Origin of the sequence: Jannaschia aquimarina (assembly GCF_000877395.1) — a bacterium.
Taxonomy (GTDB): domain Bacteria; phylum Pseudomonadota; class Alphaproteobacteria; order Rhodobacterales; family Rhodobacteraceae; genus Jannaschia; species Jannaschia aquimarina.
Genome location: NZ_JYFE01000005.1, coordinates 1 through 55012 on the forward strand (window position 1 = coordinate 1; position 55012 = coordinate 55012).

Genomic DNA, 55012 nt, shown 5'->3' on the forward strand with positions numbered 1-55012 from the left:
GACCCCCGCCCCGCGCATCGCATCGCGCGCCGCATTCAGGCTGCCGTCGAGGTCGATGGCGCGGGTCAGATCCTCTCGCACGGTGACGTCGAGGCCCAGCTTCGCCGCATCGAGGGCGGAATAGTTGACGCAGAAATCGGTGGCGAGGCCGACCAGCGTCACGGCCGTGACCCCACGCTCGGCCAGATATCCGCCCAGCCCGGTGGGCGTGGCGCGGTCGTTCTCGAAGAAAGCGGAATAGCTGTCGATGGCCGGGTTCCAGCCCTTGCGGATCACCACATGGGCGCGGTCGATGGCGAGATCGGCGTGGAAGGCGGCATCCTCGGTGCCCTGCACGCAATGGTCGGGCCAGAGCACTTGGGGGCCGTAGGGCATGTCCACCATGTCGTAGGGCGCGCGACCGGGATGGGAGGAGGCAAAGGACGAATGCCCCGCCGGGTGCCAGTCCTGGGTCAGGACGATCAGCGGGAAGTCGTCCATCAGGGCGTTGATGCCGGGAACGATCGTGTCGCCGTCGGGAACGGCGAGGTTGCCGCCGGGGCAGAAGCCGTTCTGCACGTCGATGACGATCAGGGCCTGTTTCGTGTCGGTCGTGTCGGACATGGGCGCACCTCCGGGCCGCAGGGTGCCGCCTTGGCGGCGCGGGCGCAATCGGATAGCGGGCGGGCATGGATTGGACCGTCGCCGGCTTCTACCGATTCACGCCGCTGGATCCCGTGGCTGCGCGCGCGGCGCTCGCGGGGCCGTTCTGCCGGCTGGGGATCAAGGGCTCTGTCCTGCTGGCCGAAGAGGGCGTGAACGGCACGATCGCCGGGACGGACGACGCGGTGGCGGAGGCGGTCGGCCTGCTGCGCGCCCTGCCCGGCTGCGCCGACCTCGCGCCGCGTCTGTCGCGGGCCGACGCGCCGCCGTTCGGGCGGCTGAAGGTGCGCCTGAAGCGGGAGATCGTCAGCATGGGGCGGCCCGGTCCGCTGGGACCGACCGCGCGCCGGGTCGCGCCCGGGGACTGGGACGCGCTGATCGCCGCGGACGACGTGGCGGTGATCGACGTGCGCAACGGCTACGAGAGCGCCATCGGCACGTTCGACGGCGCATTGGTGCCCGGCACCGAGACCTTCCGCGACTTCCCCGCCTGGTGGGAGGCCAACCGCGCGGCCCTTGCGGGCAAGCGGCTGGCGACCTTCTGCACCGGCGGCATCCGCTGCGAAAAGGCGGGCGCCTTTCTGGCCGAGCAGGGGGTGGACGTCGCGCAGCTCGACGGCGGGATCCTGGCCTATCTGGCGCAGCGGCCGGATGGCGGCGCGTGGCGCGGCGGCTGCTTCGTCTATGACGAGCGGGTGGCGTTGGGTCCGGGGCTGGCCGGGACGGACCACGTGCTCTGCCGGGCCTGCCGCAGGCCGGTAGAGGCGGCGGATACCCGGCGCCCCGACTGGGAAGACGGCGTGTCCTGCCATCTGTGCATCGGCGAATTCTCGGAAGAGGACCGGGCGCGCTTCCGCGAGCGGACGCGCCAGATGGCGCTGGCGGAGCGCCGGGGCGAGGCGCATCTGGGGCGGACCGGATAGGGCGTCCGTCGATGCCGCGCGTCGACGGGAGCGGAGGTCAGACCTCCTCGCGCTCCTCCTCCTCGACGGGTTCCCATCCGGATGTCAGCAGCCGGACAAGGACGACAGCCGCGAACACCGCGACCGCGAGGATGAAGAAATCGGTCATTCGTCGCCTCCCAAACGAAGACACGCCGGACGATCTGAATGCTCTGACGGACCGTTCGACGCGTTAACCTATCCGCAAGGCTAACACGGGTCGGCAAAGGCAGGCATCAAAAATCGCCCGCCCGGCGGATCGGCGTCATTCCGCCGCTTGCGAGGATGCGCGCCGGTCGGCCATCCAGGCGTCGAGCCGGGACATCTGCGCCTCGTCGAGGCGCAGGCCCAGCTTGGTGCGGCGCCAAGCCACATCCTCGGCTTTGCGGGCCCATTCCTCGTCCATCTGCCAGGCGACCTCGGCCGCCGTCAGCGTGGCGCCGAAATCCTCGCCCAGATCCGCGGCGGTCTTGGCCGCACCCAAAACCTCGGGCGCCTGCGTCCCGTAAGCCCGCACGAGGCGGATGGCCCAATGGTCGGTCAGGAACGGATAGGCCGCCTTGAGCGCCGTAGCCTGCCCGTGTTGCCCGTCCACCGGGAAGTCGCCCCCCGGCAACGGCACGTAATGGGTCCAGCCGCCGCCGGTCAGCTTCAGGTGCTGGCCGATCTTTTCGACGGCGTGTTCGGCGAGGCGGCGATAGGTGGTGATCTTGCCTCCGAAGACGTTCAGCACCGGCGCGCCCGAATCCTCCACCTTGAGCACGTAGTCGCGGGTCGCCGCCGTGGCCGACTTGGCCCCGTCGTCATAGAGCGGGCGCACGCCGGAATAGGTGTGGACGACATCGTCCGTGGTGATGTCGGCCTTCAGGTAGCGGTTGGCGAAGGCGATCAGGTAGTCGCGCTCCTCGGGCGTGCAAGTGGGGCGCTTGTCGGGATCCTCGTGCTCGGCATCGGTCGTGCCGATCAGCGTGTAGTCGTATTCGTAGGGGATCGCGAAGATGATCCGCCCGTCCTCGCCCTGGAAGAAGTAGCACTTGTCGTGGTCCCAGAGCCGCTTGGTGATGACGTGGCTACCGCGCACCAGCCGGACGCCTTCGCGGGCATTTGACCGCACGACCCCGTGGATGACCGAGCCGACCCAGGGCCCGGCGGCGTTCACCAGCATCTTCGCACGAACCTGTCCCGAGCGTTCACCTTCCAGCGTCACGAGCCATTCGTCGCCCTCCCTCACGGCGCTGACGACGCGGGTGCGGACGTGGATCTCGGCGCCGCGGGCGGCGGCGTCGCGGGCATTCAGCACGACGAGGCGGCTGTCTTCGACCCAGGCGTCGGAATACTCGAACGCCTTGTGGAAGCGATCCTCCAATGGTCCGCCTTCGGGGGTGCCGTCCAGAGAGATCGTGGCCGTGCCGGGCATGATCTTCGACTTGCCCAGCGTGTCGTACATTAGAAGGCCGGTGCGGATCAGCCAATCGGGCCGGCGGCCCTTGAGCCATGGCATCACCGTGCCCAGAAGCTTGGAGGTCGGGGTTCCGCCCTCGAACCGCATTTCGGGCGAGAGCGGCAGCACGAAGCGCATGGGCCAGGAGATATGCGGCATGTTCCGAAGCAGGACATCGCGTTCCTGCAACGCCTCTCGGACGAGGCGCACTTCCCAATATTCGAGATAGCGCAGGCCACCATGGAAAAGCTTGGTCGAGGCCGAAGAGGTGGCCCCGGCCAGATCGCCCATCTCGGCCAGTCCGACGCTGAGGCCCCGACCCGAGGCGTCGCGCGCGATGCCGCAGCCATTGATTCCGCCGCCGATCACGAAGAGGTCGTAGGATTCGCGCATCTCTGCCCCCGATCCGAACATGAGCGAACATCTAGACTTTCGTTTGCGCGCGAACAATAGCTATCTCGTCGGACGGCGGCCGCATCCGCCCCTTGACGCAGGCCGGCCCGCGCCCGATCACGCGCCCATGAAAGCCATCGTTCAGCGGGTGTCCGAGGCGCAGGTCGCCATCGGCGGAGAGGTCGTGGGCCGCTGTGGTCCCGGCCTGATGATCCTCGTCTGCGCCGTCCAGGGCGACACGGAGGCGAATGCCGACGCGCTGGCGGGCCGGATCTCCAAGCTGCGCATCTTCCGCGACGCGGAGGGGCGGATGAACCGCTCGCTGCTGGATACGGGAGGCGGTGCCCTGGTGGTGAGCCAGTTCACGCTGGCGGCGGACACGTCACGCGGCAACCGGCCCGGCTTTTCCGCCGCCGCCGCGCCGGACGACGGAGAGCGGCTTTACGAGCGGTTCGTGGCCGGCCTGCGCGCCGAGGGCGTGGGCGTGGAAACCGGCCGGTTCGGCGCCGACATGGCGGTGAGCCTCGTGAATGACGGGCCGGTGACGATCCCGATCGAGCGGTAGCGCCCGGCCGCCCGTGCGTCGGCGCGGCGCGGGTTTCCTACTCGAACCATTCCGACCAGCCTGCCTCGTAGGCCCGTGGCAGCGCGTGATCGGAGAGCCGGTTGACCGGTCCGTCGCGCGGGCCGATCTGGGCGTCGAAGACCTGTGCTGCCGCGAAGGCCTCTGGCGTCAGCACGTCCAGCCCTTCGGGCAGGTCGCGCAGGTCGGAGCGCAATCCCGGCGGCACACCCAGCGCGAAGCCCCAAAGCCCGAAGGACGGCACATAGTTCGCATAGGCCGTCACGTCCCATTCGGTCTCCATCGTGCGCGCCACCATCCAGAACGCGTCCGATGCGAACATGGGCGAGCCGGCCTGCGTCACCACCACGCCCTGCGCCGACAGCCGGCGGCGGAGCAGCCGGTAGAACTCGACCGAATAGAGCCGCGAGAGCGACAGATTGCGCGGGTCCGGCAGGTCGAGGATGGCGACGTCGAAGGCATCCTCCCCCTCGCGGATCCAGGTAAACGCGTCGGCATGGACGATCCGCAAACGGCCGTCGCGCAGGGCGTCGCCGTTCAACGCCGACAGGTCGTCCCGGTCGCGGAACAGCGCGACGACGGCGGGGTCCAGATCGACGAGCACGACCTCTTCGGGGTCCCAGCGCAGGACCTCGCGCACGGCCATGCCGTCGCCGCCCCCGAGGATCAGCACGCGGGCGCGGCGCGGGGCGACGGACATCGCGGGATGGACCAGGAATTCGTGGTAGCGCGCCTCGTCGGCGGTATCGAACTGCACCGCCCCGTCGAGATAGAGGCGCGTGCGGCCCCGGTGGCGGGTGACGGTGACCTGCTGGTGGGCGGAGCGGTCGGAATAGACGATCTCATCTTCGTAGAGGCGCGCGTCGATGGCGGCGCCCAGCGGTACGGCGAAGGCCAGAAGCCCCGCGACGAGTGCGAAGGCCCCGCCCCAGGCGCCGCGGTCCGCCCAGCCCAGCCGGTCCCGGAAGAGCCACAGCGTGCCCCCCGCCACCGCGAGGTTCAGAAGCCCGAAGGCCAGCCCCGCCGAGATCAGCGACAGGTTGGGCACGATCAGCACCGGAAAGGACAGGCTGGCCACCAGCGCGCCCAGATAGTCGACCGAGAGCACGTTCTCGAACCGGAAGCGCGCGGCGCCGATCTCCTTGAGGACGCGGGCCAGCAGCGGGATCTCCATTCCCGACAAGAGCCCCACCGCGACCAGCGCCCCGTAGAGCGGCAGCGCCACCGCGCCCACCGTGGCGTAGGCGAAGAACGTAGCCAGCGCGGCCACGCCGCCGATCACGCCCAGCCCGACCTGCGCGCGCACGAAGCCGGCCACCGGATCGACGACGAAGCGCGAGGCCCAGGCACCCACGCCCATCGACGCGAGGAAGATGCCGATCACGAAGCTGAACTGCCGGATCGTGTCGCCCAGCAGATAGGCCGAGACGGTGGCCGCGATCAGCTCGTAGATCAGCCCCGCGACCGAGACGACCAGCGTGGCGGACAGAAGCCAGAGGACGGCGCCGCGGCGGTCGAACGCGCCTTCTTCCTCTCGGCTCAAGAACTCCGTGGGGTTCGGGGGGGGATCCGGGGGGCTGTCCCCCCGACCCTCTCCGCCCGTGCTCACGCCCGGATGACGGAGGAGATGATCACCGCGAGCGCCACGAACATCGCCCCCATGACGATGGCGATGGCGATGTTCTGGTCTTCCTCCAGCTCCTTGCGCAGCGAGAAGGGCGTGAACAGCTCCACCAGCCACCAGCAAGCCAGAAGCAGGCTGAGGCCGAAGAAGCTGTAGAAGATCGTCGCGACGATCTCGGAAAACAGAATGCCGTCGAAGGCGGCCATGGCGTTTCTCCTATTTGACTCTCACATATCCGACGCCCCCGGCCGAGCCGGTGCGCACGCTGCGGGCGACATCCGTGGACACGCCGCCCACCCCGCGCCAGGAAGCGTTCACGGCGGCCCCCAGCACGGCCAGCGAAGCGACCACGACGATCAGGCGCATCATCTCTCAATCCTCCTCGGTCCAGTCGGACCCGGCCCAGCGGCGCATCCGGTGGCGCAGCCGCGCCGATGCGGTAAACGCCAGCGCGATCGCGAAGACCACGAAGGCACCCAACACCCAGCGGATCGTAGTCAGACCCTCGCGCATCTGCACCTCGATCCGGCTGACGGTGCCCTGGTCGCGGCCCAGCTCTTCGAGATCCACGGTGACGCGGTGGGGTCCGGCCGCGACGGGCTGGAAACCCAGCGTGGCGCGGCGGCTGCCTTCGGACCAGCTCTCTCCGCCGGAACGGCCATGGTAGTAATCCACCTCGCGGAAGGTCTCGGCGACGGGCGTGCCGTCGGGACCGGTGATCGCGATCTCGAAGGCGGCCCAGTTGTTGGAACTGTCGGTGTTCAGACGCAATTGCACCGGTCGGGCGGCATTGGCGACCTCGAACTCCGCCTCGATGGGCAGCGCGTCGAGCGGGCCCTCGCCCAGATCGACGTAATCGCCGCGCATGGCGAGCATCACGAAGATCGACGCGAAGGCCGCCGCCGCCATGCCTCCGAACCAGAGCGGGTAGAAGCGCGATCCGGGCTTGGCCTCGAACGGCTGCAACGGATGGACGCCCTGGGGGCGCGGTGCTTCGACGCCGAAAGCCTCTGCCGCCTCGGGAGCATAGGTCGTGACCTCGACCTCGTTCTCGCGCTGGCCAGAGGAGACATAGGCCAGCATGTCGTGGGCATTGCCAAAAGGCATCAAGGAGATCGTCCGGCCTCTGTCCCCCTTTTCCGGCCTGTAGGTGAACTCTCCCTCGACAAAATCGCAGACCCAGTCGGATGTGGCGTAGTAGCGATAGGGCCGGCCGCGCCAATTGCGCGACGGCGGGCTTTCCGACCGCTCGACCGCTGCGGAGGTGAGCCAGCTGCCGGCAGGCCAGTCACGCACTTTGCGGGTAAAGAGGAGATGCCCATCCTCGACCGTCAGCCAGGCATAGCCGTGGGTTGGGGAATAGAGCTGATGGTCCGTCCAGCGCCATTCCCGGCTCTTGTAACGCTCGACCATCCCGATGGTGCCGACGATGGTCCAGTCCGCGCCCTTCAGATGCCCGGTCTGGCCCAGCGCGAACGGCGTCTCGGGCCGCTCCATCCCCGCGAAGACGGCGAGCACCTTGTAGGCGTCGTTCGCGTCGAGCTGCGCCCCGCAATAGGAGCAGACCTGCGTCACCACGCGCCCGCCACCGAGGACGGGCAGACCCGCCCCGCAATTGGTGCAGTTGATCGCGCGCGTGTCGCCGGACCGGGTCATGCGGGCCGCACCTCGAACGGGTCGATCCACTGGCCCGCGAACCAGGCCATGCCACCGTCCCATCTCTCACCAGAGAGGATCAGGCCGCCCGGCGCCGAGAGGTTGGCATACATATGCACGTCGCCGACGGCGACCGGTTCGGGAAGCTGGCCGCGGAAGGCCACGCAGGTCGCGTTCTCCACTTCGCTGACCCGCCAGTTGATATTGCGCACGGTCACCTCTCCGCCCAGGCGGAAGGCGTCGCGCGCGTGCGGCCATTCGGATTTCGGCAGCGGCGTCTGCATGGCCACGTCGCCCTCGTCCACCGAGACCCAGACCAGATCGCCGGTCAGGAAGGAGCCGTGATATTCGTCCCAGTGGCCACGCCCGTAATCGTAGCGGACATGGCCCGTCGCGGTGAAGATCCCGAAATCCCCCAACTGAACGGCGCGGCCCAGGCCGATGAGTTCGGGGGCGTCCAGCATCTCGCCCGCCTCGCCCGCCTTGGCGACGACCTGATCGTCGACCACGATGGACGATCCGCAGAATTCGCAATCGACCATGCGCGCATGGGCCAGCAGCCGGGGCAGCGCGCCGCCGCAATTGGGGCAGGAGCGGAGGTCGGCTGCCATGCGCGGTTCAGGAGGCCGAGGCCAGCGCCCCGCCCTCGAGCAGCGCGAAGGCGTCGGCGAAGAAGTCGGGACCACCGAAATTGCCGGATTTCAACGCCAGCGCCGGGCCGGTATCGGCAAGGCACCATGGCACGCCGGGCGCGATTTCCGGCCCGATCGTCAGGCTGCGCACGCCCAGCGCGCGCGTCACGGCGCCCGACGTCTCGCCGCCCGCGACGACGATGCGGCCGATGCCGCGCCCGACGGCGTCGGTGGCCAGCGTCGCGAGCGCGTCCTCGACCAGGGCGCCCGCGCGGGAGACGCCCAGCTTTTCCTGTGCGGCAGCGACGGATTTCGGCTCGGCGGTGGCATAGACGATGGTGTCGGCCTGAGGGTCGCGCTGGGCCAGCCAGGCGCGCGCGTCGGCCAGCCCGCCCTGCGCCAGTTCCATGGGGTCCAGCCGGTAGCCCGCGGCGTGGTCGAGATAGGCCCCGACCTGCCGGCGCGTCATCTCGGAGCAGGAGCCGGAGAGGACGAGCCGCCCGCCGCTTGGTGCGTCGAAGGCGGAGGCGCCGCCCTGCGCCACCACGCCGGACTCCATCCAGAGGGCCGGCAGAGGAGCCGCGAGGGCCGAACCCCCGCAAATCAGCGGCAGATGCGAAGCGGCCTGAGCCAGAACGTCCAGATCCGCATCCTCAACGGCGTCGAGCACGATGTGCCCGCGCAACCGCTCGATCGCGTCGCGCGTCGCGTCGGCTCCGCCGCGCACCGTCGGAAACGCCACCAGTCCCACGTCGCGCTGCGCCTGAGCCGCAAGCAACCGCACGAGCGACGCGTCGCGCATCGGCGTCAGCGGGTGATCCTTCATCGGGCTCTCGTCGAGCGGTTGTTCGCCCACGAAGAGGTTGCCCATGAAGACGCGGCGCCCGTTCTCGGGAAAGGCGGGGCAATGCACCGTCCGCTCTGCGCCGAGCTCGGCCATCAGGGCATCGGCAACGGGACCGATATTGCCGCGCGGGGTCGAATCGAAGGTGGAGCAATACTTCCAGAACAGCCGCCGCACGCCCTGGTGGCGCAGCCATTTCGCCGCCAGCCGCGCTTCGGCCACGGCGTCCTCCGCGGGGATCGTGCGGATCTTAAGCGCGATGACCTCGAACGGACCGGCCGCGCCGCCTTCGGGCACGCCGATATGAAGGCGCACCGGCACGCCGCCACGTGCCAGCATCGCGGCCAGATCGGTCGCGCCGGTGAAGTCGTCGGCAATGGCACCGAAGAAGGCGTCGGACATGAGCAGTCTCCCCGCCCGCAGAATGGCGGGGCCGGGCCGTCCGGAAAACCACGCGGCCCGTCCGCGCCTCATTTTTGGGGCCGCAGTGATGCGGAAAGGTCGCGTCGGCATCGGGTCCGGACCTTTCGCACGGCGCGTCCGGCGCTTACCCTTGCGCCACCCTGCCAGCGGAGTACCGACCATGCGCCTCGTCCTGACCGTCCTCGCGACCTGTGCCGCCTTGCCGGCCGCCGCCGAGGAGGCCCCCTTCTGCGGCGGGATCAGCCTCGTCGGAAGCTGGGTCGGCGGCGCGTCCGAGACGTCGGACCTGACCGGCGCCGACCAACTGGTCGACCTGGCCGCGCGGGTGCCCATCGCAGGTCATGCCGTGCACCTCTTCAGCCTGTCGGAGCCGGGCACCGTCCGCGCCGATATCCGCGCCGTGCCCGACGGCGATCCCTACGCGGCGATCTACGACGAGACCGGAAACGAGGTCGCCTCGGACGACGATAGCGGCGGAGACCTCGGCGCGCGGATCGTCGCGGATCTGCCCGCGGGGACCTACTGCCTGGCCTCGCGCAGCTACGAGACGTCGATTCTGGACGTATCGGTGCTGCTGGGTCCGGCGGATCTCTTCGAGTATGGCGATCTGCTTCCGCCGACCCGGGTCGTTGCGCCCGAAACCGGCGGCTGCGGCGCGGACGATGTGGCGCTCTTCAGCGAGACGCCCGTCGACGCCGCGACGCTGGAGACGCCCATCGCAATGACGGCACCCGCGGCGGCGCAGCCGGCCCTGCAATTCGCACTCGCGCAGGAAGATCTCGCCATGACGATCACCGCCGTCAGCGAGACGGGCGATCCGCTCATCCGCCTGCGCGGCCCGTCGGGCGAGATTCTCGAGGAGAATGACGATTTCGACGGGCTGAACGCCCGGATCGACCTGCGCGATCCGCCGGGACTGGGCGTCTATTGCGTCGAGGTCGAGGATCTGGACGATGGCGGGACGCCGATCACGGTGACGCTGGGCGCCTTCGATCCGGTGGCAGAGCGTCTGCGCCGGCTCGCCCGTATGGATTTCGCGCCGGGCCCCGACGACCCGGTCCAGCCGGAACATCTGGGCGAGCTGCAGACCGAACTCGTGGCGACCGCGCCGTCGTCGCAGGATGCGATCTGGTTCACGATGGACCTGCCGCAGGGCGGGCTGATGGTACTGGAAGCGGTCGCGACCGATGCCGATCCCGAGCTTCGCATCTTCGACCGCGCGGGCCGCGAGGTCGCCCATGGCGACGACAGTTTCGGCAGTTTCGACAGCTTCGTCGCCTATCGCGCGGCGCCGGGCCGCTACACGATCGGGGTGCGTGCCCGGGGCGACGATCCAAGCGGAGAGATCCGGCTCTTGGCCGAGCGCTTCGTCCCCGCACAATGAGCGACGACGGTCTGGGTCAAGCGCCCGGCCGCGTCGACCTCATGCCGCACGATCCCCGCTGGGCGCGGGCTTTCGAGACGGAAACGCGCCGGCTTGCGAAGGTGATGCCTCCGGAGGCCTGGTTGCACCATATCGGGAGCGCGTCCGTCCCGGATCTGGCCGCCAAGCCAATCCTCGATCTCGCGCTGGTCGCCCGACCGGAGCATCACGCCGCCCTCTCCGTCGGGTTGGAGCGATCAGGCTACGCGGCGCGCGGAGAACGAAGCGGCCTGCTGTTCATAAAGACCCGAAACGGGCGGCGGACTCACAATCTCCATGTCTATAGCCCCGACGCGCCGGAGCTTGGCGAACAGATCGCCTTTCGGGACCGTTTGCGCGCCGACAGGACTTTGCGAGATGCCTACGCGGCGCTCAAGACCGATCTGGCCCGGCGCGTCCCGCGCGGTGACTATGCCGAAGCCAAGGGGCCAATCATCCGCGCGGCGCTGGGCCGCTGATCACTTGTTCATCTTCGCCAGCATCGCCTGCATGTCGGCGAGTTGCTTGCGGATCGCGTCCAGTTCTTCCTTGGACGCGTCCGCCGATGGCTCGGACGGCGCCAGATCCTCGGGTTCGGGCGCGGACCCCCCGCCGCTGACGCCGCCGGACATCGCCTTGAGAAAGGCAGCCTGCCCGTCCTGCATCGCCTTGAACCCCGGCATCTGCGCCATCGGGTTCATTGCGGCCATGTTCTCCATCATCTTCGACTGGCCGGAGCGCAGCATCTCGAAGCTGGCTGCCAGGAAGTCGGGCACCACCGATTGCGTCGCGCCGGTATAGGACCGGACCAGATCCGTCAGCACCCCGATAGGCAGGACGGCGTCGCCCTTGGCCTCGTGCTCGGCAATGATCTGGAGAAGATAGGCGCGCGTCAGGTCGTCACCCGACTTCAGATCCACGATCTGAACCTCGCGCCCGGCGCGAATGAAGCTCGCGATATCCTCGAGCGTGACGTAGTCGCTGGTTTCGGTGTTGTAGAGCCTGCGGCTCGCATAGCGTTTTATCAGCAGCGGTTTCGTGTCGTCCGCCATCCCGGTCTCCCCTTCGCAGTCGCAGCGACGATGGACCCGCGGAACGGAATCTCCAAGCGAAAAGCGCCTGCCGCTGCGTCGCCGCGGTCCGGGGCGCGGGTGCGGTTGCTTCGATCTGGTCATTCGGCGATCGGCGGCGCAGCATCAGGACATGCATCCGCCGGCCGATCTGATGCGGCGCTTCGGCGCCCGCGAGCCCCACCTCGTCGCCGAAACGGCAGCGGCACGCGTCTGGCGCGTCCGCACCGACGGGGGGTCTGCGGCACTGAAGCTCTACCGCCGCAGAGACATGGGGAACGAAGCGGCGGGCTTCGACTGGATGCGTGCGACGGATGGGCGTGCCTGCGCGCGGATCCTGGCCGCCTATGGCCACGCGGCGCTGATCGAATGGCTCGACGGCCCGTCGCTGGGCGATCTGGTCCGGGCGGGCTGCGACGATGCGGCCGGCCGGCGGTTGGCGCGCGTGGCGCGGAGGCTGCATGGCGCGCCGCCTCGCCCCATGGACCTACCCGATCTCGGCACGTGGTTCGCATCCTTCGACGGGATGCACTTCTCGCCCGCTTGCCCCGCCCCCGACCTGATGCGCCGCGCCGCGGCACTGGCGCGGGAAATGCTGGCCACTACGACCGAATGGCGCCCGCTCCATGGCGATCTGCATCATGACAATGCCCGACGGGGCGCGCGAGGCTGGTGCGCCTTCGATGCGAAGGGAGTCCGAGGCGATCCGGCCTACGAGATGGCGAATGCGTTGCGGAACCCGCGTGGGGCGGCGGAGATCATCAGGACCCCGGGGCGGATCGACGCGATGACGACGCTTTGGGCGCAGGCGATGGGCGTGCCTCGCATCCGTCTCGCGCGGTGGGCGGCGGCGAAATGCGCGCTCTCGATCCGGTGGACGACCGGGCCACGCGTCATCGACCACCCGGATTTCGACCTGCTCGCGCTCCTCATGTCGCGCGCATGAAAAAGGGCGCCCGAAGGCGCCCCGTTCCTAAACCGTCAGCTGCGATCACTTCGCGGCGGCAGCGGCCTTCTTGGTGGCCGTCGAGGCCTGCGCGGTCGCCTTCTTGACGGCGACGGTCGCATCTTCCTGGGCTTCCTTGCCGGCCGCCATCAGGAGTTCCATCGTGTCCATCTGGACCTTCTTGGCGACTTCGGCGAAGGCTGCCATGTTCTCGGCCGAGACTTCGGCATAGGCCGACGCGAAGTCGGTCATGGCCTTGGCGTAGTCGGACGCGTCTTCCTTGACGGTCGCGACGGGGCCCATCTTCGACAGCGTCTCGCGGGTCCACTTGTGGCTGATCTCGGCGGACTGCTCGGCGGCGTCCAGCGCGACCTTCGACATCTTCTCGGCAAAGGCGGCCTGCGTCTTGAAGGCGTCCTGCATGGCAGAGGTGTCGACGGGCATCATGCCCATCATGTCGGTCATGTACTTGGTGAAGTCGGTCGACTTGGTCATCTTGAAAATCCTTTCGCTTTCGCGTTCGTTCCGGTGGTTCGGCACCGCCTGGCGCCTCTCGCAGTCTTTGCTGCGGATGCGAGGTATCTACGTGCTGCACTGCGGCAATGCAAGTACTTTCTGCACTGCAGCATCCGGATCGGTCCTATTTTTTGTCGCAACCCGCAATTGCATTGACGCAAGGGCAGCCCGGACGCGGGCGAACCCCTTGATCCGCCGTCGCCCAAGCACGCGGCGCGATCGTCAGGCGGCCGCGCCCTCCTGGCGGACATAGGTGCCCGGCGCGTCGGTCAGAGCGGGATGAGCCTTGTCGCCGGGCGTGCGCGCCTTGACCTCGGCTCCGCTGGCATGATCGCGAAGCCATTCGGCCCAGCGCGGCCACCACGACCCTTCGGTGAAGGCGGCCGCGGCCTGCCATTCCTCGGGCGTGCCCTCGACGGCGCCGCCGCGCGTGTAATGGCCGTACTTCTTCTTGGACGGCGGGTTCACGATGCCGGCGATGTGCCCGCTTTCGGACAGGATGAAGGTCTTGTCGTCCGACCCCATCGCCTTGACGCCCTCGAAGCTGCCCTTCCACTGGGCGATGTGATCCGTCTCGCAGGCGATGGCGCAGAGCGGCACCTTCACGTCCGCCAGCGTCACCCGCTCGCCCATGAGCTCATAGCCCGAGCCGACCAGCTTGTTGCCCAAGCACAGGTCGCGCAGATAGCCCGTCACCATCGGCCCCGGCAGGTTGGTGCCGTCGCCGTTCCAGTGCAGCAGATCGAAGGCGGGTGGCGCCTCGCCCAGCATGTAGGACCGGACCGCGGGCCCGTAGACCAGATCGTTCGACCGCAGGTAGCTGAACGTCCGACCCATGAAGAACTTGTCGAGATAGCCCTTGGCCGAGGCCTCCCGCTCGATTCCCTTGACGAAATCGTCGTCCAGGAAGACGCCCATCTCGCCGGGATCGCTGAAATCGGTAAGCGTGGTGAAGAAGGTGGCCGTGTCGATGCTGTCGTCGCCGATCTTCTCCATGTAGCCCAGCGTGGCGGCCAGCGTGGTCCCCGCAATGCAGTAGCCGATGGCGTCGATCTTCTTCTGACGGGTGATCGCCTTCACCTGAGCGACCGCCTCCAGATAGCCGTCGCGGACGTAATCCTCCATGCGCACGTCGGCATAGCTCTCGTCCGGGTTCACCCAGGAGACGACGAAGAGCGTGAAACCCTGATCCACGATCCACCTCACCAGGCTGTTCTGGGGCTTGAGGTCGAGGATGTAGAACTTGTTGATCCAGGGCGGGAACAGCAGCAGCGGCTTGCGCGCGACCTTCTCGGTGGTGGGCGCGTACTGGATCAGCTCGAACATCCGGTTGCGGTAGACGACCGAGCCTTCGGTGGTGGCGATGTTCTCGCCCAGAGCGAAGGCATCCGGGTCCGACAGGGTGACCAGCCAGTCGCCTTCGTTGCGCTCGATATCGCGGACGAGGTTCTCCAGCCCCTTGACCAGGCTTTCGCCCTCGGTCTCCACGGCGCGCTTCATGGCTTCGGGATTGGTGGCCAGAAAGTTGGTCGGACTGAACAGGTCCAGGATCTGCTGGCTGAAGAATTCCACCCGGCGCTTGTCGGAGCGGTCCAGCCCGTCAAGTTCCTGCACCGTGTCGCGAATCGCATCGGCGCTGATCTGATATTGCTGCCGCAGGTAGCTGAACCAAGGATGGTCACGCCAGATCGGATCCTTGAACCGCTTGTCCCGGGGAAGGTCATCGCGCGCCGCCTCGCCGCGCAGGGCTGCCTGCTGCGCCTTCACCGCGGCGGTCAGCGCATCCCCCCAGTAAGAGACCTGCTTCTCGATGATCTTGGCGGGGTTGTTGGCCATCTCGGACCAATAGGCCGCCATGGCCTTGGCATAGAGTTCGGGTCCCGGCCCCTGCAATCCGGGGTCATGCCCCTCTCTCTGAGCCAGCGCGGCGACCAGCCGCTTGGTCAACTCGTCCATCCGCGCGAGGTTGGCGTTCAGACGCTCCAACCCCTCTGCGTCGGCGAGGTCACTCTGGGACCCGCTGTCCCGGCCACGTTCCGTCATCGCTTGCCATCCCCCCAGTCGAATGCAACCTTCTGGCAATGTCGCCGCTATAGCACAATCGGTTAGACACTCGACTCATTCCCGACTTTGCACCGCACGCGAGCCGGGCGCCACCTCAGCAGGAGGAGCCGACATGCGCTTCATGGCTGCCTACGACTTCATGGAAACCGCCCGCAACACGAATGCCTGGCTCGGCGCGACGGCGCGCACGATGGGCAGCTACCCGGCCCTCGCGCTCGCGCCCCACCCCGCCTTCCGCCTGATGGCCGCCTGGGGCGAGGTGACGGAACGAACCTTCCAGCGCATGGTGGTCAAGCCGGACTGGAACATCCTGCCGATCCCCGGCGCCGACGATCAGGACCATGTCGTCACACCCCGGATCGAGATGCCGCGCCCCTTCGGCGATCTGGTCCGGTTCGAGGTCCAAGGCCGCGCTCCGATGGAGCGGCGGATCCTTCTCGTCGCACCCATGTCGGGCCACTATGCCACGCTCTGCCGGTCGACGGTGGCCTCGCTTCTGCCGGATGCGGATGTCTGGGTGACCGACTGGCACAATGCCCGCGACATCCCCGTGAGCTGCGGCAAGTTCGATGTCGAGGATTACACCCTCTACCTGACCGACTTCATGCGCCATCTGGGCCCGGACGTGAACGTGATCGCCGTCTGCCAGCCGGCGCCGCTGACCCTGGCGGCCACCGCGCTTCTGGCGGAGCAGGAGCCGAAGGCGCAGCCCAGCACGTTGACCCTGATCGGCGGCCCCATCGACCCCGACGCCGCCCGCACCGAGGTGACCGATTTCGGCCGCCGCGTGACCATGGGCCAGCTGGAGCAATCCATGGTCCAGCGCGTCGGCTTCCAGCATGCGGGTGCGGGACGGATGGTCTATCCGGGCCTGCTGCAACTGGCCTCGTTCATGTCCATGAATGCCGAAACGCACGGGACCGCCTTCTGGAACCAGATCATGGCCGTCGCCAACGGCTCGGCCTCGGATCACGACAAGCACAACCGGTTCTACGACGAATATCTCGCGGTCATGGACATGCCGGCGGAATTCTACCTCTCGACGGTCGAACGGATCTTCAAGGGTCTCGAAGTGGCGCAGAACCGTTTCACCGTGGCGGGACACATGATCGACATCGGGTCGATCACCGACGTCGCCGTCAAGACGGTCGAAGGCGGGCGCGACGACATCTCTGCGCCGGGCCAATGCGTCGCCGCGCTGGACCTGCTGACCGGCCTGCCCGACGCCAAGAAGGCCAGCTATCTCGAACCCGAGGCCGGCCATTACGGGATCTTCGCGGGCCGATCGTGGCGCAAGAACATCCGCCCCCTGGTGCTCGACTTCATCGACGCCAATGCGGGCAGGCCGGTGCCCAAGCGCCGCGGCTCCAAGCGCCAGGGACCCGAAGCGCCGGGCGGCGAGAACGTGCACGCCTTCCCCGTCTAGAGGCGAGCAGCGCGCAGCGGATGGCCGGATGCCTGCTCCGGGGTCTGCCCCGCGGCGCGGAGATCATCAGCCGGTTCGCGACGGGCGACAGGTTCCACGACGCCGAAATCCGCGCATTGGACCTGTCCGACCGAGGGGGCGCGCGGCGCGACCTGCACGCTTGGACCATGACGGACGAGGTGGGTGCCGACGGCTTCCACGCACCGAGCGTCATGCCGTCGTCCGCTTTGACGTCGAGCGGCTCTGCCGGGTCGACCTGCGATGTCTCGACAGCGGCTTGGCTATGCTCGCCCTTCTCGACATGACCGGCACGCCCCAGAGGACGCGTCTCGATGTCAGCGTCGGTCGGCCCCGAGGGCTTGCTCGAGGGCAAAGGCCTCCGGATCACCGTGATCCCCGACCGGCCCGATCCGGATGCCCCCATCCGCCGTTGACACCTCGTCCCCGGCCCGCAACCCTGTCGCCGCCTTTCCAGCCGGAGCGTCGCCATGCCCGACCTGCCCTTCGCCTGCCGCTGCGGCCGCCTGCGCGGTCACCTGTCGGACATGGATCCGTCCGCCTACACCCACATCGTCTGCCATTGTGACGATTGCCGGGCCGCCTACACCCATCTGGGGATGGCCGACCCCGAGAAGGTGGGCATCGTTCAGACCAGTCAGGATCAGGTCCATATCGACGAAGGCGGAGAGAACCTGCGGGTCTTTCGCCACACCGCCAAGGGCGCACTGCGCTGGTACGCGACCTGCTGCGACACGCCGCTCTTCTACACCCCGCTCAAGGCGCGGCTGGTCCATGTCGGCGTGAATGCGGACCGGGTGGACGGCGATCTGGGCCCCGTCCGGGCCGAAGGCTTCGTGCCGACCGGATCGGGCCACCGTCACAAGGGCGCCCTCAGGATGGTCGGGCGGATGGCGACGCGCATGGCGGCCAAGAACCTGAACGGGCAATGGCGCGAGACGCCCTTCTTCGACGACGAGGGCGCGCCCGCCGTCCCGCCTCAGGTCCTGACGCGAGAGCAGCGCGCTGCCGCGTTGATGGGCGTCCGCCAGAGCTAGGCGCGCGGGGCGCCTCCGCTCACTCCATCGGGGGAATGATGATCGGATCCGGCTCCGGCGGCGCGTCCGGCCCGAAACAGGCCGCGAGGCCAAGGCAGATCATCAGAACCGAGACGATACGCATCGCGAATCCCTTCCGTCATGTGCTGCGGAAGAGCGTAGCGATGCAGGGTGGCGTTGGGTAGATCGCCGAGCGGGTCCACAGACGGATCGGACATGCGCGGCCCGGGACGGATCCGGTCGAACCTCCGATCATCGGCGCCGTCGCGTCTGACGAAGATCTAGAGCGGCACGAAGAGGGCCGCATAGGCGACCAGCATGACCGCCGCCTCGCGTCGGCAGAGGATGTATCCCGTCCGCAGGAAGGCCAGCGTGACGACCGAAGCGCCGACCATCACCGGGATCCAGAACGTCAGGAAGGCGTCTCCGACCCCGACCGGCGCCACGATGGCCGCCCCGGCCAGCACGATCGTGCCGTTGAAGACGTTGCTCCCGAGGATGCCGCCGAGGATCATGCCGGAGTGCCGGCGCAGGACCGCGGCCACGCAGGCGGCAAGCTCCGGGAGCGAGGTGCCCAAGGCGACGACCGTCAGGCCGATCATAGCTTCGGACACGCCGAGGCGGCCCGCGATGTCGATCGCGGCGCCGATGAAGAGATTCGCGCCGAGCGGAAGGGCCACAAGCGCGGCAAGGCACACGGCTGCCGCGGCCCAGAGGCGATGCGCCCCGGGATCTTCGGCTTCGTCGGTGTCGGGCAGGCTCCGCCAGCGCAGCGCCAGATAGCAGAGCATCCCCGCGACCAGCCCCACCGCATCGCCGACCGAAACCACTCCGTCAGAGCACACGAATGCGAGGGCAAGCGCACCGACCAACATGGCAGTCCCGTCGATGCGCAGGACGTCCCGGTCGATGGAAAGCGGCGCGATCAGCGCGGTGATCGCCAGCACGAGCAACAGGTTGGCGATATTGCTGCCTACGATGTTTCCCATCGCGACATCCGGCGAGGGGACGGACATGGCGTTGATGGCCACGAACAGTTCGGGCGCGGAGGTGCCGAACCCCATCACGACGAAGGCGACGATCACGGGCGGGACCCGAAGATGCCCCGCCAGTCCCGCGATCCCGTCCACGAGCCAGTCGCCGCCAAGAAAAAGCAGGCCGCATCCGGCGGCCAGAAAGGCGGTCTCGAGAAGCATCAGTCCGGCGCTCCGAACTCCAGGTCGTCGGGCAGGTAATTGAGAAGTTCGAGGCGCGGCGGCTTGCCCGCCGCCACCCGGATCGCGCTCAGGCTGGCGGGGGCCACCGGAATGATGCGGGCGGGATCGAGCCCGATATAGCGTTGCAGGATCGCGCGGATGACGCCGCCATGGCAGGTCACCAACAGGTTGTCGCAGGGATCGCGCCGTTCCTCTTCGATTGCGGCCTCCACGCGGGACGCGAAAGTCTCCCAGCTCTCGCCACCGGGCGGAGAGTGGGTTCCGGCCCGCCAGCCCAGCCAGGCTTCTTCGCTCTCGGCGCGGATGTCGTCGACGGCGCGACCGGTCCAGTCGCCCACGTCGATCTCTCGCAAACCTTCCGTCAGGCGGGGGGCGTCGGCGCCCACGCGCCGGGCCGTCTCGCGCACGCGCTCCAAATCCGAAGATACGGTGCGACAGGGACCGATGCTTTGGATCACCGGCCTGAGCGCATCGGCCTGCGCGCGGCCGAGCTCGGACAAGCCGATATCGGCCTGACCCTGAAGGCGGCGCGCGGCGTTCCATTCGGATTGCCCGTGGCGGACCAGAAGCAGCCGCATCAGACGATCCTCTCGCCATCGGGGCCGAACCAGCTATCGGGTTCGGACGGCAGGCGGAACTGCACCGTCTCGCCAATCCGCTTAGCGGGCGGACGATCCACGATGGCGGTGAGGCGAAGCCCGTCGCGCAGGCCGGTGACCATGGTGCGTCCGGCGATGGCGCTGATCTCGACCAGCTCCATCGGCAGGGTCGTCTCGCCCTCCGTCTCGGCGAGGGCCATCGTTTCGGCGCGGTACATGGCCATGCACTCCTCTGCGGGCGGGCTCAGCGGCATGTGCCGCCCACCGACCTTGTAGCCGGTGCCGTTCTTGACCACGGGCACCATGTTGTTGGGCGGCGTCCCCACGAAGGTCGCCACAAAGGCCGTCTTGGGCCGCTCGATCAGGTCGGCGGGCGGGCCGAATTGCTGGACGCGGCCCTCGTTCATCACGGCGACATGGGTGGCCATCGTCATAGCCTCGATCTGGTCGTGGGTGACGTAGACCGTGGTCGCGCCAGTGGCGCGGTGCAGGCGCATCAGCTCCGTCCGCATCTCGACCCGCAGCTTTGCATCGAGGTTTGATAGGGGCTCGTCGAACAGCAGGACCGACGGCTTCGGGGCGATCGTGCGCGCGATGGCCACGCGCTGCTGCTGTCCACCGGAGATCTCGTTCGGGTAGCGGTCGGCGAGTTGTCCGATCTCCAGCAGCTTCAGCACCTCATCCACGCGCGCGGCCCTCTCGGCCTTGGGCATCTTCATGACCTTCAGAGGCCAGTCCACGTTCCCGCGCACCGACATGTGCGGCCAGAGCGCGTAGGACTGAAATACCAGCCCCGAATTGCGCTTCGCGGGATCGACGGCCCAGTCGCGATCGCCATCCGAGACGGTCTGGCCGTCGAAGACGATCTGCCCCTCGCTCGGCAGTTCCAGCCCGGCCAGCATCCGCAAGAGCGTGGTCTTGCCGCAGCCCGACGGCCCGAGCAGCACGAGGAACGCGCCGTCGGGGACCGCGATCGAGACGTCCTTCACGGCCTCGACCGCGCCGAACCGCTTGGTCAGATTTCGGATCTCGAGCATCGAACTCCCTCAGCTCTGCAGCCACGGCTGCGACTTGGCCTGCAACCGGCTGGCAATCAGCGTCGCGGCGATGGACAGGAACAGGATCACCACGGTGATCGCGTTGGCGAACTGGCCGAAGCCTTCGGAGGCGTAGCGATAGGCCAGGACCGACAGGACCGGCATCGTCGGCGTGAAGAGCAGCACCACAAGCGACAGATCGCGGATGATCTTGACGAAGATCAGGATGCCGCCCGCCGCAAGCCCCCGGATCGCGAGCGGCACCGTGATCGCGGCAAGCCGCCGCGCGAAGCCGGCTCCGGTTATGCGCGCGCTCTCCTCCAGCTCGCCGCCGACCTGCTGGATCACCGCGCGCCCCGTCTGCACCGAGAAGGGCAGCAGATAGGCGGTGGCCGCGATGACGAGCAGGGCGAAGGTGCCGTAGAGCGCCGGGAACGGCCCGATTGGCGCGCCGAGATAGGCGATATAGGCCGCGCCGAAGGCGATGCCGGGCACGAGCAGTGGCAGGAAGCTGATCTGGGTGATGGCCGCCGACATCCAGCCTTCGCGGAAGCGGGCCGTGGTGTAGGAGGCCAGGAGCCCAACGAACATGCCGGTGAAGGCCACCGCGAGGCCCAGGCCCAGCGTGACCGTCAGCGCCCGCACGATATCCTCGTTGTAGGCAATGCCGGGAATGCCCTGCGCGAAAGACGGATCGCTCTGGCCGATCCAGTAATGCAGCGTCCAGTCCGAGAAGAGGTTGGCCGAGGACGGCGCGAGGCTCGACGCGGTCAGCACGATGACCGGCACCACGGTGGAGCTCAGCATGACGACCATCGCCACGGCAAAGAGCGGCCAGCGCGCGCCACGCAGATCGAACCGCTTGGCCCGCCCGCCCTTGCCCGTGATCGTCGTATAGGACCGGCGGCCCGACACGATCCGGTTCCCGGCCCAGAGGAAGGCGCCGGAGATCAGCACGAGCAGAATGCCGATCACATAGCCGCGCCCGACCTGCCCGACCTCGATCATCCCGAACAGGCGGGTCGAGAGGGTCTGCATCCGCACCGGCAGGCCCAGCAGCGCCGGCGTGGCGAAGTTCGACACCGCCCCCGCGAAGCAGAGCGACCCCGCCGCCACCAGCGCCGGCGTCGTGACCGGCAGGATGATCCCCATCAGGATGCGCCGCCCCTTCGCACCCGCGATCTGCGCCGCCTCCACTAAGTCCGAGTTCACCGTCGCCAACGCCGCGGCGATGATCGTGAAGGCCAGGCTGAAGTAATGCAGGGTCAGCACGATCAGCGTCGGCACCATGCCCCAGGCCAGCCAATCGGGGATGTCCAGCCCCAGGCCCTGAAGCCACCCGACCTGACCCCCAACGCGGTCGTTGCGGAAGAGCGCCCCCCAGGCCAGCGCCGCCGCGAAGGACGGGATCATGAAGGGCAGCGTCGCCATCACGCCGATCGTCCGTCGGAACGGGACATTGGTCATCACGACAAGCCATGCCAGGAATCCGCCCAGCAGGACGCAACCCGTCGACACGACCGCGCCGATCAGGAGCGTGTTGCCAAGCGGCTTGTAGAACAGGTTCGTCGACAATCGTCCCGTCAGGACGTCCGACCACGCCCGGATCGTCTCCGGCTGCAGCGTGAACAGCACCGTCCGAACCAGTGGCAGAACGATCAGCGCGATCAGGATCGCCAGCACGGCGATCTTGAGCGGGGTGCCCTGGCGGAACCACACGCGCCGTCCGTGCCCTGTCATGGCCGCATCCGCCATCGAGACATTCCTTCAGGAGTGAAAAACAGGGGGGGCGGGCAATCCATCTGCCCGCCCCGAGCGCGCCTATTGCAGCGTCAGGATCAGGTCGCCGATCTCGGCCCGGATGGTCGCCGTCTCGGCCGGGTCGATCCGCCACGCGGTGAAGTCGTCCAGCGGCACCGCATCGGGATGCGGCGGGATGTCGGTCCGGGTGACGTAGTCGCCCGCCACATAGAACGGGGCCAGTCCCGGCCCGCCGGTTTCGGTCTCGTCCCCCATCAGGAAGTCGATGACCAGACGGGCTGCCGCGGGGTTCTGCGGCTCGGCCGAAAGCGCGAGGATCGCGGGGAAGATGATGCCCGGCGCGGGCGCGACGTCGTTTGCGACCTGCAACGCCCAGCCTTCGTCCTCGTTGTCGCGGCGGTCCGAATAGCTGGTGAACCCGACAGGAGGATTGTCCTGACCCATCGCACCGACCGCGACGTTCACGTCATCCGTCGACCCCACGAGGATCACATCGTTGGCGAAGAGGTCGATGATGAACTTCTCGCCCGCATTCGCGGCACCGTCGAGGTCGATGGCCTCTCCGAACTCCGCTTCGTACGCCTCGGCCATCTCGTCCGAGCGCAGCACGATCTCGGTCATCAGATCGAGGTAATCGCCCCGCTGCAGCGGATCGACCATCACGACCCGGCCAACCCATTCCTCGCGCGTCAGATCCCAGAGGCTGTCGACCGGCGCGCCGTCGGGATTGGCTTCCTCGTTATACATCAGCACCTTCGTCGAGAGGCGCTGCGCCAGAAGCGGGTCCTTGTATTGCTCGGGCACCCGGTCGGCCACGCGGGGCGGCACGTACGGCGCGATGATGCCCGTCTCCAGAAGTTCGGTCAGCACGACCGGCGTGTCGGAGATGTAGATCACGTCCGCATTGGTCACACCGGCCTGCGCCTCGGCGCGCAGTCGCGCGATCTGCTCGGTCGACGAGATGTCGAACCCTTGCAGGTCGATGCCGGGATAGGCCTCCTCGAAGGCCGTCTCCACCCGTCCGATCCGGCTGGTGAACGAATAGACGGTCACCGTGCCCTCTTCCTGGGCGAGCGGCAGCAATTCGTCCGGCGACATCTCGTTGACGTGCCCGTCGGCCATCGCGGCCGAAGACAACACAATACCTATCGCGCCGAAGCGCGTCGCTGTCAGTGCAGTCATTTGGTCCTCCCTTGAGACCCTCTTTATTCGAACCGCTCGATCAGCTGTCCCAGGCGGTCCAGCTTCCTGAGCGACTCCTCCTTCGCAGTAAGACCCGCGGCTATGACGATGGCGTTACAGATGGTCATCGGCACGGTCAGCGTCTGGAATGCATCCGGATCGCCCGAGCGCGGCGCCGTCAGCAGGTGATCCGGCCGAGGCGCCAGAAACGCACCGGAATTGCCCGAAACCATGACCGTTGTGGCCCCCACCTCGCGCGCCGTCTCGATCAGGGCGGCATGTCCGCGCGGCGCCCGGCGGAACGCGAAGCTCAGCACCACGTCGCCCGCCTCCAGTCCGAGCATCTGCTCGGCAAGCGCGCGCGGATCGTTTCCGAGTTGCTGGACCTCCTTGCCGAAACGGCGGAAGCGCTTGACCATCATCAGCGCAAGAACTTCGGCATTGCCATAGCCGTAGATGAAGATGCGCCCCGCCCCCATCAGGACGGCAGCGGCCTCCACGACCTGGTCGGGCCGGATGAATTCCTCGATGCGGCCGAGGGCCTGAGCCTCGTCCTGCGCCAGCTTGCCTAGGATCGTATCGGACGTGCTGTCCGCGATGGTCTTCTCGAAGCGCGTGGCCGTCTCGCGCGTGGCGATGAATTCGTCGCGCAGGGCGTCGCGGAAAGCGGCGTATCCGTCAAATCCCAGCTTCTTCGCCAGCCGGGACGCCGTCGCCTCGTGAACGCCGACCGATCGCGCCAGCTCTCCGGCCGTCCCGAGCGCCGCGGCGGTCGGACTCTCGATGACCGTCTTCACCAGACGCCGCTCGCTGGGCGTCAGGCTCTGGGCTCGATCTGCGATCTTCTCGATGAGGGACACGGATTCTCCGACCTGAATTGCATTTCTTCTTGCATGGCAGTTTCTGTCTTGCAAGTGTATTTGCAGACCTGCAAGCAGACACGGCCCCGAACGGACGCGGATCCCGGTGGCGCATCTGCGACCCGGCGCCGCCGAACAAGGGCCCGATCTCGGAACACGGCCCCGGTCAAGCGAACGGGCGCACAGTTCGCTCCGGATCTGTGCATCGGTCGCGTATGTCCTCTGTCTGCACGGGGGGTGCACAGGGGGTGCACGGGGGTTGCCCCCATCGCGCGGTCGTCGATGAGGGAGGATGTTCCGTCCGCTCTGCCCGTCTCCACAAGGTCGAATCGAGCCGCCCCGGCCAGGCGCGGCGGATCAGACGGGGAGCGCGGTCTCGCTCTTGATCTCCTCCATCGAGAGCAGCGCGGTGACGTTGAAGACCCGCACTTCCGAGATCATCGCCTGGTAGAATTCGTCATAGGCGCGGGCATTGGCGACGCGGACCTTGAGAATGTAGTCGATCTCTCCGGCCAAGCGGTGCGCCTCCTGCACTTCGGGGCGATTGCGCAGCGTTTCCAGGAACTTGGACTGCCACTCCGCCTCATGCTCAGACGTGCGGATCAGGACGAAGAAGCACGCTTCCAGGCCCAGCGCGTCGGGATCCACGATCACCGTATTCGGCCCGATGATCCCGGCCTCGCGCATCTTGCGGATCCGGTTCCAGACCGGGGTCTTCGAAGAGCCCACGATCCGCGCCATCGCGTCAAGCGACTGCCCCGCATCGCGCTGCAGCTCTCGGAGGATCTTCCGGTCCAGGTCGTCGAGACGGGCGGCCATCCGCTTTCTCCCCGCATATCGGAACGCTGTCTTGTTTTGGGACTGATTTCCCGCCACACGTCCTTGTTAGCGGCCCCGGGGTGCCATTCCAACGGGAAAATGTCCTAAGTATCGAGGACGACCGCGGAGCGCCCAATGAACCATTTCCCGATCTTCCTAGCCCTAGAAGGCCGCCGCGTCCTCGTCATCGGAGGAGGCGACGCCGCCGTCGCGAAGCTTCGCCTTCTGCTGAAGAGCACGGGCCACATCAACGTCGTGGCCTCCGATCCGGCCCCCGAAATCCTCGCCTGGGCCGCGGAAGGTCACCTCACGCTCCATCGTCGCGAGCAGTCTCCCGGCGACGCGCTCTGCTGCCCGATCGCCTATGCCTGCCACGAGGACCCCGCGCGCGACGCCGCCGCGCTCCGTATGGCGGCGGCGGACGGCGCGCTCGTGAACGTGGTGGACGATCTTGCCAACAGCCAGTTCATCACCCCCGCCATCGTGGATCGCGATCCGGTCACCGTCGCGATCGGAACCGAGGGGGCGGCGCCCGTTCTCGCACGGAAGATCAAGGCCGACCTCGAGGAGCGGCTTCCCGCGTCCACGGGCAAGCTCGCGCGCATCGCCAAAGGTTTCCGCAGAATTGCAGAAGCCCTGCCGATGGGTGCAAAGCGCCGGGCGTTCTGGGCGGAGTATTACGAAACGGCCGGCCCGCGCGCCGTCGAAGCGGGCGAGGATGTGGAAGCCACGTTGCATGGCCTGCTCGACACCCATCTCGCCGCCGAGGCGCGGCCCGGCCATGTCGACCTCGTCGGGGCCGGTCCCGGCGATCCCGAACTGCTGACGCTGAAGGCACGCAAGGCGCTGGACCGTGCCGACGTCGTCATCCACGACGCGCTCGTCCCCGATGCGGTCCTCGAACTGGCCCGGCGCGAGGCGGTTATCCTCTCGGTAGGCAAGCGCGGCTTCGGCCCTTCGACGTCACAGGCCGAGATCGACGCGCTGATCGTCGAGCATGCCCGTGCGGGCGCTCATGTCGTCCGCCTCAAGGGCGGCGATCCGACGATCTTCGGTCGTCTGGACGAAGAGATCGAGGCGCTCGAAGCGGCTGGCGTGTCCTATGCAGTCGTCCCCGGCATCACCGCGGCCTCCGCGAGCGTCGCCGCCATCGCGCAGAGCCTGACGAAACGCGGGCGCAACGGCTCCGTCCGCTTGCTGACCGGGCACGACGTCAAGGGGTTTGCCGACCAGGATTGGCACGCGCTGTCCCGACCCGGCGAAGTCGCGGCGATCTATATGGGCAAGCGCGCCGCGCGCTGGATGCAGGGCCGGTTGCTGATGCACGGGGCCGCCCCATCCACGCCTGTCACGCTGGTCGAGAACGCGTCGCGTCCGGACCAGCGCATCCACACGGCGACACTGGCCGACTTGGCCGCCGCGACCGATGACGTCGCTGGCCCCGCCCTGATCCTGTTCGGCCTCGCCCCCCGCGCGGCGCAGGTCCAGACCCCCGCCTTCGAGGAGGCCCTTTGATGCCGAAGCCATTTACCCCCAAAGTCGTCACCGCAAATCACCTGATCGAAGGCGATGTCGTCTACCTGACCGCCGACGACGAGTGGTGCCGAGACCTGGCTCAGGCCGAGGTGATCGAGAACGAGGCCTATGCCGATCTCCGCCTCAGCTTCGCAGAGGATCAGCCCGGCATCGTCGTGGGCGCCTATCTCGCAGATGTCACCCCCGACGGCGCGCCCGCCCATTTCCGCGAGGCGTTCCGCGCGGGCGGCCCCACCAACTACCCCCATGGCAAGGCGCACGGGCAGCGGCCCGGACCGCAGCCAAGCTCGGAGGCGTGAAATGTACCTCTACGACGATTTCGACCGGGCCTTTCTGGCCGAGCGCAACGCCCAGTTCCGCGCTCAGGTGGCCCGCCGCCTCGACGGCAGCCTCACCGAGGACGAATTCAAGCCGCTGCGTCTGATGAACGGCGTCTATCTTCAATTGCACGCCTACATGCTGCGCGTGGCCATTCCCTACGGGACGCTGTCGTCGGACCAGATGAGGGTCCTGGCCGAACTGGCCGAGCGGTGGGACAAGGGCTACGGCCATTTCACAACCCGCCAGAACATCCAGTACAATTGGCCGCGCCTGGCGGACATTCCCGACATGCTGGACCGCCTGGGCGATGTGAACCTGCATGCGATCCAGACCAGTGGGAACACGATCCGCAACGTGACCGCGGACCATTTCGCGGGCGCCGCCGCCGACGAGATCGCCGACCCCCGCCCCTATGCCGAATTGCTGCGCCAATGGTCCACCGACCATCCGGAATTCCAGTTCCTGCCGCGCAAGTTCAAGATCGCCGTCACTGGCAGCCCCAATGACCGCGCGGTGACCCGCGCCCACGACATCGGTCTCGTGCTGAAGGAACGCGGTGGGGAACTGGGCTTCGAGGTCATTATCGGAGGCGGGCTGGGCCGCACGCCGATGATCGGCAAGACGATCCGCGACTTCCTGCCCGAAGCAGACCTGCTGCCTTACTGCGAGGCGATCGTCAGCGTCTACAACCGCCTCGGCCGGCGCGACAACAAGTACAAGGCGCGCATCAAGATCACCGTCCATGAGAACGGGTTGGACGAGATGCAGGCGCGGGTCGAAGAGCGGTTCGCGGAGTTGCGCCCCCTCTTCGACGGCGTCGACCAGGCACAGCTTGGGCGGATCCGCTCCATGTTCGCCGCGCCCGAATATCGGGATGGGCACGCACCAGCGGTAACGGACCCCGTTCTGCGATCCTGGATCGAGACGAACACCGTCCCGCACAAGCGCGACGACCATGCCATCGTGACGATCTCGCTCAAGGCGCATGGCGCGACGCCGGGTGACGCCACGGCGGATCAGATGCGTCTGATGGCGGATCTGGCCGACGCCCATGCCTATGGCGAGCTCCGCATCAGCCATGAGCAGAACGTGATCCTGCCCCACGTTCCCCGCGACGCCCTGCCCGCGCTTCACATGGCGCTTGGGGCCGCCGGGCTGGGCACGGCGAATGTGGGCCTGGCGAGCGACATCATCGCCTGCCCCGGCATGGATTACTGCGCCCTGGCCACCGCCCGCAGCATCCCGGTCGCTCAGGGCATCGCGACCCGTCTCGACGCGCTGAAGGTGGAGCACGATGTGGGTCACCTGAAGATCAAGATCTCCGGCTGCATCAATGCCTGCGGTCATCACCATGTCGGCCATATCGGGATCCTCGGCCTGGACCGCGCGGGGGTCGAGAATTACCAGATCACGCTGGGCGGCGACGGCAGCGAGACGGCCGCCATCGGCGAGCGGACGGGTCCGGGCTTCGCCTACGACCAGATCGTCCCCGCGGTGGAACGCCTGATCCTGGCCTATCTCTCGCTGCGCGAGGGGGAGGACGAGACGTTCCTCCAAGCCTATCGCCGGGTCGGCATGGCGCCATTCAAGGCCGCGCTCTACGAAACGGCCGCGACGAGGGAGGCTGCGAATGCCGCTTGATCTCCACGCTCTCCGGACCGCGCAGGCGGCGGAACTGAATGGTCGTTTCGCTCACGCTCCAGCCGAGGATGTGCTCCGCGCCACCCTCGATCTGGGTGATACGGCGCTGGTGTCGTCCTTCGGGGCGGATTCTGTTGTGCTTCTGCATATGGCTGCGGCCATCGACCCTTCGGTTCCGGTGCTGTTCCTGGAAACCGGCATGCTGTTCGCCGAGACGCTGACCTATCAGCGCGAGGTGGCCGAGACACTGGGTCTGACGGAAGTGCGGCTGATACGGCCCTCTCCGGAGGACCTGTTCCTGCACGATCCCGAAGGCGATCTGCACGGCCGCGACCCCGACCTTTGCTGCACCCTGCGCAAGGTGCGCCCGCTCGAACTCGCCTTGCAAGGCTTCGACGCATGGGTGACGGGGCGAAAGCGCGTCCAGGGCGCGGCACGCGCGGGCTTGCCGATCTTCGAGGTGGAAGGCGGACGCATCAAGGCGAACCCCCTCGCCGCCTGGAGCGGATCCGATCTGGCCGCCTACATGGACACCCATGCCCTGCCCCGCCACCCGCTGGTGGCGCAGGGCTATCCTTCCATCGGCTGCGCCCCCTGCACCTCGAAGGTCGCACCGGGCGAAGATCCCCGTTCCGGTCGCTGGCGGGGGCGCGAGAAGACCGAGTGCGGCATCCATTTCGCCGGGGGCGTCGTCGTGCGCCCCGACGGCACCATCGCGAACAAGGGGTGATCCGATGCCCATCGTAAAGGATGACGGCTTTCACGCCGACGACTGGAGCCGGGGGTTCGTGCCGCTGGCCGATCTGCCAGCCAACGGGCCCCTTTCGGTCGATGTCCCGTCGGATGCGGACCTCGCGCCCCTGCTGGACCGTCTGCCGCAGGTCGACGCCGTTCGCGTCGATTTCCCCAGCTTCGCGGATGGCCGCGGCTTCACCATCGCCCGGCAATTGCGTCAGGCGGGCTTTGCCGGACGCCTGCGCGCCCGCGGCCACGTCATCGCGGACCAGTACGCCATGGCCCGCCGCGCCGGCTTCGACGAAGTGGAAATCGACGACGCCCTCGCCGCGCGCCAACCCGAGCCGCAATGGTTCGCACGCGCGGACTGGCGGGCCCACGACTATCAATCCCGTCTCGGCCGCCGTCGCGCCTGACGGGTTCCCCTGATCGAGATCAACGACTACGTAACCGGAGGGGTGCGATCCGGCGCCCATGAAAGACATGACCGAGCAGAGCCCCGTGACCCAAGCCGCCCAGCCCGTCAACGCGACGCCGAACCCCGTTCTGCCCGATGCGCAGACCGTCACTCAGGTGACCCACTGGACGGACTGGCTGTTCAGCTTTCGCACCACCCGTCCCGCCAGCCTGCGCTTCCGGTCGGGCGAGTTCGTGATGATCGGCCTGATGGGAGACCCCGATCCGAAGACCGGGAAGCAAAAGCCGCTGCTGCGCGCCTATTCCATCGCCTCCCCGTCCTGGGACGAAGAGCTGGAGTTCTACTCCATCAAGGTGCAGGACGGTCCGCTGACCTCGAAGTTGCAGCATATCCAGCCGGGAGATCAGATCATCCTGCGGCCCAAGCCGGTCGGCACTCTGGTTCATGATGCGCTGCTGCCGGGCAAGCGGCTGTGGTTCTTCGCCACCGGCACGGGGTTTGCGCCCTTCGCCTCGCTCCTGCGGGACCCGCAGACCTACGAGGATTACGATCAGGTAATCGTCACCCATACCTGCCGCGACGTGGCCGAACTCGAATACGGCCGTCAGTTGATCGAGAACCTGCGCGCCGACGAGATGATGCAGGAGCTGCTGGGCGAGGACACGCTCGCCAAGCTGGTCTACTACCCGACCACGACCCGCGAAGAGAGCCCCAAGATGGGCCGGATCACGACGCTTCTGAAGGACGGGACCGTCTTCCGCGATCTGGGGATCGAGGGCATCTCGCCCGAAACGGATCGTGCGATGGTCTGCGGCTCCATGGGCCTGAATCTCGACCTGAAGGAGATCCTCGAAGGGTTCGGCCTCGAGGAGGGCGCGAATTCCGATCCCAAGCACTACGTCGTCGAGAAAGCCTTCGTCGGCTGAGGCGGGCGCTCAGCCGTCGCCGACCCAGGTCACGTCGTCGCCCGCCTCGATCATCTGGCGGACGGCGTCGATGGAGCGCAGGCCCTCGGCCACGCGGCGCTCCATCTCCGCTTCTGCGGCAGCGACCTTCGCGACAGCCTCGACCACACGGGGCAGGTCGTCCAACGGCACGACCACGACGCCGTCGGCATCGCCCACGATCACGTCTCCCGTTGCCACACGCTGGCCAGCCAGCACGACCGGCAGACCCACGCGTCCCGGTCCCTTCGTAACGGGCGATCCGGGTGTGAGGCCGGTACAGAAGGCGGGCAGCCCGACCGCGCGCAATCCCGCCAGATCGCGAAGCGGTCCGTCGGTCACCAGCCCCGCGCCGCCCGCATTGCTCAGGATGCCGGTGACCACATCCCCCGCAGCGGCACATCCGCGATAGCCCGCGAACCCGACGACCAACACCTGTCCCGGCTCGATGAGTTCCAAGCCCGCCAGCGTCGCGAGGATGTCCCCCGGTGGGTTCTCCACCGTCAGAGCCGGGCCGCAGATACGCTCCGGCAGTCCCGGCAGCGGCTTGACCTCCGGGGTCATCGCGCCCGCACCCATCATGGCATCCAGCACGTGCCCGGTGGGAGCGCTCCTCAATGCATCGACCATCGCCTCATCCGGTCGCGGCCTTCGGCGGGCGATGGTCAGCGATTTCGGCTCTTCGATCATCGGTATCCTCCCGCACGGTCCGTTTGCGCGACGTTGGTCGGCCTGAGCCATCGACGCAAACGAAAAGGGCCGCCCCGAAGGACGGCCCGTTGCGTGATCACGGTCGGATCATTGCACGTTGAAGCGCTCGCGAAGCTGGCCGATTACGGTCTCGACCATTTCGGGATTGTCCTGCGCGCTGCGGATCGCGGTCGTCAGCGTGGTCTTCACGATCTGGTTGAGATCGCTTTCCTCGACATAGGTGACGAGTTGGTCCGCATCGAAGCCTTCCGGCGTGAGCAGCGTCGTCAGGTCCGCCTCGGTGACCTCCTCGGTGCCCGCATCCTCCAGAGGAACGGTCGTCGTGGTCGCGTCCTCGCTGGCCGTCTCGCCGGTCGGCTCGGACGTGATCTCGACGGTTTCGGTCGTCACCTCTTCCGCGCCTTCCTCGATGGCGGCGGCCGCACCTTCTGCCGCCTCGGCGGTTTCCTCTGCAGCCTCGTCGATCGCGGCGTCCGTGGCGGCGGCGGCCTCCTCTGCCCCCTCCTCGATGGCAGCGGCGGCGTCGGACGCGGCGTCGGCGGCGGCGTCGCCGGTCGCTTCGAGTGCGGCCTCTGCTTCGTTCACGGCATCCGCCGCTTCTGCAGCCCCCTCTTCCAGCAGGTTGGCCGCGTCGCCCGCAGCCTCCTCGGCGGCGGCACCTGCGGCATCGACCGCATCGCCGACCTCTTGGGCCGCGCCCTCGGCGGCATCCTCGGTGGCCTCGACGGCGTCGGACGCCGCTTCGCTGGTCGCGGCCGCGGCATCTTCGGCAACCTCTTCGGCGGTGGCGCCTGCCTCTTCGACGGCTTCACCGGCCTCGGTCGTGGCCTCCTCGATCTCTTCCGCGGCGCCTTCGACGATCGCTTCGGCGTTCGACTCGAGCTCGGCGGCGGGATCTTCGACGATCTCCACGTCGCCCTCTGCATCTTCCGTCGTCGTCAGCGGGGCATCGACCTGCGTATCCACGACTTCCGAGCCGTCGTTCAGGCGATCTATGACGATCCAGGCCAGGACGGCGACGACCACGACGGCCAGGCCGACGATCACATTGCGGGACATGAACACTCTCCAATCGAGTCGAAAATCTTGCGGTTGTCTGCGCGAGTTGCACTTCTCCTTCAATGCGCAAGACGACCGGCGGTTCCGGGCGGCGGTGAACCGCACTTCGGCTTGAACAGATCGCCCGGAAAAGCTACCTTCTGACCCCATTACAACATCCCGAAGGAGCAACGGCTATCGCCCGTAGACCCCACCACGCGCCGCCCGTGCGCGACACCGGCCCCCGCGCCAACGACAAGATCCGCGCCGTCGAAATCCGTCTCATCGGAGCGGAAGGCGAAAATCTCGGCGTCATGAGCCCGGCCAAGGCCCAGACGCTCGCCGAAGATGCCAGTCTGGATCTGGTCGAGATCAGCCCGAACGCGAACCCGCCAGTCTGCAAGATCATGGATCTGGGCAAGTTCAAGTACGAGCAGCAGAAGCGCGAGGCCGAGGCCCGCAAGAAGCAGAAGACCATCGAGGTGAAGGAGGTGAAGTTCCGCCCCAACACCGACACGCACGATTACGACGTGAAGATGCGCAACGTTTTCAAATTTCTAGAGAACGGCGACAAGGTGAAGGTCACGCTCCGGTTCCGTGGACGCGAGATGGCGCACCAGAACCTCGGCCGCGAATTGCTCGAACGCGTCGCCGAGGACACCAAGGAGATCGGAAAGGTCGAGAATTTCCCGAAGATGGAAGGCCGCCAGATGGTCATGATGATCGGCCCGTCGGCCCGCTGAGCGCCGATCTCTGATCGCATGCCGGCAACGGGCGTCCTCGGGCGCCCGTTTTTCTTTGGCCTTTCGACGAAAAAGGCGACGCACGATGAGGGAAGATCGCGCGCCGCCTATGTCGGAAACGCCTGACGAGGGTGGCCGGCGAAACCAGTGCTTGTCCGCTGTGATGCGAGGCACCCTCGGGATGGGGAGGGAGGGAACGGGCGCCTTCGCACGGGCAAGCTGACGAGGGAACCGCGACCGCAGGGGAATGTTCCCGCCCGCGAGACTTTTTTTCGCCGGCCGGTCGATGACGCCGATTACCCTGCCGCGATCATCGCCAGAGACAAAAGCAAGAGGCCGACCGTCGGGTGAAATGTCCCGGCGAAGCCGAGCGCCCTCAGATGTGGCGCGCGCCGGTATCCGACCCAGAATGCGATCCGCATGGCAGCGAACCAGAAGGCAAGGGGCGTCAGGACCCAAGCCGCCACAAGCGGCGCACTCAGATAGAGCGCCCCCGAGGCGAGGGCGAAGAGAACCGTCTGCTCGGTGGTGTTGCGCACGTAGCGGAGCGTCAGGTCCAGCCCGCTTCCGGAAGCCGGGGCCGTGCCGTCGATGCTATCGCCCCCAAAGCGCAGCCGTGCCGCCCATCCGACCCCCGCGGCCAGGCACAAGGCCGGCAGTGCCAGGGCAACCGCAAGCGCGTCGTCCGGGCTCACGGGCGACAGCGCACGGAACAGGGACAGCAAAGGCACCACGACCACGAGAAAGAGCGCCCAGGCCATCAGGATGCCCCGCCTGACCGCGCGACGCTCCGAGGCCGGTGTCACGCCTTCGGATCGCGGGGCTGGGGACGTGTCGGGATCTCGCCGAGTAGCCCGCCAACACCCATCCCTGCGATATCCTCGCTGGTCACGGGCAGCCCACAGACGATCCGCTCCAGGACCCAATCGGCCCCGTTCAAGGCGGGCGAGCGCGCGCAGCCCGGCAATCCGATCACGTGATCCGAACCGAGCGCCCCCAGAAAGAGCAGATTGCCGGGATCGACCGGCATTCCAAAGCGGTCCACCCGCCCGCCTGCCGCGAGAACGGCCGCGGGGCCGATATCCGCCGGGTCCGACGTCGCCGATGCCGTCAGGATCAGTCGCAGCGGCGCACGGCCTGCCTCCAGCGCGCGGCGGAGCGCGTCCGTCTCGTGTGGAACCTCGGTTAGCGTGTGATCCACGCCAAGCCGGCCCAGCCGCTCCGTGACGGCCGCGATCTTGTCCGGCGCGCCCGGAAGACGTGTGACGATCAGGTCCGCACGTTCGATGATCGGCCGGTGAAGGCGCAGCGCGCCCGCGACCGCGCTCACCGCCGCCCCGTTCGCCGCCATGTCGACCGCGAAGTGGATGACCTTCACCGTGGCGACCATCATCCCCTCGGTGACTCGCTGCATCTGCGGCAGGGTGGCCACGGTGACGGCAGGCACGTCCCGGTTCAGGGCGTCGATCTTCGCGGCATCCACCGTCAGGAGGCCGGGTCCGGTCGCGTGAAGATTCGCACGCCCCGTGAACGGCGCCCGCGCGGCGATGCCGTCGACCTCGAGAAGAGCGGCGACACGGCCGGCTACCTCGTTCTCGTCGACGTCGCCCGACCCCAGCACAGCGACGATGGGGCGTTCGATGCCCGCATCGCGCAGCCGTCCGACCTCTTCGAGGCCAAGACGGGTGCCCTTCCGCAAACGACCGCCCGGCAGTGCGATGGAATGGGCGAGGATCGTCCCCTCCGCCTCGTCCAGCGGCACCGGGCCGAACCTCACGCCCGCAAGGCCTTCGTCATCGCGCCCAGGATCGAGATCGCGATCTCCGCAGGCGTGCGCGCGCCGATATCCAGCCCGACCGGCGCATCGAGACGATCCAACAGGGCCGCCTCCAGACCCGCCTCGGTCAACCGCGCCACCCGCTTCGCGTGGGTGCGCGTCGATCCCAGCGCACCCACGTAGAAGGCTGGGCTGTTCAGCGCGATGCGCAACGCCGGATCGTCCAGCTTGGGATCGTGCGTCAGCAGCACCACGGCGGACCGCGCATCGGGCGCGAAGGCCGCCATCGCCTCGTCCGGCCAGTCATGGGTCAGGGTCGTATCTGGAAAGCGCGCCTCGGATGCGAAGGCCTCTCGCGGGTCGATCACGGTGACGGCGTAGCCCGCGATCCGGGCCATCGGAACCAGCGCCTGCGCGATGTGGACCCCGCCCACGACAGCCAGTCGCAGCGGCGGCGCGAAGAGCGTGACGAACCGCTCTCCCTCCAGGCCCGACTTTTCCTCGCGTGTGCGGGCGGCGACATCCTCGGTCACTTCGGTCTCGCCGGTTTCGAGGTCGGTCGAAAGCCCGACGGCACGTGTCTTTGCGCGTGCATCCTGTACGGCGGCAAGCGACCCCGCCAAGGCGTCGTCCATGGGTTGCAACAGAATGCGGATCGTTCCGCCGCAAGCCAGTCCTACGGCAAAGGCCTCGTCATCGCTGACCCCGTATTCCAATATTCGGTGCCGTCCATCGGCAAAGGCGTCGAGCGCCTCGGCCACCACGGCCCCCTCCACGCACCCCCCCGAGACGGAACCGACCAGTTCGGCCTCTTCCGATATCGCGAGGAGAGAGCCGACGGGCCGGGGCGCGCTGCCCCATGTCTCGATGACAGTGGCCAAGGCGGCGGGGCGTCGTCGACCATGCCAGGTCAACGCGGCTTCGACAGGATCTTCCATGGCCATACCCTGCCGAAAGCCGAAGCGGCCCTCAAGACGGACGAAGGGCGCGGTCGTCCGCGCCCTTCGCTTCGGTCAGTTGGCCGCAGCCGTCTGCAAAAGGTTCGTGATCCGGCGCGCGACGGCACGGCGGTTCGCTTCCTCGGCCGCCTGGGTCTGCACCCGCAGGAACTGCTCTCCATAGCCCTGCACCACCATATTCTCGACGGGGACGCCGAAATACTCATTCAGCGCCAGCGCAAGGCTCTCCGCTCGGCGGTCCGACAGGGCGAGGTTGTAGGCGGCATCGCCGACCGCATCGGTGTGGCCTTCGATCAGGAAGATCTCGCGCGGGTTTTCCTGGATCGCGGCCAGCATCTCTTGCGCAACGGCAGTCAACTCATCCGCCTGATCCGGCTGGATCGCGGCAGAGCCGCTGCGGAACGTCACCGTATCCACGTCGAGCGCCGGGGCCAGCGCGCGCACCTGCGGGATCTGACGCACCTGTGCCAGCGTGAACCGACGATCCTGAAGCCCCGCCTCGCGGGCCAGCGCGGCGCGCAGGGCTTCCTCTTCCGGCGTGCGGCCGGAGGCAGTCGTCTCGATCTGCGGCAGGGCGGTCACTTCGACCGGTTCCGCCGGCTGGGTGTCGTCGATCAGCAGGAACTCTTCGCCGCCGGGTGTGATCACGGACCGGCGCAGCACGCGGAGCGATGCATCCCGGATCGTGATCACGCGACTGCCATCCTCCCGTTCGACGACGGTCCGGGTCGAGCCATCGTCGAAGCTTTCGGTGCGTACGTTCGAGCCGGGGCGCCGCAACAAGGCGTCGTCGTCCTTGAGAACCTGCAATGCGCCATCGTCCCGCTGGACGATGACCCGGTCCCCGGAATTCGACACCACGCGCGAGCGGTTGTTTAGCAGCGTTCCGACCGCCAGCACGCCGAGGGCACCCAAGGCGAACCGCTCCCGGTTCGACAAACCACCCTCGTCGTCGTCCGAACGGGATTCGGTCTGCACGGCTTCCGTTGTGAATTCCTCGTCGGACGACCGGGCGGTCTCCTCGGTGATCTGCTCTTCGACCACCTCGCCGCTGCCCTCGCCGTCAAGCGCCGCGGCGGCGGCTGCGGTCGCGCCTTCGGTCTCGCCCTGAACCAGAGCCTCCAAGGCGCCCAAAGCCGCCTCGGCCTGACGAGCGGCCTGCTCTTCTTCCTCGTTCAACTCCGGCTCGGGCTGCGCCGCGACCTGCGCCGCGATCTCACTCTCCGGAGCTGCGGGTGCCTCGGGCTCGGAGGTTTGGGCGGTGGCTTCCGCCTCCTCGGGCGCGTCCTGGGCTTCGGTCTCGACCTGCACCTCCGCCTCTTCCGAAGGGCCCTCCTCGGCGGGCATGGCCTCTTCGGTTTCGGCTTGGGTCTCCGATGGGGCTGCTTCGCCTTCGGTCTCGGCCGTCGCTTCGACGTCGACCTCGCCTTCGGCAGGCGCGGCATCCCCTGCCTCCTCGACAGGTGCCTCCTCGACGGGCGCGGTCTCAGCGGGCGCTTCCGCCTCGACGCTTTCCTGCTCTGGTTCCGCAGGGGCATCCTGGGCGACGGACTCTTCCACCGGCGCAGCTTCGGGCTCGGCCGCCTCGGCCGCATTCTCCTCCGAAGCTGTTTCCCCCGGGGCCTCCTCGGCGGCCTGATCCTCTGCGGGGGCTTCCTCCGGGGCCGTCCCCTCCGCCTGTTCGACGGGTGCCGCCTCGGGCGCATCCTCGGCCACGACTTCGGACGGCGGATCCTCCGCGGGGGCTTCCTCGACGGGTTCGGCGACCTCTTCCGCCTGAACCTCTTCCGCCTCGACCGGAGCCGCTTGCTCGGCCGTCTCTTCCGCCGGGGCCTTTTTGGTCACCGGCTGCTCGGCCGGCGCATCCGCCGCCTCTTCCACCGCGGGCTCAGCGGGAGCTTCCGCTTCCTCGGGCGTAATGCCCTCCTCCGACCCGACGGCCAATCCGTCCTCGCCCGCCTGGAAGGCCTGAACGCACCGCTCCAGGGCGTCGTCCCCGACGATGCCGCCGTCGGTACAGCGTGCGAGAAGTTCGTTGACGTCACCTTCCTGCGCGAAGAGCGGGACAGGCGGCAAAGCAAGCGCAAGGCTTGCGGCCAAGGCCGTGGCGGAGCGAAGTTTGCAGGCGGACATGGGATCGTCCCTCCGATATCTTGTTGGTGAGCGGTCAACGCCGGCTCGGGCGCCACGTTCCGAAAAGCCGGCTGATATGGGATAGCGATGCGCCGCGATCTGCCGATCCGTTCACGAAGCCTGCCGGAAATCTTTTAGAAACAGGGTCCTATCCCTCGAACCTCATGTTTCGGACAAGGCGGCCGCCAAACCCTCGAACGACGCGATATCGTGCCCCGCGCGCAGCAGATCGACATGGGGCAGCAGCGCGCGGATCCCGGCGGCCTTGGGCGCGAAGCCGTCGAAACGCAGCAGCGGGTTCAGCCAGATCACCTTGCGCGCGGTCAGGTGCAGGCGTCGTGCCTCGTGCTCCAACACGTCCGTGTCGCCCCGTTCCAGCCCGTCGGTCACGAGGATCACGATCGCCCCCTGACCCAGCACCCGCCGGGACCAATCGCGGTTGAAGCTGTGCAGGCAGGCTCCGATCCGGGTCCCGCCTTCCCAATCCTGCGCCTCGCCCCCCGCCGCCGCCAGTGCGGCATCCACGTCGCGGGTGCGCAAATGGCGGGTGATGTTGGTCAGCCGCGTTCCGAAGGTGAAGGCGTGCACCTCTGCCCAGCCTTGGCCCTGCGCGTTCGAGACCGCGTGCAAAAAGTGCAGCGCCGCGCGCGAATAGGCCGACATCGACCCGGAAATGTCGCAGAGCGCCACGAGGTTCGGCCAGCGTTTTCCGCGACTTGCAGTGCGAAGTTCATGAAGGGCACCCTTCCGCAGGGCCGCGCGCAAGGTGGCGCGCCGATCCACGCCCCCATGTGGCGACGCGATCCGCCGGCGTGTCGGCAGCGGGTCGACCGGCAGACGCAGCGTGGCGAGGACACGCTTGGCGCGGGCCATCTCCTCGGTGGACATCTGCTCGAAATCCAGCGTCCGCAGAACCTCACGCGAGCTGGCGGTGGCCGAGGCGTCGATCTCCAGTTCCTCGCCCGCCTCCTCCTCGTCCGTCTCGGGCATCTCGGGCGCGCTGTCCCCCAACAGAGCCTGCGCCGCCCGTTTCTCGGCCGCCTGGGCGCGCCGCTCCTCCTGCACGCCTCGGACCGTGGGCGTCAGCAGGCCCATCATGTGTTCCAGAAAGCGCGGATCCCGCCAGTAGAGCCGGAAGAGCTGCCGGAAGACGGCCCGATGCTCGGGCCTGCGCACGAAGACGGCCTCCAGCGCATGGGCGAAATCCGCCTTGTCGGTGAACCCCGCCGCAGCGACCGCGCGCGTCGCCAAAAGCACCCGATCCGGCCCCGCCGGCACTCCGGCACGACGCAGAGCGGCCGCAAAATGCGCGATATTCTCCGCCAGACGCGGCTTCTCCGGCAGATCGAGGGGCGCGTGCTCCATCAGGGCTTCACCCATCTGCGTTCGAGCGCAGATGCACCTCCGCTCGAACGGAGGTGCGTCACGCCACCTCCGCCCGAACCTCGTCGAGGATGCGCTTGGCCTCGGAGCCCTGCAGCTTCTGGATGTCGTCCTGGTATTTCAGCAGCGCGCCCAGCGTGTCCGAGATCACCTCGGGCGACAGTTCGATCATGTCGAGCGCCAGCAGACATTTCGCCCAGTCGATCGTCTCGGCCACGCCGGGCTTCTTGAACAGATCCTCGGTGCGCAGCTTCTGGACGAAGGCCACGACTTCGCGGCTCAGATCCTCCGCCGCTTCGGGGGCGCGGGCGGCCAGGATCTCCATCTCGCGGTCGTGGGTCGGGTAGTCGACCCAGTGGTAGAGGCAGCGCCGCTTGAGCGCGTCATGCACCTCGCGCGTGCGGTTCGAGGTCAGCACGACGATGGGCGGCTCGGGCGCGGTGACTGTGCCGGTCTCGGGGATCGTGACCTGGAAGTCGGACAGCGCCTCCAGCAGAAAGGCTTCGAAGGGTGCATCGGTGCGGTCGATCTCGTCGATCAACAGGACCGGGGCACCCCCCTCCTGTGGGCGCATCGCCTCGAGCAATGGGCGCGCGATCAGGAACTCGTCGGAAAACAGATCCGGCGGCGTCTCTCCGGTCGCCTCGGCCTTTCGGATCGCGACCATCTGGGCCGCGAAGTTCCATTCGTAGACGGCAGAGGCCGCGTCGAGGCCCTCGTAGCATTGAAGCCGGATCAGACGCCGCCCCAAAGCAGCGGCGATGGCCTTGGCGATCTCTGTCTTGCCGGTCCCCGCCTCCCCTTCGAGAAAAAGCGGCCGGCCCAGGCGCAAGGCCAGGAAGGTCACCGTGGCGAGGGCACGTCCGCAGACGTAGTTCTGTCGGGAGAGGGCCGCCTGCACGGCGTCGATGCTGTCCATGGCGGCGCAGGATGCATTCAACCGCCCGCCGGTCAAGCGGCGGGCGGCGGGACTTTGGTGCCGTCAGGCGGTCACGCTTCGGGCTGACCGGCCTCCAGCGAGATCTGCACCTGCACTTCGTCGGACACGAACGGCGCGAAGGCGCCCGCATCGAAGTCGGACCGCAGCAGCGTCGTCTCGGCGTTGAAGCCGATCCACGGGCGGCCATTCTGCGGATGCTCGCCCATCTGGGTCATCGTCGTGTCCAGCGTGATCGACTGGGTGACGCCGCCAAGCGTCAGGTCGCCGGTGATGGTCGCGGTGTTGTCGCCGGTCACCTCGATCCCGGTCGAGACAAAGCGCACCACGTCGTTGGCGGCGACATCGAGGAAGTCGTCGGACGAGAAATGCTCGTCCCGCGCTTCCCAGCCGGTGAACATCGCGGTCGCGGGGATCGAGACCTCGACGGACGAGTTCTCGGGGTTCTCGGCGTCGAAGTTGATCGTGCCTTCCCAGCCCGAGAACATGCCCCAGGTCGTCGAATAACCCAGATGATCGTAGCTGAAGATCGTCTGGGCATGCGAGGCGTCGACCTCGTAGGCGACGGGCTCGGCCAGGGCGGGGGCGGCGATCAGAACGGCGGCGGCCGCGGTCAGACGGAACATGGGTGTCCTCCGGGTTGGTTTGCGTATGATCAAGTTATGTCGCCCGATGGCCGCGGAAAGGCACCACGCGCGCGCCAACAGGCTATGTGCGGCGGCGCACCGCTTGCGCCCCGGCGCGCATCCTGTATAGGGGCGCATCCCGCCGCGACCTCTCGAACCGCGCGGCCCCTCGTGTCCGGTGGCGGGAGACATGCCCGGACGGTGAAGCCCGCTTGAAAAATGGAGATCCCATGCCGCTTTACGAGCATGTGATGATCGCGCGCCAGGACCTGTCCAACGCGCAGGCCGAGGGTCTGAACGACCACTTCTCGGCGGTCCTGACCGACAATGGCGGCACTGTCGTCGACGTCGAGTACTGGGGCGTCAAGACGATGGCCTACAAGATCAACAAGAACCGCAAGGGGCATTACAGCTTCTTCCGCACCGACGCGCCCGCGCCCGCCGTGCAGGAGATGGAGCGTCTGGCCCGCCTGCATGACGACGTCATGCGCGTGCTGACCATCAAGGTCGACGCCCACGAGGAAGGCCCCTCGGTCCAGATGCAGAAGCGCGACGATCGTGACGATCGCCGCCGCGAGCGCCGCTAAGGAGACGGAACGATGGCAACCAAACCCTTCTTCCGCCGCCGCAAGTCCGATCCGTTCTCGGGGCCCAACGCGCCCAAGATCGACTACAAGGACACGCGCCTGCTGCAGCGCTACATCTCCGAGAGGGGCAAGATCGTGCCCAGCCGGATCACCGCCGTCTCGGCCAAGAACCAGCGCCGCCTCGCCAAGGCGATCAAGCGCGCCCGGTTCCTCGCCCTGCTGCCCTACGCCGTGAAGTAAGGAGACCGACATGCAAGTCATCCTGCTGGAGCGCGTGGCCAAGCTGGGCCAGATGGGCGATGTCGTCGACGTCAAGCCCGGCTATGCGCGCAACTTCCTCCTGCCTCAGGGCAAGGCGCTGACCGCGTCCGACGCCAACGTGCAGGCCTTCGAGGGCCGCAAGGCGCAACTCGAGGCGGACAACCTTGAGTCGAAGAAAGAAGCCGACGCGATGGCCCAGCGGCTGGACGGACAGAAGTTCGTCATCATCCGCCAGGCCTCCGACTCGGGTGCGCTCTACGGCTCCGTGAGCACGCGCGACGCCGCCGAAGCCGCGACCGAGGCCGGGTTCCGGATCGAACGCCGCCAGGTCGCCCTGAAAGCTCCGATCAAGGAGCTCGGCCTGCACGGCGTGACGGTCGTCCTCCACCCCGAGGTCGAGGTCGAGATCACCCTCAACGTCGCGCGGTCTCCGGAAGAGGCCGAGCTTCAGGAAGCCGGCAAGTCCATCCAGGAACTGGCCGCCGAAGAAGAGGCCCAGGCCGAATTCGAGATCGCCGAGCTCTTCGACGATATCGGCGCCGCCTCCTCGGAAGACAGCGATCTGGTCGAGACACCCGAGACCGAAAGCGGCTCGGACGACGATCAGCCCCGCGCCTGATCGCACGGACAACGAATTGACAGGGGCCGTCCTTCGGGGCGGCCCTTTTTCGTTTGGGGGACACCCTGCCGGGGACGAGGCGATGTCGGGTATGCGGACGGAGCTGCCGTTGATAAAATGGCGACAGTGTCATAATTTTTCAGTTTAGAAAGAATAATATGAGATCAAACGCATGATCGAAAGAATAAATCCTAACGCCTTGAACGATCCAAGTGATTACGGTTACTCTCAAATAACCACGGTTTCGGCCACATCGAAGCTTGTTTTTGTGTCAGGTCAACTTGGTGATTTTGCGGATGGGCAAAAATCACAAGCCTTTGAAGCACAGGTGAAAAGATCATTTGAAAACTTGCGTTTAGCTTTGTTGAGCGCAGGCAGCAGTCCAGAAAATGTATTAAAGGTGACGCTCTTAGTTGTGAACCACAATGAAGATCGCCTTGCCATTGTTTCTAAACATCGTCGCGCATTCTTTGGTGACGTTCGACCAGCGAGCACACTAATTCCAGTTCCAAGGCTCGCAGGCGATTGGATGGAGTTTGAGATCGATGCCGTGGCAGCGGTCTAAGAAACTTTGGGCTCGAAGCAGTCATCGAGCGCGAAGGGGATGCCTGCCCCCTCGGCAGCCTTTGGCTCAACCCGAAGGAACCTCACACAGCCGCGGCGTCCAGTGCATACTCCTCGGGTGAAACACTGACTCCGGGGGATTCGACCATGCCATTCACACGCCGCACCTTTCTACAGACCACAGCCGCGACCGGCCTTCTCGCCGTCCATCCCTTCGCCGCCCGCGCGCAGGCTGGACAGGCGCATCTGCGCATCTGCGAGACGACGGACCTTCACGTCCATGTCTGGCCCTACGACTATTACGGCGACCGCGAAGTGGACACGGTCGGCCTCGCCCGCACCGCCGCCCTGATCGAGGACGTCCGCGCCGAGAGTGGGAACGCCCTGGTGGTCGACAACGGAGATTTCCTGCAAGGCAACCCGATGGGCGACTTCATAGCCTACGAACGGGGGCTCAAGGCGGGCGACATCCACCCCGTCATCGCCGCCATGAACGCCGTGGGCTTCGACGCCGCCACTGTCGGCAACCACGAGTTCAACTACGGCCTCTCCTTCTTCGAGACCGCCATCGCAGGAGCGGGCTTCCCCATCGTGCTCGCCAACGTGGTCCGCAACGAAGGCGCCTCGATCACCGAGGATCAGACGCTGGTCCCGCCCTACGTCATTCTCGACCGCGAGATCACCGACGGCGCGGGCGAGTCGGCGCCGATCCGCATCGGCGTCATCGGCTTCACCCCGCCCCAGATCATGACATGGGACCGCCGCCACCTGGAGGGCAACGTCACCGTCCGCGACATCGTAAAGGCGGCCGAGGCCTACGTGCCCCAGATGAAAGAGGAAGGCGCCGATATCGTCATCGCGCTTTCCCATTCCGGCATCGGCCCCGCTGACTACGAAGAGATGATGGAGAACGCCTCCGTCCCGCTGGCCGCCGTGCCCGGCATCGACGTCGTGCTGACCGGCCACCACCACCGGGAATTCCCTTCCGACGCCTATGCCGATGTCGCCAACGTGGACGCCGTTGCCGGCACGATCCACGGCAAGCCCGCCGTGATGCCCGGCTTCTGGGGCAGCCATATGGGCCTTGTGGATCTGATGCTGGAACGCGACGGCGGCGGCTGGCGCATCGCGGCCTCCGAACAGACGCTCCGCCCCATCGCCGTCCGGGGCGAGGATCGAAGCTGGACGCCGCAGGTCGAAAGCGTCGCCGCCGTGCTTGCGGCGACCGAGGCCGACCACGAGGCGACGCTGGAATATGTCCGCCGCGCCGTGGGCAAGACCGACGCGCCGCTGCATTCCTACTTCGCGCTGGTGGCCGACGACCCCTCGGTCCAGATCGTCTCGATCGCCCAGAAATGGTATGTCGAACAGCTTCTGGCAGGGACCGAGCATGAGGGCCTGCCGATCCTCTCGGCGGCGGCACCCTTCAAGGCGGGCGGACGCGGGGGTCCGGACTACTTCACCGACGTGCCCGCGGGCGACGTGGCGATCCGCAACGTGGCCGACCTGTATCTCTACCCCAACACCGTGCGCGCCGTCCGCGTGACCGGCCAGCAGGTCAAGGACTGGCTCGAACGCAGCGCGGGCATGTTCAACCAGATCACGCCCGGCGAGGCCGATCAGGTTCTGCTGAACCCCGACTTCCCCAGCTACAATTTCGACGTCATCGACGGCGTGACCTACCGCATCGACCTGAAGCAACCCGCGCGTTTCGACCGCGAGGGTGCGGTGGTGAACCCGGACGCCAACCGCATCGTCGACCTGCAATACGACGGCGCGCCGCTGGATCTGGACGCGGAATTCGTCATCGCGACGAACAATTACCGCGCCTCGGGGGGCGGCAATTTCCCCGGCGCCGACGGCTCGACCATCATCCTGGAGGCGCCGGACACCAATCGCGACGTCATCGTCCGCTACATCGTCGAACAGGGCACGATCAGCCCGTCCGCCGACGGCAACTGGCGCTTCGATCCGATGGAGGGCACGGTGGTCCTGTTCGATACCGGCCCGGGCGGCGCGGCCTATGCGGGCGACGTGCCCGGCGCGGTGCTGGAGCCGGCCGAGATCACCGAGGAGGGCTTCCAGCGCTATCGGCTCTCTCTGTGACGTGAGGTGACGCGGGGCGCGGACGCCCTATCTCCAAGTCAAAACCAAGCCGTTGGAGAAACACGATGATCCGCGCCCTGCCCCTTCTGCTGCTCGCCGCCCCCGCCTGCGCCCAGGATTTCACCTGGGGCGAGCGGAACACCAGCCTGCAACCCGCCTTCGACCAACAGTTCCGCGCCAAACTGGCCAGCACCGACGTGGAGTTGCGCACAGAGGTGCTTGCCGGCGACCTGGTCCATCCCTGGGGCATCGCCGTCCTGCCGGGCGACGCCGGATATCTGGTGACAGAGCGCAGCGGCAGCCTGCGCCACATCGCCTCCGACGGCGCGCTGTCCGATCCGATCGCGAATGTCCCCGCCGTCCTCGACCAGAACCAGGGCGGCCTGCTGGACGTGGCCGTCGGCCCCACCTTCGCCGAGGATCGGGTGATCTACCTGACCTATGCCAAGCCGCTGGGCGACGGCATGTCGGCCACCGCCGCGGCACGGGCCGTCCTGTCGGAAGACCTGAGCACCCTGTCCGACGTACAGGACATCTTCGTGCAGGCCCCGCCCTCGCCCACGCCGATGCATTACGGCAGCCGCATCGTGTTCCTACCCGACGGCACCGCCGCCATCACTACCGGAGAGCATTCGCGCCCCGCCGAACGCGTCTTCGCGCAGGATCTCGACAAGACCTACGGGAAGGTCATCCGCGTGAACCTCGACGGCTCGACCCCGGACGACAATCCCTTCGTCGGGCAGGACGGCGCGGTCGACACGATCTGGTCCTACGGGCACCGCAACATCCAGGGCGCCGTGGTCGCCGAGGACGGCACGCTCTGGACGATCGAGCACGGCCCGGCTGGCGGCGACGAGCTGAACCGCCCCGAGGCCGGGCTGAACTACGGCTGGCCCGTCATTTCCTACGGCGAGAACTACAACGGCTCGGATGTAGGCGAAGGCATCGCCGTCCAGCAGGGGATGGAGCAGCCGGTCTATTTCTGGGATCCCGTCATCGCGCCGGGCGGGATGATGTTCCATGCGGGAGACATGTTCGGCGACTGGAACGGCGACCTCCTGATCGGGTCGCTCTATCCCGGCGGCGTCGTGCGCCTGTCGCTCGATGACGAAGGCTTCGTCGTCGAAGAAGAACGCCTGCTGCGGGACATCGGCCGGGTCCGCGACGTCGAAGTCCTGGAAGACGGCAGCTTCCTGATCCTGACCGACTACGCCGACGGCGCCGTCATTCGTGTGACCGCCAGCGGTAGCGAGGGCTAGCAGAGGCGATCGGACCGCGCTCGGCGCGGTCCGATCCGGTGGGGGCCGATGCCCCCGCGCCGCGGGGATATTCCCGGCGGGATGAGAGGGTCGCGCGTGCCTATTCCGCGGCTTCGATCCGTTTCGCCGTCTCCGGATCGACCGGTTCGTCTGCCGGGTCAGGTTTGGCAGGGGCGCCATCCAGATCCAGGCCACCCAGACCCTTTTCCATCGACAGTCCCAACTCTTCGCCCAGCTTCGTGAGCGCGGGCATCTGGACCGCCATCCCCATGATCGAGTCGAGCGCCTGGTTCACGACCGGCTTGCCGTCGGAGTTCGCGGCACCCGCGCCCGCGCCGCCGGCCAGCCCGCCGACCTGATGGATCCGGATCGAGTCGATCTTCTCGGCCGGCTTGACCATCTGCTCCACGATCCCGGGCATGGCCTCCAGACGCGCGAGCTGCAGCTTCATCCGGATGATCTCTGCCGAGAGGGAATTCTCGGCGGCGACGATCTTCTCGCGGCCTTCCGCCTCGGCCAGCATGTCGGCCTTCTTCGCCTCGGCCTGGATCTTGACCGCGTCGGCTTCGGCACGGGCCTCCTCGCGGCGCGCCTTGGCCCGGTCGTTGGCTGCGTCCTTCTCGGCCTCGGCGGCAAGGCGCACGCGGGTGGCTTCGCGCTCGGCCTCCCGCTGGGCCTCGATGATGGCGATACGCTTGGCGCGCTCGGCTTCCTCGGTCGCGCGGGCGGTCTCGACGGCCTCCTTTGCACGGGTGGCTTCGGCGCGGGCGGCGTCTGCGCTGGCGCGCGCGGCTCTCTTCTTCCGACTTCTGATTGACGATGATCTGGCGTTCCTGCTCGGCCACCTCCAATGCGCGATCCCGTTCGATCTCGGCGGCGCGGATCGCCTGCTCGCGGGTGACGCGCGGCCTCCGATTCCGGCATCGAATCCTCGCGGCGCTTGGCCAGTTCAGCCTCCTGCGCGGCCTGAAGCGTCTCGATCTCGCGGATCTGCTCGATCATCGCCGCCTTTTCGTCGCGTTCGATCTCCAGGCCGCGCTTTGCGGCCTCCATGGCAGCCTGCTTCACCGCGACCTCCGCATCGGCGTCGATCTGGGCGCGTTCCTTCTTGGAACGGACGATCACCTCGGCCAGCTTACGCATCCCAACCGCGTTGAAGGCGTTGTTCTCGTCGAGTGCCTCGAATGGCGTCTGGTCCGGGGCGGTCAGTGACACCGATTCCAGCCCCAGACCGTTCTTCAGCAGATCCTCGGTGACCGCGTTCTGCACCTCTTGGACGAAGTCCGATCGGTTCTCGTGCAGCTCATCCATCGTCATCTGCGCCGCGACCGAGCGCAGACCGTCGATCAGTTTGCCCTCGATCATGTCGCGCAGCGGCTCCACGTCGAAGGTGCGCCCGCCCAGGGTCTGCGCGGCGCGACTGATCCCCTCTTCGGTCGGGGCGACCGAAACGTAGAACTCGACGCCCACATCGACACGCATCCGGTCCTTGGTGATCATCGCGGCATCGCCCGTCCGACTGACCTCCAGCCGCAGGGTCTTCATGTTCACCGGCGCGACCTCGTGAAACAGCGGCAGGACCAGAGCGCCCCCATCGACGATCACTTTCTTGCCGCCCAGACCGGTCCGCACGAGGCTGATCTCGCGCGATGTCCGCTTGTAGAGCCGCGACACGACCAGGCCCACAAAGATCAGAAATCCGAGGCCTATTCCGGCCAGTATCAGAATGCCTTCCATGTCAGTCTCCAATTCTCAGAGTTCGATCATCCGCAAGGTCCGGGTCCCGCGGTCGTAGACCATCAGCACATCCGTGCCGCGCCCCAGTTCCGCGTCATCGCGAAAGGGTTCGGCCCGGACGTAGTGGGTGTTTCCGTAGCGGTCCGTCACACGGACCTCCGCGGGGCGGCCGCGCCGCGCCGTGCCCTGCGTCACCGTTCCGCGCCGCCGGGCGAGTTGCCGCTCGGTCTGCACCGATGTCTCCGTCTGCGGAATGAGGCGGGCGAAGGTGCCGGCGAAGCTTCGGGTAAAGACCAGCCCAGCCAGCGCGGCCCCGGGGGCCACCAGCCAGAGTGGCCAGGGGCCCGTCAACTGCACCGCGATGCCCGTGCCGCCGAAGCCGGTCAGGAGCGCGGCGAACCAGATGAGGAAGGGGACCCGGCCGAGCCCCGTCCATCCCAGCGCGGGCACGCCCGGTTCCGGCGTGTCGGTCAGTTCCAGCTCGCCCACGTCGATCTCGCCCATCTCGAGGGCTTCGATCTCCGGCAGATCCAGGTCCGGGACATCGACACCGATCTCGGGTCCGTCCGTTTCGGCGATCAGCGAGCCGCCCATGGCGAGCATCACGAGCTCCAGAACCAGAAGGCCCGCCAGAACGACGATCGCCGTGGTGAAGGGGGCGACAGGAGGCGAGAAGAGGGTCGTCAGCATCGGTTCCATGATCACACGGCGCGGCCCCGCAGAGAGCGGAGTCGGACGCGCGATCGTGGGGAGTTGTCTGCGCTACAACATGGCGGCACGTATGCGGAGCGCTTCAGGAGATTGTTGCAGGTTCGTCACACGAAAAAGGCGCCCGGGGGCGCCTTCCTCATCTCAGCTTGGCAGCCGTGACCTTCAGGTCTCGTCCTCCAGCTTCTCCAGCTCGGCCTGAAGCTCGTCCTTGCTGACCGGCTTGTCCGTGACCTTGGCCTGGTCGAGCACGTGGTCGATCACCTTGTCCTCGAAAATCGGCGCGCGCATCTGCTGGGCAGCCTGCGGGTTCTGTTGCACGAACTGGAAGAACTCGCGCTCCTGCCCCGGATATTGACGCGCCTGCTGCATGATCGCCTGGGTCATCTCGGCGTCGGAGACGGTGACCTCGGCCTTCTGGCCGACCTCGGCCAGAAGCAGGCCCAGGCGAACGCGCCGCTCTGCCAGCTTGGTATGCTCCTCGGTGGGCTCGATCTCGGGGTGATCGTGGCCTTGAACGTCCGGGTTTTCCTCGTGCCAGAGCTGGTGCGCGATCTGCTTGGCCTCGGCCTCGACCAGGCTGGGCGGCAGAGCGAAATCCACCTTGCCGTCAAGCGCGTCCAGCAGACGGCGCTTGACCACCTGGCGGGCGGCGCCGGAATATTCGGCCGTCAGCCGCTCTCCGATCTGGGTCTTGAGCGCGTCCAGGTCTTCGGCGCCGAACCGCTTGGCAAGCTCGTCGTCGATCTTGGCGTCGACGGGCTTCTTCACTTCCTTGACGGTGCAGTCGAAGGTCGCGGCCTTGCCGGCGAGGTTTTCGGCCTGATACTCCGCGGGGAACGTGACCTCGACCACCTTCTCCTCGCCCTTCTTCAGGCCGATGAGCTGGTCCTCGAAGCCGGGGATGAAGCTGTCGGAGCCGAGCACGAGCGGATAATCCTCCGCGGCGCCGCCCTCGAAGGGCTCCCCGTCGACCTTGCCCAGGAAGTCGATCACCACCTGGTCGCCCTTGGCCGCCTTGCCGCCCTTCTTGGTCTCGTAGGCCTGCGCCGACTTGGCCAGGCTTTCCAGCGCTTCGGTCACGTCGGCCTCGGCAGGCTCGACCACCAGACGCTCCAGTTCCACGTCCGAGAAGTCGACATCGGGGATCTCGGGCAGCGCCTCGTAGGAGAGCGTGACCTCGACATCGTCGCCGGGCGTCCAGTCCTGGTTGGTCATCTCGACCTTGGGCTGCATCGCCGGGCGGTCGCCCGACTCCTCGAAATGCTTCGACATGGCGCCGTCAATGCTCTCCTGCATGGCCTCGCCCATGAGGCGATCGCCGAACTGCTTCTTGAGCAGCGCCATCGGCACCTTGCCCTTGCGGAAGCCCTTCATCTCGATGGTGGGCTGCGCTTCGGTCAGCTTCTCGTCGACCTTGGCTTCCAGATCGGCGGCGGGCACGGTGATCGTGTAGCCGCGCTTGAGGCCTTCGTTGAGCGTCTCGGTCACCTGCATGTCGCGTCCTTCGGGTCAGAAAACGGGTACGACCCCCGTGCGGGGGTCGGAAATCTGCGCCCTTCTATGGAGGCCCCGACAGGGGTGCAAGGGGCCGCGCGGCACCCTTTCGGACGGGCGCGCGGCTCACGCTGCGGCAGGCGGATCAGTAGATGTAGCGGATCTGGTCGGTCCAGTAGCGTTCGACCCGGCGCAGGGTGCTGACGATCTCGATCAGGCCGGCATCCGACAGCACGCCGGTATGCTTGATCCCGTCGGCATGACGCTGGAACAGGGTCTCGACCGCATCGCGGACCTCGCGGCCCTTTTCGGTCAGCCGGACCCGGACCGCGCGCCGGTCGATGGAGCAGCGCTGGTGGTGCATGTAGCCCAGATCCACTAGCTTCTTGAGGTTGTAGCTGACATTCGAGCCCTGGTAGTAGCCCCGGCTCTTCAACTCGCCAGCCGTCACCTCGTTGTCGCCGATATTGAACAGCAGCAGGCCCTGCACGGCGTTGATCTCCAGCAGGTTCAAACGCTCGAACTCGTCCTTGATGACGTCGAGCAGCAGGCGGTGCAGCCGTTCGACCAATTGCAGGCTGTCCAGGTAGCCGGACATGAAGTCCGCGGCATTGCGGGGTTGAAACTTCTCTAGCCTGCTCATGCGGGGCCCTCTCTCGCGCTCTGTTGTCGGGAGAGATCGCAGAAAAACCCTGATGAATCGTAAATCTAGCGGGCGGATGCCGCCCTTTCCCCAAGCTCTTGAATCAAATCCGCGTAGCGCGCCGGGGGCTGCCCCTGCCCCGTCACCCAACCGTAGAGATCGTGGTCCGCCTCTCCGAGCACCGCCTCGAACAGCGCCAGCCCGTCATCGTCCAGCCGGTCCAGCTCCGCGTCGGCATAGCCGCCCAGGATCAGGTCCATCTCCTTGATGCCGCGGCGCCAGGCGCGGATGCGCATCCGCTTGATGCGGGTCTCGCGCTCGGTCATGCGTCCAGCCTCGCGCGCAGGCGTCCTTCCAGCAGGCGCAGGCGGTCCGCCATCCGGGCGGCCTCGCGGCGCGCCCGCTCGACCTCGCGCAGTAGATCGCCGTCCCCGGCATCCGCCGCCGCGTCCAGATCGACGCCCTGCCCTTCGCCGGTCATCAGCCAGACCAGGCTCACGTTCAGAAGCCCCGAGAGCATCTGGACGCGGTTGGCGCGCGGCTCGGCGCGGTCCTCCTCCCAGCGCTTCATGGTCGAAGGCTTCACCCCAAGGCGCCGTGCCAGTTCCGTCTGGCTCAGTCCGGCCGCCTCGCGCGCGCCGGCGAGGCGGTCGCCGAAGGTCGTCGTCTCTGGGTCGAACCAGTCGTCCGAGGTCTCGGAGCCGTCCATCGCGCCTCTCCTTGATTGCAGGTCGTCCCCATCATAGGACGGTCGGCGTCCGTCTTGAACCTGGGAACGACGCCATGGCCTTCCTCTCCGACACCCTCGCCCGCGTGAAGCCGTCTCCGACGATCGCCGTCACGACCAAGGCGCGCGAGCTCAAGGCCGCCGGCCGCGACGTGATCGGCCTGGGCGCCGGAGAGCCCGATTTCGACACGCCCGACAACATCAAGGCCGCCGCCAAGGCCGCCATCGACGCGGGCAAGACCAAGTACACCGCGCCCGACGGCATCCCCGAGCTCAAGCAGGCCATCTGCGACAAGTTCAAGCGCGACAACGGGCTGGACTACACGCCCGCACAGGTCAGCGTCGGCACCGGCGGCAAGCAGATCCTCTACAATGCCCTGATGGCCACCCTCAACGACGGCGACGAGGTCGTCATCCCCGCGCCCTACTGGGTCAGCTATCCGGACATGGTCCTGCTGGCCGGCGGCACCCCCGTCTTCATCGAGGGGCCCAGCCAGACCGGCTACAAGATCACGCCCGAGCAGCTCGAAGAGGCGATCACCGACCGCACCAAGTGGCTGATCTTCAACTCGCCCTCGAACCCCACTGGCGCCGGCTACACCGCCGAGGAGATCAAGGGACTGACCGACGTGCTGATGCGGCACCCCCATGTCTGGGTGATGACCGACGACATGTACGAGCACCTGACCTACGGCGATTTCGACTTCGCGACGCCCGCGCAGGTCGAGCCGGGCCTCTACGACCGCACGCTGACCGTCAACGGCGTGTCCAAGGCCTATTCCATGACCGGCTGGCGCATCGGCTATGCCGCCGGGCCAGAGCATCTGATCGCCGCCATGCGCAAGGTGCAGTCGCAGTCGACCTCCAACCCCTGTTCGATCTCTCAATGGGCGGCGGTCGAGGCGCTTGAGGGCACGCAGGATTTCATCCCCGTCAACAACGCCATGTTCAAGCGCCGCCGCGACCTCGTGGTCTCGATGCTGAACGAGGCCGAGGGCGTGCAATGCCCGACGCCGGAGGGCGCCTTCTACGTCTATCCCTCGATCCATGGCTGCATCGGCAAGACCAGCGCGGGCGGGGCCAGGATCGACGACGACGAGGCCTTCGCCACCGCCCTGCTGGAAGAAGAGGGCGTCGCCGTCGTCCACGGCGCGGCCTTCGGCCTCTCGCCCGCCTTCCGCGTCAGCTATGCGACCTCGGACGAAGCACTGACAGAGGCCTGCACCCGCATCCAGCGCTTCTGCGCGGGCCTGACTTGACCGGACCGGCGCGCCTCGACGCCCGCGCGGCGGGGCGCTGACCGTGGTGGACCTTCCGCCCTACTACTTCCGCGTCAAGGACAACGGCGCCCTCGTCTTCCGGGTCGATACCGAGAACCGGCAGCGGCGGCTGGAGCTCGACCAGATCGCGACGATCAACATCAACAACGGCAACGTGAAGCCTCAGGGCGACCGTGAGCTGACCCAAGAGGACCGTGCCGCCATCGACGCGTGGATGACCGCACGGAGCGACGAACTCGCCTCGCGCGAAGTCGACGACATCCTCCGCGCAGTCGATACGCTGAACCTGACGGCCCACTGGGCACAGGCCCGCGCCACCGACGAGCAACTGGAGGCCGTGACCGATCGCCTGCTGCTGGCCATGCATGACCTCCGCACGGTGCTGGTCCGAAAACGGGCCGACCGGGTGCTGGGCAAGGGCGGCTGAGGCGGGGCGCGCGTCCTAGCGGATCAGGCGCAGGCGTCCGTCCTCGATCTCGATGCGGCCGAACTCGGACAGGTACGACATGCCCAGAAGGCTCTGGAACATCTCTCCGTCATTGACCACCGCGCGCACGTTGCGATCCACCTGATCGCCCAGCCGCACTTCGTCCAGCCGCACATCCGCAGTCGCCACGGGTCCGTTCGCGGTGAAGGCCCGGCCCAGAAAGCGCAGCCCGTCCAGGTCGATCCCCGCCCGCGCCGCATCCTCGCGGGTCAGCACCATGTCGCTCGCCCCGGTATCGACCACGAAGCGCACCGGCGCCCCGTTGATGTCCAGCACCATGTGATAGTGCCCGTCCCGTCCCAGCGGCACCTCGATGGCCGACATGCCCTCGGCCGTCGTGACGCGCTGCGTGGGGCTCAGCGTGTTCATGATGCTGTCGCGGTCGGCATAGACGAGAAATGCGCCCAGAAACACGAAGCCCCAGATGGCGGCATATTGCAGCGTCTGCCCGATCCGGTGCCGCTGGCTGATCAGGAACGGGATCCCGAGCGCCGCCAGCAGCAGGAACAGGTAGATCGCGCGCATCGAGTCGTGATCAGTCATGCACCCAACATAGGGAGAACGACCCGTATCACCAGATGGCGCGCAGGCCGTCCAACACGAACTGCACCGACAGCGCCGCCAGCAGCATCCCCAGAAGCCGCGTCACGACGTTGATCCCGACGGCGCCCAGCAACCGCTCCAGCGGCGCGGCGAGGTTGAAGAACGCGAAGCACAGCGCCAGCACGACCAGCATCACGCCGATCGCCTGTCCCAGCGCCAGCGGCGCCGCGCCGTCGGCCAGCAGGATCATCGTGGCGATGGCGCCGGGCCCCGCGATCAGCGGCAGGGCCAGCGGAAAGACCGATGGGTCGTCCAGATGCTCCTCGGCCCGGTGCCCCTCGGCCTGCCCCTCCCGCCGCTTGGTCCGCTTTTCGAACAGCATCTCCAACGCGGTCAGGAACAGCAGCAGGCCCCCAGCGATCCGGAAGGCGGGCATCGAGATCCCGAGAAAGCCCAGCACCGCCTCTCCCGCCAGCGTGAAGAGGATCAGCAGGCCCGCCGCGATGGCACAGGCCCGGAACGCGATCCGCCGCCGCATCGCGGGCGACATGCCGGCCGTCAGCGCGGTGAAGATCGGCGTCAGGCCGACCGGGTCGATGATGACGAACAGAGCCGTGAAGGCGGTGATGGCTTCGGCAAGGGACACGAGGCCCCGAATAGGCCGAAGCCCGGGACGGCGCCACCCCGGGCGGCGGCGCCCCGGGGCCCGACCCGAATGGACCGGCTTATCGGCCCGGCGGGCAGACCAGCCCGGCCGAGCACGCGACGGCTCGCGAGGCCCGGCCCCGCAGGCAGGGCCGGGTTCAGCGCCGCATCCTGCTCGGCCGCCATGCTGGGACCCATCGACGCGATCTCCGCCTCCGAGCGGTGGATCGGCGCATCCACGGCCCCGGCGCGATGGCATCGGCCGCGATGCTGTCGGACCCAATCTCGATCGCGACTGACCCGTAAGGCCGATG

Annotated in this window: 57 protein-coding genes and 1 pseudogene; 23 read left to right on the plus strand and 35 right to left on the minus strand. The window is 67.5% G+C overall.

The annotated features are described in order from the left end of the window. Positions 1–603: bifunctional nicotinamidase/pyrazinamidase (gene pncA / locus jaqu_RS00745; protein ID WP_043917022.1), on the minus strand; the 603-nt coding region annotated here is incomplete at its 3' end. 65 nt (positions 604–668) lie between these two features. Here pncA and trhO point away from each other — a divergent pair. After that, positions 669–1565, plus strand: coding sequence for an oxygen-dependent tRNA uridine(34) hydroxylase TrhO (gene trhO / locus jaqu_RS00750; RefSeq protein WP_043917023.1), 897 nt, complete (start codon positions 669–671; stop codon positions 1563–1565). A 283-nt stretch (positions 1566–1848) separates the two neighbouring features. On the opposite strand, the gene glpD is transcribed toward trhO, so the two are convergent. After that, a complete protein-coding gene (gene glpD, locus jaqu_RS00755) occupies positions 1849–3417 on the minus strand; it encodes a glycerol-3-phosphate dehydrogenase (RefSeq protein WP_043917069.1) in 1569 nt (522 codons plus the stop codon). Positions 3418–3544: 127 nt separating this feature from the next. Between glpD and dtd the strand changes: the two genes are divergently transcribed. Further along, positions 3545–3982: a D-aminoacyl-tRNA deacylase gene (gene dtd / locus jaqu_RS00760; RefSeq protein WP_043917070.1), complete on the plus strand. Its 438-nt coding sequence runs from the start codon at positions 3545–3547 to the stop codon at positions 3980–3982. Between the two features lie 37 nt (positions 3983–4019). Here the strand turns inward: dtd and jaqu_RS00765 are convergent, their stop codons facing one another. The 6 genes from jaqu_RS00765 to otnK form a co-directional block, all read right to left on the minus strand. After that, positions 4020–5543 (minus strand): polyamine aminopropyltransferase, encoded by a 1524-nt coding sequence (locus jaqu_RS00765; RefSeq protein ID WP_043917024.1) that lies wholly within the window; start codon positions 5541–5543, stop codon positions 4020–4022. A gap of 62 nt (positions 5544–5605) precedes the next feature. Next, positions 5606–5830: a DUF350 domain-containing protein gene (locus jaqu_RS00770; RefSeq protein ID WP_043917025.1), complete on the minus strand. Its 225-nt coding sequence runs from the start codon at positions 5828–5830 to the stop codon at positions 5606–5608. 10 nt (positions 5831–5840) lie between these two features. After that, positions 5841–5993, minus strand: coding sequence for a hypothetical protein (locus tag jaqu_RS21545; RefSeq protein WP_161793811.1), 153 nt, complete (start codon positions 5991–5993; stop codon positions 5841–5843). A gap of 3 nt (positions 5994–5996) precedes the next feature. Beyond that, positions 5997–7280, minus strand: a complete 1284-nt coding sequence (locus jaqu_RS00775) for a DUF4178 domain-containing protein (RefSeq protein WP_043917026.1) — start codon at positions 7278–7280, stop codon at positions 5997–5999. Then, positions 7277–7891 carry a DUF4178 domain-containing protein gene (locus jaqu_RS00780; protein ID WP_043917027.1) on the minus strand — a complete coding sequence of 205 codons (615 nt, stop codon included), beginning with the start codon at positions 7889–7891 and terminating at the stop codon, positions 7277–7279. Before jaqu_RS00780 ends, jaqu_RS00775 begins: the two co-directional genes overlap by 4 nt. A 7-nt stretch (positions 7892–7898) precedes the next feature. Beyond that, positions 7899–9158: a 3-oxo-tetronate kinase gene (gene otnK, locus jaqu_RS00785; RefSeq protein ID WP_043917028.1), complete on the minus strand. Its 1260-nt coding sequence runs from the start codon at positions 9156–9158 to the stop codon at positions 7899–7901. A 181-nt stretch (positions 9159–9339) separates the two neighbouring features. Between otnK and jaqu_RS00790 the strand changes: the two genes are divergently transcribed. Then, positions 9340–10563: a hypothetical protein gene (locus jaqu_RS00790; RefSeq protein ID WP_043917029.1), complete on the plus strand. Its 1224-nt coding sequence runs from the start codon at positions 9340–9342 to the stop codon at positions 10561–10563. After that, on the plus strand, positions 10560–11060 hold the full coding sequence (locus jaqu_RS00795) for a GrpB family protein (protein ID WP_043917030.1): 501 nt from the start codon (positions 10560–10562) through the stop codon (positions 11058–11060). Before jaqu_RS00790 ends, jaqu_RS00795 begins: the two co-directional genes overlap by 4 nt. On the opposite strand, the gene phaR is transcribed toward jaqu_RS00795, so the two are convergent. Further along, on the minus strand, positions 11061–11633 hold the full coding sequence (gene phaR, locus jaqu_RS00800; RefSeq protein WP_043917031.1) for a polyhydroxyalkanoate synthesis repressor PhaR: 573 nt from the start codon (positions 11631–11633) through the stop codon (positions 11061–11063). It lies immediately after the preceding gene. A gap of 151 nt (positions 11634–11784) precedes the next feature. Here phaR and jaqu_RS00805 point away from each other — a divergent pair, with 151 nt between their 5' ends. Continuing rightward, on the plus strand, positions 11785–12597 hold the full coding sequence (locus jaqu_RS00805; protein ID WP_052500687.1) for an aminoglycoside phosphotransferase family protein: 813 nt from the start codon (positions 11785–11787) through the stop codon (positions 12595–12597). Between the two features lie 45 nt (positions 12598–12642). Here jaqu_RS00805 and jaqu_RS00810 read toward each other — a convergent pair whose 3' ends face one another. Further along, positions 12643–13092: a hypothetical protein gene (locus jaqu_RS00810; RefSeq protein WP_043917032.1), complete on the minus strand. Its 450-nt coding sequence runs from the start codon at positions 13090–13092 to the stop codon at positions 12643–12645. A gap of 243 nt (positions 13093–13335) precedes the next feature. Next, positions 13336–15156, minus strand: coding sequence for a PHA/PHB synthase family protein (locus jaqu_RS00815; protein ID WP_043917033.1), 1821 nt, complete (start codon positions 15154–15156; stop codon positions 13336–13338). A 133-nt stretch (positions 15157–15289) separates the two neighbouring features. Here jaqu_RS00815 and phaZ point away from each other — a divergent pair, with 133 nt between their 5' ends. From phaZ to jaqu_RS00830, 3 genes are all read left to right on the plus strand, one after another. After that, on the plus strand, positions 15290–16603 hold the full coding sequence (gene phaZ / locus jaqu_RS00820) for a polyhydroxyalkanoate depolymerase (protein WP_043917034.1): 1314 nt from the start codon (positions 15290–15292) through the stop codon (positions 16601–16603). Positions 16604–16623: 20 nt separating this feature from the next. After that, positions 16624–16908 (plus strand): hypothetical protein, encoded by a 285-nt coding sequence (locus jaqu_RS00825; RefSeq protein WP_043917035.1) that lies wholly within the window; start codon positions 16624–16626, stop codon positions 16906–16908. 183 nt (positions 16909–17091) lie between these two features. Then, positions 17092–17658 (plus strand): DUF6151 family protein, encoded by a 567-nt coding sequence (locus jaqu_RS00830; RefSeq protein ID WP_043917036.1) that lies wholly within the window; start codon positions 17092–17094, stop codon positions 17656–17658. Positions 17659–17939: 281 nt separating this feature from the next. Here the strand turns inward: jaqu_RS00830 and jaqu_RS00835 are convergent, their stop codons facing one another. The 7 genes from jaqu_RS00835 to jaqu_RS00865 form a co-directional block, all read right to left on the minus strand. Then, complete coding sequence (locus tag jaqu_RS00835) at positions 17940–18854, minus strand: calcium/sodium antiporter (RefSeq protein WP_043917037.1); 915 nt, start codon at positions 18852–18854, stop codon at positions 17940–17942. Further along, entirely contained in the window at positions 18854–19453 is a 600-nt protein-coding gene (locus jaqu_RS00840) for a histidine phosphatase family protein (protein WP_201774339.1), read from the minus strand. Before jaqu_RS00840 ends, jaqu_RS00835 begins: the two co-directional genes overlap by 1 nt. Continuing rightward, positions 19453–20511, minus strand: coding sequence for an ABC transporter ATP-binding protein (locus jaqu_RS00845; protein WP_043917039.1), 1059 nt, complete (start codon positions 20509–20511; stop codon positions 19453–19455). The genes jaqu_RS00840 and jaqu_RS00845 overlap by 1 nt, the downstream gene beginning before the upstream one ends. A 9-nt stretch (positions 20512–20520) precedes the next feature. Continuing rightward, positions 20521–22251: an ABC transporter permease gene (locus tag jaqu_RS00850; RefSeq protein WP_201774340.1), complete on the minus strand. Its 1731-nt coding sequence runs from the start codon at positions 22249–22251 to the stop codon at positions 20521–20523. Positions 22252–22332: 81 nt separating this feature from the next. Further along, positions 22333–23454 carry an ABC transporter substrate-binding protein gene (locus tag jaqu_RS00855; protein ID WP_043917041.1) on the minus strand — a complete coding sequence of 374 codons (1122 nt, stop codon included), beginning with the start codon at positions 23452–23454 and terminating at the stop codon, positions 22333–22335. Between the two features lie 23 nt (positions 23455–23477). Continuing rightward, entirely contained in the window at positions 23478–24314 is an 837-nt protein-coding gene (locus jaqu_RS00860) for a MurR/RpiR family transcriptional regulator (protein WP_043917042.1), read from the minus strand. A 357-nt stretch (positions 24315–24671) separates the two neighbouring features. Then, the gene (locus jaqu_RS00865) at positions 24672–25133 is read right to left on the minus strand and encodes an Lrp/AsnC family transcriptional regulator (protein WP_043917043.1); all 462 of its coding nucleotides are present in this window, start codon (positions 25131–25133) and stop codon (positions 24672–24674) included. A 135-nt stretch (positions 25134–25268) separates the two neighbouring features. Here jaqu_RS00865 and cysG point away from each other — a divergent pair, with 135 nt between their 5' ends. The 6 genes from cysG to jaqu_RS00895 all read left to right on the plus strand — a co-directional run bounded on the left by cysG (position 25269) and on the right by jaqu_RS00895 (position 30710). After that, positions 25269–26648, plus strand: a complete 1380-nt coding sequence (gene cysG, locus jaqu_RS00870) for a siroheme synthase CysG (RefSeq protein WP_043917044.1) — start codon at positions 25269–25271, stop codon at positions 26646–26648. After that, on the plus strand, positions 26648–26968 hold the full coding sequence (locus tag jaqu_RS00875) for a DUF2849 domain-containing protein (RefSeq protein WP_043917045.1): 321 nt from the start codon (positions 26648–26650) through the stop codon (positions 26966–26968). The genes cysG and jaqu_RS00875 overlap by 1 nt, the downstream gene beginning before the upstream one ends. Before the next feature lies 1 nt (position 26969). Beyond that, the gene (locus tag jaqu_RS00880) at positions 26970–28631 is read left to right on the plus strand and encodes a nitrite/sulfite reductase (RefSeq protein ID WP_043917046.1); all 1662 of its coding nucleotides are present in this window, start codon (positions 26970–26972) and stop codon (positions 28629–28631) included. Continuing rightward, a complete protein-coding gene (locus tag jaqu_RS00885) occupies positions 28621–29361 on the plus strand; it encodes a phosphoadenylyl-sulfate reductase (RefSeq protein ID WP_043917047.1) in 741 nt (246 codons plus the stop codon). Before jaqu_RS00880 ends, jaqu_RS00885 begins: the two co-directional genes overlap by 11 nt. A gap of 4 nt (positions 29362–29365) precedes the next feature. Continuing rightward, positions 29366–29782, plus strand: a complete 417-nt coding sequence (locus jaqu_RS00890; protein ID WP_043917048.1) for a DUF934 domain-containing protein — start codon at positions 29366–29368, stop codon at positions 29780–29782. Between the two features lie 67 nt (positions 29783–29849). Beyond that, positions 29850–30710 (plus strand): ferredoxin--NADP reductase, encoded by an 861-nt coding sequence (locus tag jaqu_RS00895; protein ID WP_043917072.1) that lies wholly within the window; start codon positions 29850–29852, stop codon positions 30708–30710. Positions 30711–30719: 9 nt separating this feature from the next. On the opposite strand, the gene jaqu_RS00900 is transcribed toward jaqu_RS00895, so the two are convergent. Further along, positions 30720–31418: an RraA family protein gene (locus tag jaqu_RS00900; RefSeq protein ID WP_043917049.1), complete on the minus strand. Its 699-nt coding sequence runs from the start codon at positions 31416–31418 to the stop codon at positions 30720–30722. A gap of 108 nt (positions 31419–31526) precedes the next feature. Beyond that, entirely contained in the window at positions 31527–32498 is a 972-nt protein-coding gene (locus tag jaqu_RS00905; RefSeq protein ID WP_052500688.1) for a hypothetical protein, read from the minus strand. A 206-nt stretch (positions 32499–32704) separates the two neighbouring features. On the opposite strand from jaqu_RS00905, the gene infC reads away from it, so the two are divergent. Continuing rightward, entirely contained in the window at positions 32705–33220 is a 516-nt protein-coding gene (infC, locus tag jaqu_RS00910; RefSeq protein WP_236687703.1) for a translation initiation factor IF-3, read from the plus strand. A gap of 296 nt (positions 33221–33516) precedes the next feature. Here infC and jaqu_RS00915 read toward each other — a convergent pair whose 3' ends face one another. From jaqu_RS00915 to jaqu_RS00945, 7 genes are all read right to left on the minus strand, one after another. Continuing rightward, a complete protein-coding gene (locus jaqu_RS00915; RefSeq protein WP_052500689.1) occupies positions 33517–34026 on the minus strand; it encodes an MAPEG family protein in 510 nt (169 codons plus the stop codon). After that, positions 34023–34997 carry a molybdopterin-binding protein gene (locus jaqu_RS00920; protein ID WP_043917051.1) on the minus strand — a complete coding sequence of 325 codons (975 nt, stop codon included), beginning with the start codon at positions 34995–34997 and terminating at the stop codon, positions 34023–34025. The genes jaqu_RS00915 and jaqu_RS00920 overlap by 4 nt, the downstream gene beginning before the upstream one ends. After that, positions 34994–35935 carry an XdhC family protein gene (locus jaqu_RS00925; RefSeq protein WP_392387210.1) on the minus strand — a complete coding sequence of 314 codons (942 nt, stop codon included), beginning with the start codon at positions 35933–35935 and terminating at the stop codon, positions 34994–34996. Before jaqu_RS00925 ends, jaqu_RS00920 begins: the two co-directional genes overlap by 4 nt. 75 nt (positions 35936–36010) lie before the next feature. After that, positions 36011–38089, minus strand: a complete 2079-nt coding sequence (locus jaqu_RS00930; protein WP_043917053.1) for an OmpA family protein — start codon at positions 38087–38089, stop codon at positions 36011–36013. A 162-nt stretch (positions 38090–38251) separates the two neighbouring features. Next, complete coding sequence (locus jaqu_RS00935) at positions 38252–39457, minus strand: vWA domain-containing protein (protein WP_043917075.1); 1206 nt, start codon at positions 39455–39457, stop codon at positions 38252–38254. A gap of 55 nt (positions 39458–39512) precedes the next feature. Beyond that, a complete protein-coding gene (locus tag jaqu_RS00940) occupies positions 39513–40391 on the minus strand; it encodes an AAA family ATPase (protein ID WP_043917054.1) in 879 nt (292 codons plus the stop codon). A gap of 71 nt (positions 40392–40462) precedes the next feature. Next, positions 40463–41035: a YceI family protein gene (locus tag jaqu_RS00945; protein WP_043917055.1), complete on the minus strand. Its 573-nt coding sequence runs from the start codon at positions 41033–41035 to the stop codon at positions 40463–40465. A 230-nt stretch (positions 41036–41265) separates the two neighbouring features. Between jaqu_RS00945 and rpsF the strand changes: the two genes are divergently transcribed. From rpsF to jaqu_RS00970, 6 genes are all read left to right on the plus strand, one after another. Next, on the plus strand, positions 41266–41622 hold the full coding sequence (gene rpsF / locus jaqu_RS00950; RefSeq protein WP_043917056.1) for a 30S ribosomal protein S6: 357 nt from the start codon (positions 41266–41268) through the stop codon (positions 41620–41622). A 12-nt stretch (positions 41623–41634) separates the two neighbouring features. Continuing rightward, positions 41635–41862, plus strand: a complete 228-nt coding sequence (gene rpsR / locus jaqu_RS00955) for a 30S ribosomal protein S18 (protein WP_043917057.1) — start codon at positions 41635–41637, stop codon at positions 41860–41862. 10 nt (positions 41863–41872) lie between these two features. Beyond that, positions 41873–42502 (plus strand): 50S ribosomal protein L9, encoded by a 630-nt coding sequence (rplI, locus tag jaqu_RS00960; RefSeq protein ID WP_043917058.1) that lies wholly within the window; start codon positions 41873–41875, stop codon positions 42500–42502. Positions 42503–42674: 172 nt separating this feature from the next. Next, on the plus strand, positions 42675–43067 hold the full coding sequence (locus tag jaqu_RS20930) for a RidA family protein (RefSeq protein ID WP_201774341.1): 393 nt from the start codon (positions 42675–42677) through the stop codon (positions 43065–43067). A gap of 146 nt (positions 43068–43213) precedes the next feature. Continuing rightward, positions 43214–45172 carry a bifunctional 2',3'-cyclic-nucleotide 2'-phosphodiesterase/3'-nucleotidase gene (locus tag jaqu_RS00965; RefSeq protein WP_043917059.1) on the plus strand — a complete coding sequence of 653 codons (1959 nt, stop codon included), beginning with the start codon at positions 43214–43216 and terminating at the stop codon, positions 45170–45172. 65 nt (positions 45173–45237) lie between these two features. After that, a complete protein-coding gene (locus tag jaqu_RS00970) occupies positions 45238–46431 on the plus strand; it encodes a PQQ-dependent sugar dehydrogenase (protein WP_043917060.1) in 1194 nt (397 codons plus the stop codon). A 100-nt stretch (positions 46432–46531) separates the two neighbouring features. Here jaqu_RS00970 and jaqu_RS00975 read toward each other — a convergent pair. From jaqu_RS00975 to jaqu_RS01000, 6 genes and pseudogenes are all read right to left on the minus strand, one after another. Further along, positions 46532–48168, minus strand: a pseudogene (locus jaqu_RS00975) (flotillin family protein). A 15-nt stretch (positions 48169–48183) separates the two neighbouring features. Then, positions 48184–48858: an OB-fold-containig protein gene (locus tag jaqu_RS00980; protein ID WP_043917076.1), complete on the minus strand. Its 675-nt coding sequence runs from the start codon at positions 48856–48858 to the stop codon at positions 48184–48186. A gap of 183 nt (positions 48859–49041) precedes the next feature. Then, entirely contained in the window at positions 49042–50373 is a 1332-nt protein-coding gene (gene tig / locus jaqu_RS00985; RefSeq protein WP_043917061.1) for a trigger factor, read from the minus strand. 145 nt (positions 50374–50518) lie between these two features. Beyond that, positions 50519–51016 (minus strand): MarR family winged helix-turn-helix transcriptional regulator, encoded by a 498-nt coding sequence (locus jaqu_RS00990; RefSeq protein ID WP_043917062.1) that lies wholly within the window; start codon positions 51014–51016, stop codon positions 50519–50521. A gap of 65 nt (positions 51017–51081) precedes the next feature. Then, positions 51082–51342: a succinate dehydrogenase assembly factor 2 gene (locus jaqu_RS00995; RefSeq protein ID WP_043917063.1), complete on the minus strand. Its 261-nt coding sequence runs from the start codon at positions 51340–51342 to the stop codon at positions 51082–51084. Next, positions 51339–51725, minus strand: a complete 387-nt coding sequence (locus tag jaqu_RS01000; RefSeq protein WP_043917064.1) for a helix-turn-helix domain-containing protein — start codon at positions 51723–51725, stop codon at positions 51339–51341. The genes jaqu_RS00995 and jaqu_RS01000 overlap by 4 nt, the downstream gene beginning before the upstream one ends. Positions 51726–51799: 74 nt before the next feature. On the opposite strand from jaqu_RS01000, the gene jaqu_RS01005 reads away from it, so the two are divergent. After that, positions 51800–53002 carry a pyridoxal phosphate-dependent aminotransferase gene (locus jaqu_RS01005; protein ID WP_043917065.1) on the plus strand — a complete coding sequence of 401 codons (1203 nt, stop codon included), beginning with the start codon at positions 51800–51802 and terminating at the stop codon, positions 53000–53002. A gap of 43 nt (positions 53003–53045) precedes the next feature. Continuing rightward, positions 53046–53450 (plus strand): hypothetical protein, encoded by a 405-nt coding sequence (locus jaqu_RS01010; protein WP_043917066.1) that lies wholly within the window; start codon positions 53046–53048, stop codon positions 53448–53450. Positions 53451–53465: 15 nt separating this feature from the next. Here the strand turns inward: jaqu_RS01010 and jaqu_RS01015 are convergent, their stop codons facing one another. Both jaqu_RS01015 and jaqu_RS01020 read right to left on the minus strand, forming a co-directional pair. Next, positions 53466–54053, minus strand: a complete 588-nt coding sequence (locus jaqu_RS01015; RefSeq protein ID WP_043917067.1) for a retropepsin-like aspartic protease family protein — start codon at positions 54051–54053, stop codon at positions 53466–53468. A gap of 28 nt (positions 54054–54081) precedes the next feature. After that, complete coding sequence (locus tag jaqu_RS01020) at positions 54082–54699, minus strand: MarC family protein (RefSeq protein WP_043917068.1); 618 nt, start codon at positions 54697–54699, stop codon at positions 54082–54084. Positions 54700–55012: the final 313 nt, after the last annotated feature.

Bases quoted from the DNA above. Each gene is read 5' to 3' on its own strand.
- trhO (WP_043917023.1), top strand. From the start codon at position 669: ATGGATTGGACCGTCGCCGGCTTCTACCGATTCACGCCGCTGGATCCC.
- glpD (WP_043917069.1), bottom strand. From the start codon at position 3,417: ATGCGCGAATCCTACGACCTCTTCGTGATCGGCGGCGGAATCAATGGC.
- dtd (WP_043917070.1), top strand. From the start codon at position 3,545: ATGAAAGCCATCGTTCAGCGGGTGTCCGAGGCGCAGGTCGCCATCGGC.
- jaqu_RS00770 (WP_043917025.1), bottom strand. From the start codon at position 5,830: ATGGCCGCCTTCGACGGCATTCTGTTTTCCGAGATCGTCGCGACGATC.
- jaqu_RS21545 (WP_161793811.1), bottom strand. From the start codon at position 5,993: ATGATGCGCCTGATCGTCGTGGTCGCTTCGCTGGCCGTGCTGGGGGCC.
- jaqu_RS00775 (WP_043917026.1), bottom strand. From the start codon at position 7,280: ATGACCCGGTCCGGCGACACGCGCGCGATCAACTGCACCAATTGCGGG.
- jaqu_RS00780 (WP_043917027.1), bottom strand. From the start codon at position 7,891: ATGGCAGCCGACCTCCGCTCCTGCCCCAATTGCGGCGGCGCGCTGCCC.
- otnK (WP_043917028.1), bottom strand. From the start codon at position 9,158: ATGTCCGACGCCTTCTTCGGTGCCATTGCCGACGACTTCACCGGCGCG.
- jaqu_RS00790 (WP_043917029.1), top strand. From the start codon at position 9,340: ATGCGCCTCGTCCTGACCGTCCTCGCGACCTGTGCCGCCTTGCCGGCC.
- jaqu_RS00795 (WP_043917030.1), top strand. From the start codon at position 10,560: ATGAGCGACGACGGTCTGGGTCAAGCGCCCGGCCGCGTCGACCTCATG.
- phaR (WP_043917031.1), bottom strand. From the start codon at position 11,633: ATGGCGGACGACACGAAACCGCTGCTGATAAAACGCTATGCGAGCCGC.
- jaqu_RS00805 (WP_052500687.1), top strand. From the start codon at position 11,785: ATGCATCCGCCGGCCGATCTGATGCGGCGCTTCGGCGCCCGCGAGCCC.
- jaqu_RS00810 (WP_043917032.1), bottom strand. From the start codon at position 13,092: ATGACCAAGTCGACCGACTTCACCAAGTACATGACCGACATGATGGGC.
- jaqu_RS00815 (WP_043917033.1), bottom strand. From the start codon at position 15,156: ATGACGGAACGTGGCCGGGACAGCGGGTCCCAGAGTGACCTCGCCGAC.
- phaZ (WP_043917034.1), top strand. From the start codon at position 15,290: ATGCGCTTCATGGCTGCCTACGACTTCATGGAAACCGCCCGCAACACG.
- jaqu_RS00825 (WP_043917035.1), top strand. From the start codon at position 16,624: ATGGCCGGATGCCTGCTCCGGGGTCTGCCCCGCGGCGCGGAGATCATC.
- jaqu_RS00830 (WP_043917036.1), top strand. From the start codon at position 17,092: ATGCCCGACCTGCCCTTCGCCTGCCGCTGCGGCCGCCTGCGCGGTCAC.
- jaqu_RS00835 (WP_043917037.1), bottom strand. From the start codon at position 18,854: ATGCTTCTCGAGACCGCCTTTCTGGCCGCCGGATGCGGCCTGCTTTTT.
- jaqu_RS00840 (WP_201774339.1), bottom strand. From the start codon at position 19,453: ATGCGGCTGCTTCTGGTCCGCCACGGGCAATCCGAATGGAACGCCGCG.
- jaqu_RS00845 (WP_043917039.1), bottom strand. From the start codon at position 20,511: ATGCTCGAGATCCGAAATCTGACCAAGCGGTTCGGCGCGGTCGAGGCC.
- jaqu_RS00850 (WP_201774340.1), bottom strand. From the start codon at position 22,251: ATGACAGGGCACGGACGGCGCGTGTGGTTCCGCCAGGGCACCCCGCTC.
- jaqu_RS00855 (WP_043917041.1), bottom strand. From the start codon at position 23,454: ATGACTGCACTGACAGCGACGCGCTTCGGCGCGATAGGTATTGTGTTG.
- jaqu_RS00865 (WP_043917043.1), bottom strand. From the start codon at position 25,133: ATGGCCGCCCGTCTCGACGACCTGGACCGGAAGATCCTCCGAGAGCTG.
- cysG (WP_043917044.1), top strand. From the start codon at position 25,269: ATGAACCATTTCCCGATCTTCCTAGCCCTAGAAGGCCGCCGCGTCCTC.
- jaqu_RS00875 (WP_043917045.1), top strand. From the start codon at position 26,648: ATGCCGAAGCCATTTACCCCCAAAGTCGTCACCGCAAATCACCTGATC.
- jaqu_RS00880 (WP_043917046.1), top strand. From the start codon at position 26,970: ATGTACCTCTACGACGATTTCGACCGGGCCTTTCTGGCCGAGCGCAAC.
- jaqu_RS00885 (WP_043917047.1), top strand. From the start codon at position 28,621: ATGCCGCTTGATCTCCACGCTCTCCGGACCGCGCAGGCGGCGGAACTG.
- jaqu_RS00890 (WP_043917048.1), top strand. From the start codon at position 29,366: ATGCCCATCGTAAAGGATGACGGCTTTCACGCCGACGACTGGAGCCGG.
- jaqu_RS00895 (WP_043917072.1), top strand. From the start codon at position 29,850: ATGACCGAGCAGAGCCCCGTGACCCAAGCCGCCCAGCCCGTCAACGCG.
- jaqu_RS00900 (WP_043917049.1), bottom strand. From the start codon at position 31,418: ATGATCGAAGAGCCGAAATCGCTGACCATCGCCCGCCGAAGGCCGCGA.
- jaqu_RS00905 (WP_052500688.1), bottom strand. From the start codon at position 32,498: ATGTCCCGCAATGTGATCGTCGGCCTGGCCGTCGTGGTCGTCGCCGTC.
- jaqu_RS00925 (WP_392387210.1), bottom strand. From the start codon at position 35,935: ATGGAAGATCCTGTCGAAGCCGCGTTGACCTGGCATGGTCGACGACGC.
- jaqu_RS00930 (WP_043917053.1), bottom strand. From the start codon at position 38,089: ATGTCCGCCTGCAAACTTCGCTCCGCCACGGCCTTGGCCGCAAGCCTT.
- jaqu_RS00940 (WP_043917054.1), bottom strand. From the start codon at position 40,391: ATGGACAGCATCGACGCCGTGCAGGCGGCCCTCTCCCGACAGAACTAC.
- jaqu_RS00945 (WP_043917055.1), bottom strand. From the start codon at position 41,035: ATGTTCCGTCTGACCGCGGCCGCCGCCGTTCTGATCGCCGCCCCCGCC.
- rpsF (WP_043917056.1), top strand. From the start codon at position 41,266: ATGCCGCTTTACGAGCATGTGATGATCGCGCGCCAGGACCTGTCCAAC.
- rpsR (WP_043917057.1), top strand. From the start codon at position 41,635: ATGGCAACCAAACCCTTCTTCCGCCGCCGCAAGTCCGATCCGTTCTCG.
- rplI (WP_043917058.1), top strand. From the start codon at position 41,873: ATGCAAGTCATCCTGCTGGAGCGCGTGGCCAAGCTGGGCCAGATGGGC.
- jaqu_RS20930 (WP_201774341.1), top strand. From the start codon at position 42,675: ATGATCGAAAGAATAAATCCTAACGCCTTGAACGATCCAAGTGATTAC.
- jaqu_RS00965 (WP_043917059.1), top strand. From the start codon at position 43,214: ATGCCATTCACACGCCGCACCTTTCTACAGACCACAGCCGCGACCGGC.
- jaqu_RS00970 (WP_043917060.1), top strand. From the start codon at position 45,238: ATGATCCGCGCCCTGCCCCTTCTGCTGCTCGCCGCCCCCGCCTGCGCC.
- jaqu_RS00980 (WP_043917076.1), bottom strand. From the start codon at position 48,858: ATGCTGACGACCCTCTTCTCGCCTCCTGTCGCCCCCTTCACCACGGCG.
- tig (WP_043917061.1), bottom strand. From the start codon at position 50,373: ATGCAGGTGACCGAGACGCTCAACGAAGGCCTCAAGCGCGGCTACACG.
- jaqu_RS00990 (WP_043917062.1), bottom strand. From the start codon at position 51,016: ATGAGCAGGCTAGAGAAGTTTCAACCCCGCAATGCCGCGGACTTCATG.
- jaqu_RS00995 (WP_043917063.1), bottom strand. From the start codon at position 51,342: ATGACCGAGCGCGAGACCCGCATCAAGCGGATGCGCATCCGCGCCTGG.
- jaqu_RS01000 (WP_043917064.1), bottom strand. From the start codon at position 51,725: ATGGACGGCTCCGAGACCTCGGACGACTGGTTCGACCCAGAGACGACG.
- jaqu_RS01005 (WP_043917065.1), top strand. From the start codon at position 51,800: ATGGCCTTCCTCTCCGACACCCTCGCCCGCGTGAAGCCGTCTCCGACG.
- jaqu_RS01015 (WP_043917067.1), bottom strand. From the start codon at position 54,053: ATGACTGATCACGACTCGATGCGCGCGATCTACCTGTTCCTGCTGCTG.